The following is a 57,671-nucleotide window of genomic DNA, read 5'->3' on the forward strand; positions in this document are numbered from 1 at the left end:
TCATCTCTTTTTTGCTAATAGTAAAGAAATGACACAGAATTCTGAACACTACCTCTGGGAACTTCTCACGTAAATGATGACCTACTCTTTTGTAAATCCGATTTAGCCTTCACGAAAATGCCACAGTCTAGCTTTAGCCTAAGCCCTTTTTAAGGCTCATTCATGGCGTACAGACCAAAGAGCACCCTGTGGACAATACTGCACAGTGCGGCCATTATTGCCGTCGTCTGTAGCCTGTTGACCGGGTTGCGTATATCCACACTCAGCAAGCCGGCCATCCTTCATATTGAAGAGCTATTGCCTCAGGGACAAGTTCACAGTTTCCATTTTATTTCCGCAATCCTTCTCTCTAGTATCTTCATTGCATATTTCATCTACAAATTTAAAACTCTACTGGAAAATTTATCGAATCCCCCTGAAAAATCTGCGTGTACAGCCGGATACCATAAAATAGTTACGCGACTCGGCGTCGCCTGTATGGGGCTTATGCTAGTCAGCGGCTGGGGATTGTTTATTGGCAGTAGCAATAGTGCAATATTCCGACAGATACACTTTTTTGGCGCAACTGGGGTATTTCTCTATATATTCATGCATGCCGGGGTTTATCTGGCAACTCATGGTATTCAAGTAGCAGGGCAAGTCTTACCGAAAGTAACCTCAGGATACAAACCCACCGTTATCACAAGCCTGGGTGTCACGGTCATTTTATTTACAACCTGGATTTTAATACACAACGAATCCTATTTTAATTTAGCTATCAATAAAATCAGTGCGAATACAGTCATAGAAATTGATGGATTTCCGCGGGAGTCCGCCTGGAAGCTGGCACACCCAATAAAAATTCACACTGATGGAGGTGCCAACTTTTACAATGGCAAGTCGACTGTAAACATACAGGCACTTCATAATGGCCTGGAGGTCTACATGCATATCGCCTGGGAAGACCCAACTGAGAGCCTCAAGCACCTACCTTTGGAAAAAATAGAAAAAGGCTGGAAAATACAGCAACAAGGCTTTCACAGTTTTAACGAAACGAAATACTATGAAGATAAATTCGCCATATTAATCTCTAACTCTTGCGATTATGGTGCGGCAGGCACATCGCATTTGGGTCGAAAGCCTCTGAGTAATATGCCAGCAAACTGGCATGGTAAGGGTTATCACTATAGCACTTCGAGTAAACGACATGATCTCTGGCATTGGAAAGCTGTTCGAACCAATCAAATGTATTTAGCGGATGATAGCTATATTGGAAATCCAGATAAAGTCAGGCCCGGGGCGCGCCGCTATACCGCAGGTTACCTCCAGGATGGAAAAGAGTCAGGTGCATATCTAATGAACTGGGCATGGTATTCCCCTGAAGTGATCACCCCGAAGCGAATACCGAAAAATCAGCGCTCTGCCTCTGCTATTCAGCAAGCAGATGTTAATCCCGATTGGACAATTCCCTGGTTTGACTATCAACCCTACAGCGAAAATAGTGATATCTATCCACTCGGCACCCTGATGCCATCAGTTCTTTATACATCAAACCGCTTTGAAGGTGATCGTGCTGATGTCAGGGCACATGCAGTCTGGCAAGATGGTATCTGGTCCATGGAGATGGTCCGAAAGCTGAATACCAACTCACCGTTAGATGTCGCCATTAAAGATGGTGTTTGTATTTGGGTTTCCGCCTTCGACCACTCACAGGTTGCGCACACACGCCACTCTCGGGCAATAAAATTAGAGTTGACTAATTAATCATGATAGTTCGTATTTTCTGGATTTTTGTATACCCGCTAATAGCTATCCTAGTCACTATTTTACACACCCCCTCCCCACCGAAGTCCAAGCAACACAAACTTATTAAAGTGGACAGACAAGGCAGCCCCATGGCGGCCTGGGCCGGGCCTTGGTCATGCATCTGTGACACGGACAGCGGCCTCCTTTGGGAGGTGAAAACTGATGACGAGGGAATCCATGATGGCAAGTGGACTTATTCCTGGTATCAGTTTGAGGAAGGCATTGCCAATAATGGGGACTGCTATTTTGAAAAAGAACGCTGTGATACTGAAGATTTGATTCGCAGAACTAACAAGCAAGCGCTATGTACCTCTACCAGCTGGAGACTACCTACTATTACAGAATTAAGATCAATCACTTTTAAACAGAATAAGCCAGGGAAAGCAATGATTGAGAGTGAGTATTTTCCCAAGACCCAAAGGGGGGACTATTGGACAAGTGATTCCAACCGTCCATTATTCGGCGTGTATCAGTATTTAAATACCGGTGCCGGAGCTGTAAATTTCATTAATGCCGAAACCATCACAATTCCTTATAAAAATGCAGCTTTTGTTCGCTTAGTCTCCAGTCATTCAACAGCCTGTAATAAAAATCAATAATAATTGCGGCGCGCCATTTCCAGCTTCTCTAACCTGCCATTTACAGCGGTGCTCCCAACCATACTTTATAGGAAAATCCCATGAGACGAATCTTAAGCGGTGCTTTTTCTATCTCGACTCTAATTTTCGCCATTGATGCCAGCGCAGCTACCAAACACCATAGGCTTGCCTGGGATGGCGATGCATCAATCAGTGCAGTCATTGGTTTTTCACCTGACGGTAGCAGCAATAATCCCTACATCAACTTCGGCTACTCCACCAATGAAGAGAGTTGGAATAGTCAATCAATCAATTCAACTTATACTTTTGATGGCAGTTTAAATAGTCATTTCGTGAGGCTGGAAGACCTAACTCCAAATTCCGCTATTTACTATCGAATATGTGATCAGGATGGTTGTGGTGATCGATTCTGGTTTAAAACCGCTCCGAGTGATAAAACCCCCTTTGTGGTTATTGCCGGTGGAGATACTCGTACAGGGCATACAACCAGACGTGAAGGCAATGCTCTGCTCGCAAAAATTCGCCCCCTGGCAGTCATGCACGGAGGTGATTTCACTAATGCCAATAGCGCATCTGAAATGGATGAGTTTCTTGACGACTGGGCGCTAACCTACTCGGACGACTCGATAGACGGCTATAGCTATAAACGTATATACCCATTGATTCCCACTCACGGCAATCACGAGGATGGTAACTACTCGACAACCTGCCAGGTATTTGGCATAGACTTCAATGGAGATGGGACTTGTAATCCCAGTGACACTTATGGAGCAGTCCAAATTTCCCCGCTGTTACGAGTCTATACATTAAACAGCCAATTCCAAGATAGTGGCTGGTCGTCCTATGCAACGGCGATGAATAATTGGCTGGAAAATGACTTGTCGAGTAGTGGGGCCTACAGCAACTGGCGATTTGCCCAATATCACAAGCCTATGTTTCCCCATTACAGTGGTAAATCTGAAAACCCAACGCTCTTCAACTGGTGGGCACACCCATTTTATGACTTTGCCATGAACCTAGTAGTTGAATCAGATACCCACTTGACCAAACTCACCGAAGCCGTAGCGCCAAGTAATAACGATTTTTCTATCAGTGACTCTGGTGGCACGGTCTATGTCGGCGAAGGAAGCTGGGGGGCTCCCGCACGTTCAGCAAATGACGCCAAATTCTGGACCATTGATATGGCCAGTATTCAGCAATATAAAGTAATCCAAGTTAGCCCTGAACAGCTGATTGTCCGCACTGCCCAATTTGACAATACGGCGCATACACTGAGCCGTGAGGAACGTGCGAATGATCCGATAGTTCTACCCCAGAATATCAATTGGTGGAGCGCCAATCGTATTGGAAAAACTATGACTCTCGCACAAAATACTTCAGGTAGAAGTATTATTGTTGAGGATGGCAATAGCGGAAGCACCCTGTCTTTACCCGTCAGTGATGATACATTTATATCATCCCGATACGCCTCCAGTAATTTCAACGGTGACTCCGACGGTCTGCTCGCTGATGGTAGCGATAGTACTTACGGTAGTCTTTATTCTTTAATTCAATTCGACCTGTCCGATTTATCTACCTGCTCCGCAATCAGCGCCGTAGAGCTTGAGCTAAATATTACCAACAGGTCAAGTAATAGTTATGGTATTTACTTGGCTGGAACTGACTGGGAGGAGGACTCAGCCACCTGGAATACCGTGGCGGGCTCGGCGGTACTCTCCCTACTGGCAACAAGTTTTGTCCCTTCCACCACCGGAATCCTCACCATCGATCTTACTTCCACAGGCATCCTGGATAGTTGGCAAACTACTGGGAATACGGGGCTGGCAATTGCATCACTAAATGGCAGTAATGGCGTCGATATAACCTCAAAAGAAAGCGGAATCACACCCGTTTTAAAAGTGCTAGCCGAGTGCGGTGGTAACGCCAGTGAGAAGGTCTCACTAGTTGCCTCAGATGATGTGTTCATTTCCTCCAGAGCCGAAGACAATAATTTTAATGCGGACGGCGATGGCTTACTTGCTGATGGTAGCGATCTGATCTATGGAAAAATCTACAGCCTAATCCGCTTTGATCTAGCCGATCTCCAATGTACCCAATATATCGATGCAACGCTTGAGGTTAATGTGACCAACACATCCAGTAATAGTTATGGCATATATCTGGCTACCAAAGACTGGCGCGAACAGACAGCCACTTGGGATTCCGTGGGGGGGGACAACATTTTAGGCCTGCAAGCTAACAGTTTTACGCCTTCATCCACTGGTCGCCATCTTATTAACCTACAGTCTTCGGGCATTATCGATAACTGGTTAAATGGCAATAATACTGGCTTGATTATCGCTTCTGAGGGCGGCATTAACGGTCTGGATATGAGTTCCAAGGAAAGCGGACAGAGCCCATTGCTTGCACTTGAAACCGTTTGTAAATAAAACTCACTGGGCTCTCTTACCGGGAGCCTATTTTTTCAAAGGATCTCTGCCAAAATCAGTTCGAACATTATAGCGTTATTCCTTTATTGTTGTTTGGCATCTATATTCTCTGTGAAAGAACAATCAATTTTCGATTTTCTACGCCAGAAAAGAAGCCTGAATATTTTCCTATGCAAACCTATCTGGCATAAACCAACAGCGATTGTCTTTGTCAATAGTCCTTATAAATTCTTTTTAAGTGCCGTACTATCAAGCATCTATATATTAGTAAGTCGAAGGATATACCAACGATCGCAGGGAGTTGCATTCAATGCTATTTGAAAATATTCACAATTATGTCGCCGCAGTAATCATGATGTCATTAATAGCGCCACTCAGCGTTGCAGACAATCATGAAGAAGTAGTCACCGACCCTGTTTCACTGCAGGGTGCGGTAGAAGGGCAACCAAAAACTAACCAATTTTGGTGGCCGAATCAACTGGACCTACGCCCCCTCAGACAACATTCACCCAGATCCAATCCGATGGGGGATAATTTTAACTATGCTGCGGAATTCAAAACCCTGGATCTTAACGTCGTAAAAAAAGATATCGAGACTCAGTTGAAAACTTCTCAGGACTGGTGGCCTGCCGACTATGGTTACTACGGTCCCTTTATGATCCGCATGGCTTGGCACAGTGCCGGTACCTATCGAATAGGAGATGGCCGTGGCGGTGCACGCGGTGGACAACAACGCTTCGACCCGCTCAACAGCTGGCCAGATAATGCCAGTTTAGATAAAGCCCGTCGCCTACTCTGGCCTATTAAGCAAAAATACGGCCGCAAGCTGTCCTGGGCGGATCTTATGGTCTTGACCGGTAATGTGGCATTGGAATCCATGGGTTTCCCAACTTATGGCTTTGCCGGTGGGCGGGAAGATGACTGGGAACCCGATCTGATCTATTGGGGACCCGAAAAAAAAATGCTCGGCGATGAACGTTATACCGGCAATCGCGAACTGGACAAGCCTTTGGGAGCAGTCCAAATGGGCCTTATCTATGTTAACCCTGAGGGACCCAACGGCAATCCAGATCCCCTCGCTGCGGCGCAAGATATACGGGAAACATTCGCGCGCATGGCCATGAATGATGAGGAAACCGTCGCGTTGATCGCCGGGGGGCATACGTTTGGTAAAGCGCACGGCGCAGTCAAAGCCGATTGCCTTGGCCCGGAACCTGCCGCTGCACCTATTGAGCAACAGGGGCTAGGCTGGAAAAATACATGTGGAAAAGGAAATGCAGATGACACCATGACTTCTGGGCTCGAAGGTGCCTGGTCTGCCGTACCTATTAACTGGAGCCAACAGTATCTGAACAACTTATTTAAATTTAACTGGGTGAAAACAAAAAGCCCCGCAGGCGCCGTTCAGTGGATTCCTGACGATCAAAGTGCAGCAAACCTAGTGCTCGATGCTTTCGATAAGAATAAGCGTCATGCGCCCATAATGTTTACAACAGATTTATCCCTGAAGTTTGACCCTAGCTACAAGGAAATCGCCAAACGCTTTCATGAAAATCCAGAAGAGTTCCAACGTGCTTTTGCAAAAGCTTGGTTCAAGCTGACTCATCGGGATATGGGGCCTCGCGCTCGCTATCTGGGCAGCGAAGTACCCCAGGAGGATTTGATTTGGCAAGACCCTGTACCCGTGGTTAATCATCCGCTCATTGACGACAATGATATTGATGAACTTAAAGGCAAATTAATGGCAACAGGCATACCTGTACAAGATTTAATCAGAACTGCCTGGGCTTCAGCCTCTACTTTCCGTGGTTCAGACTTTCGTGGCGGAGCTAATGGAGCTCGTATTCGCCTGGCCCCCCAAAAAGACTGGCCAGTGAATGACCCCGATAAGCTGGCACAAGTCCTGACAAAACTCACAAGTGTGCAGCAGGCATTCAACGACGCTCAGTCCGGTGACAAAATGGTATCCATGGCTGATCTCATTGTTCTGGGAGGCGCTGCGGCTATAGAGCAAGCTGCCCAGCTAGACGGGCATAAAATCAAAGTTCCATTTAAACCCGGGCGCACTGATGCCAGCCAGCAGCAGACGGACATACAATCCTTCGCTGTACTTCAACCCCAGGCAGATGGATTTCGCAATTATTATGGCGATGGATATGGAAGGACTCCCACTGAATTGCTGGTGGATAAAGCAAGTCTGCTGACACTGAGCGTGCCTGAAATGACGGTACTTGTTGGTGGTATGCGTGCGCTCAACACAAATACCGATTCATCCCCCAATGGGGTTTTTACTCAACGCCCTGGTACACTCACAAATGATTTTTTTGTGAATTTACTAGACATGTCTACCGTCTGGACCAAGTCCGCAAAATCAGAAGGGCTTTACGAAGGAAAAGATCGCAGTAGTGGCCAGGTTAAATGGACCGCAACTCCTGTCGACTTGATTTTTGGTTCAAATTCCGAGCTTAGAGCTGTCGCCGAAGTTTACGCCTCAACTGATAGCTCACAAAAATTTATTAATGATTTTGTTATGGCATGGAGTAAGGTAATGAATCTAGATCGAGTTGATGTGCCTGAATCATAAGGCGAAATCGTATAGGTGGAAACTGAACTCCTTATAAGCTACCACCCGCCTTAACAATAAAAAACCGAGGTCATGCCTCGGTTTTTTATTGTTAACATTTAGATAAAATCTAGCCTTGATTTTTTAATTTTCTATCAAAAAATTGTTTTATCATACTATATTGGTGAATTCGGGTTTGCTTACCGCGCAAACTGTGTTTCTTACCCGGGTATGTCATTAATTCAAATTGCTGCCCACCATCCTGCAACTGTTTAATCAACTTGGTGGTATTGGTAAACAACACATTATCATCTGCCATGCCGTGGTAAATTAACAAATCTCCCTGTAATTTTTTTGCGTAGGGGAAGACAGAGGATGTCTTGTAAGAGTCCATATCAACTGTTGGGTTACCCATATAGCGTTCAGTATAGTGAGTGTCGTAAAGCGTCCAATCCGTAACTGGCGCGCCCGATACTCCTGCTTTAAAGTAGCCCCCGGCTTTAAACATACTCATTAAAGCCATATAGCCACCGTAGCTGTGGCCGTAGATGCCTATATTTGAACTATCCACGTAAGGTAAAGAACGCAGGAAATTCACCCCGGAAATTTGGTCTTCCACCTCTGGAGTTCCCATATTTTTGTATATTGGGTTTTCAAAAGAAGCTCCACGGTTAGCAGAGCCGCGATTATCCAGAGAAAAAACGATATAGCCCTGTTGGGCCATAAACTGATTGAATTCTCTATCCCAGCTATTGGTAACAACCTGTACATGAGGTCCACCATAAACAAAAACCATTACAGGATAGCGTTTTTTGGGATCAAAATTTGCTGGCTTATATAGTCGATAGTGAAGGTCCTGGCCATGGGGTGCTTCGATATTGCCAAACTCCGGGACTATCCACTGGTTTTGATACGGGTACAGTGGATGATCGCGATCCACTGCATTCTCTTCCAGCCAGGTCACTCTCGATCCGGCAGAGTCATGTAAACTGACCTGCGGAGGAGTCGTTACACTGGAAAACTTATCAATATAACCGGAAGCATCCTTGGAAAACTCAATGGAGTGCATACCACTGCGCTGTGAGATTCTGAGAATATTACTCTTTCCCTGGATTGATACTGAGTATAAATGTCTCTCTATCGGAGTCTCTTTTCGTGAAGAAAAGTACAGTCGCCCCAATGTCTCATCAACAGCTTCGAGCTCATCAACCACCCAGTCTCCAGCGGTCAATTGTGACTGCAATTTACCACTTAGATCATATTTATAAAGATGTTTGAATCCATTCCGCTCTGAAGACCAAATAAATTCATCGCTATTTTTTAAAAAAAACAGATCGTCGCTCAAGTTTACCCAGGTATCACTATATTCCGTCAGAAGGATCTTCGTTTTTTTTGTTTTCAGGTTGTAGGTTCGCAATTCGAGTTTCTGTTGATCACGGGATTGCCACTGGAAACTCAAAAGATGATCACGGGCCCACTGAACCCGAGGGATATAAATATCCTGATTATCCCCCAGGTTAATCCAGCGCGTATCCCCTGAATCAAGATTCATAACGCCCAAACGTATTTTGGCATTGGCTCGGCCCGCCGCAGGATACCTTTGCCGTATCATTTCAATACGGTCTGCATAGATCTCACTTCGGGTTACCTGATCTACGGGAGATTCGTCGACCTGCAAGTAGGCAATATATCGATCATCAGGAGACCACCAATAGCCCGTCATTCGCCCCATTTCCTCTTGGGCTACGAACTCCGCCATACCATTTTTAATAGGACCTTCACCATCTGTGGTCAGTTGCCGTTCATTGCCAGTTTGCAAATCAACGACAAAAATATTTTGGTCACGGATAAAAGATACAAAGTGTCCCTTTGGTGAGACCTTTACATCGGTCTCAAAGTCTTCCGTTGCCGTTAAACGGCGTGAAGAGTGTTCTTCCAGGTCGTAGTAGTAAATATCTCCCGCCAGAGGAAATAAGAGAGCTTGGCCATCCTCTGACCAGCTGTATTCCATGATGCCACTGCCGTAAATCCGCTGGCGTTCTCGCCTGGCCTTCTCTTCATCGGAGAGCTCTTCACTTCCACTGTGTAATTTATCGGAATTCACCAGTACACGAGACTGCTTATCTTCCAGGTTGTATTCCCAGAGGTCATAGCGGTTGTAGTCGTCAGTCCGACCTTTTAAAAAAGTGACACGGCGGCCATCCGGGGAGTACTCCAGCGCACGAGGGGTAGCACCACTCAGAGCAGGATCAGAGAATAAGCGCTCAATAGTAAGCGGCTCTGCAGAACAAATTCCTGCAAAAGTACAGCCGAGCAATGCAAGCAGTGTCTGTTTCATGGGGAAGCTCTTTGTATTCAATATTGTTAGCAAGTCGTCAATCACTCTGCGACCAGAACAACTTCTGGCAAGTACGGCTATATTGGTGCTATTGCAAAATAGGGGCTATCGCAAACCGTATAGTGGATTCTACAACGGAACCTTTCGGGAGGTGTAGCAACTGACACTCTTGGATAATCCTACTGCTTTGCCCCCTCTTTACAATTGTTTACTCTGCTTAACCAACATTTGTGGTTAGCTAATGTCGTAAAAAGGCTTTTATTCAATAATGGGGTAACAATAATGAAGGTCCATTTCTTTGCCTCTATGGCCGCCGCTCTATTTGCTGCTGGCTGTAGCTCGACACCAGAAATACCCTCTACGGAGTCGTTTATTACCGACATCACTGAACTGGGACACCGCCGTTTCACCTACAAAGCGACCATAGGTTCCGGGCCGGGGGATCGTGGAAAACAACCCAGCGGTGGTGGCAAAGGCCCAGGGGGTGGCGGTAAAGGCCCAGGAGGTGGCGGTAAAGGCCCAGGGGGCGGTGGTAAAGGCCCTGGTGGCGGTGGCGAGCCAAGCGGAGCGAGTGGCCCAGGCCGTAATTCAGGGGATATCAAAAAATTGGCAAAGCAGAGGATGGAACTACTACTGGCTGAAAGTAGCTTTTGCCCCAATGGATGGTTCCTGATCGAACAGACCTTTGATCAGAACAGAGCAGAAATAATAGGTGAATGCCGGGCACTCCAGCTGTAGCAAGGCACTACTCCTCAGCACCCCCGCAGCCAGACAATTCTGTCCCGGCCCAAGGGGGTGACTTTCGCTTCGCAGACCAATATCCCTGTGCAGCCAGTCAAGCAATCAAACTACATTAACCAGCTCACTACCTTCCCTACAAACAGGCTGTAAAAAGTGAAAGCACTTAAGCATCTATCTTCAACAAAAAATCGGCATGAAATCGTAAGTGCTCTTCTATAAATGAGGCAATAAAGTAATAACTGTGATCGTAACCCTGATGATGCTCTAACTTAAGTGGATAACCGCTGGCCTCTGCCGCTATCTGCAAGGCATGCGGTTTGAGTTGCTTCCCCAGAAACTGATCTTGATCTCCCTGAGAAACTAATATTGGCAGATGCTCCACAGCCCGGCCAATCAATACAGTGGCATCGTAATTTTCCCAGCTCTGTGCATCCGCCCCCAAGTATGCTCCCAGCGCCTTTTCTCCCCAGGGGCAGGCAATGGGATTACAAATGGGACTAAATGCAGAAACAGACTGATAACGCTGTGGATTACGCATCCCTATCACCAGAGCACCATGTCCACCCATTGAATGCCCAAATATGCCGCGTCTATTATTTGTCGGAAAATGCATTTCTATCAACTGTGGAAGCTCGTCAACAATATAATCATACATTCTATAATGTTGCCTCCAAGGTTCTTGAGTTGCATTCACATAAAAGCCAGCACCCTGCCCCAGGTCATAAGCCGAATCATCGGCTACTCCATCACCTCTGGGGCTGGTATCTGGCACCACTAAAATAATGCCCAGTTCGGCAGCAAGTCGCTGTGCTCCCGCCTTTTGACTAAAGTTTTCATCGGTACAGGTGAGCCCTGACAACCAGTAGAGTACTGGATACTTCCGTATTGTATCCCCCTCCTTATCCTGTGGTAAAAAGACGGAAAATACCATCGGACAGTTTAGGAGCCTAGAGCTATGTCGATACTGTTGCTGTAAACCATCAAAGGCCTTGGTGCTATTTATCAGCTCAATAGACATTGTTTTCTTTCCTATTAAACTTTACCAAAGTGAATAACACTGCGAATACTTTTACCTTCATGCATCAGGTCAAAAGCATCATTAATCTGTGACAGGGGCATCGTGTGAGTAATAAAGTCATCCAACTTAAATTCGCCGGCCAAATAGCGTTCCACAAAAGCAGGAAGTTCTGAGCGGCCCTTTACCCCGCCAAAGGCAGATCCCTTCCAAACGCGACCCGTCACTAACTGAAATGGACGGGTAGTGATTTCCTGACCCGCTCCGGCAACACCAATAATAATGGACTCGCCCCAACCCTTATGACAAGATTCCAATGCCGACCGCATCAGATTTACATTGCCCACACATTCGAAGGAGTAATCTACTCCGCCATTGGTGATTCCCACGATCACATCCTGAATCGGCTGGTTATAATCTTTGGGGTTGATACACTCTGTGGCGCCTAGTTTTTTCGCCAAGGGAAATTTTTCTTCGTTAATATCAATACCAATAATCCGAGCAGCACCGGCCATCTTGGCACCAATGATTGTAGCTAGACCTATTCCACCCAGGCCAAAAATTGCCACACAAGAACCGGCCTCCACCTTGGCGGTATTGGTTACTGCCCCCATTCCCGTGGTAACACCGCAACCCAGCAGGCAAACTTCATTTGAGGGGGCTGCAGGGTTTATTTTTGCGACCGAAATTTCGGGTAGCACGGTATACTCAGAAAAAGTCGATGTGCCCATATAGTGATAAATAGGCTGACCATTTACCGAGAATCGGGTGGAGCCATCTGGCATTAGCCCTTTACCTTGGGTAGCTCTAATCTTCTGGCACAGGTTTGTTTTTCCCGAAAGGCAGAATTTACACTCTCCGCATTCAGGAGTGTAAAGAGGTATTACATGATCCCCCACCGATACACTGGTGACTCCCTCGCCAACCGACTCTACAATACCCGCTCCCTCATGCCCAAGAATCGCTGGAAATACACCTTCGGGGTCATCTCCCGATAAGGTAAAAGCATCTGTATGACAAACTCCGGTGGCATGTAACTTTACACGCACCTCACCGAGCTGGGGCGGCATTACATCTACATCTTCAATTACTAAACGCTCACCGGCGCCCCAAGCCACAGCTGCTTTACAGCGAATTGTCTCAGCACCCATTTTCATTCATACCTTTCGTTGTTTACTTATATGGCGCCCAGCATAGCCGGCTATCAATACCGGTGCAAAACCTAAAGCTCAGGAGAATAGATGCTAATGAAATTCGGTAAATGACGGCTGCCAGTAGCAGGAACACTCCCCCGATAAGCTATTTCCACACATCAATCTCTGGCCTCCTGACGCTTCCTCCACTGCAAAGGGGAACTCCCATGCATAACCCGAAATGCTTTTGAAAAGGCACTGATATCGGTATATCCGAGGCTTGCAGACAAGAGACCAATATCTATACTCGAGGCTCGAAGATGCCAGCATGCCGTCTCCATACGCGCATCCTGTAGCAGCTGTTTGAAGGAGGTACCTGCTTCACTTAGGCGACGCTGTAGTGTTCTGGCAGGCATTCCCAACAGTCGAGAAATCTGTACTAGGGAGTGCTGTTGCGCCCCCAAAGTTTGCAAAATTAATACTTGCACCTGCCTCCCAATATTCCCTCCATGCTCACCCAATAAACACCGGGTGAATTCATCAAAATATTTGATAAGACCCTGCCCTGGTTTAACCAGAGAGTGATCCATAAGGGTTCCTTCAAAAATCAGGCAGTCACGTCTCTGGTCAAACAAAGCCTCCACACCAAAAAAATCTCGGTAGGTCTTTTGCGATGATACCTGCTTATGTCGGAAGGATACTGAGCGGGGGACAATTTCTTCACCGACCATGTCTCGTAACAAACGGTAGGCGGCGCCCATGGCAAGTTCATTGTATTGCTCTGCAGCAACAGAGCAGGGAAAGTGATTCACTCTCTCCGCCAACCAAAAGCCGTCAGACCCTTGTATTTTCCAGTGATCGGCCTGATTATGTAATACCATATATCGGTGCGTCGCCATCAAGGCTATTTTTAGATTTTTACTTTCTAGTATCAGCTTACCCAATACACCCAGCATGCGCAGCCCTTGCTTGTCAGCCAAGCGTAGACCAAAATCATCACAGGCAAATTTCTGAGAACAAATATTCAAAAGGTCGGTCAGTGTTGCAATGGGAATTAATACATTCGGGCGTCGTGTACAATCGGCAGGCAAACCCATTTTCGCCAGAATCCCGGAAGGGCTTCCACCAAGTTGCGGCACCAAAATATTAAAGCCTGCTAGGGCACCACTACGAATCTCATAGATAGGTTTCATGATTCAGCTACCGCTAAAGTGTCGACGACCCTATTTAGTGATCGCGCAATGACTCAAGAAGTTTTATATGGATATACTATAGAGGGCACCTGACGATATCCATATCACACATTCACTCTGGGGCACTAAGGACTAGCTCTATCATTGACCCCTACTAACATGTTACTGATGTGGTGCCATACTATCTACCATTCCCAGACCTCAAATAACTTCACTAACATCCTCGCCATACCGAGAATGCCTCAAAAGGAAATATCTATGACCATTGAAAATCTAACCCAATTTTTAGGCTGGACCTCAATTATCAATGCAATAATTCTACTGCTATCCACTTTAGGGATAGTCACAAGGAAAGAGGTTATTACAAGAGTACATGCGAGAATATTCAGACTCAATGAACAAGATCTAGGCAGAGCCTATTTTCAGTATTTAGCTCAGTATAAAATATTCATTATCGGTTTTAATATCGTACCTTACATCGCCCTTAAAATTATCAGCTGATCCATAAAAGCATGGGTCAGCTGACATTACTAAGGTATGAATAATTTACTTCAGCACTTTAGGCAATCCAGTGTTCAGCAAGAAAAAATAGAAATAGGCAGGTGAGATATCTTGTACCTAACCAGCTACTTTATTGGATATTGAATGCCAGTCACGATGTCCTTGCTCAGCCACTCTTCTTGACAAATTTGGTCAAAATGACAATTCGCTGCCCCTCAACCCTTCCCTCTACTTGTTCCGGGTTATCCGTCAAGCTTATCCCTCGCACTGTGGTGCCTCGCTTGGCCACCAAACTGCTGCCTTTTACATCCAAATCCTTGATGATAACCACACTATCTCCCGATAGTAACTGCACACCATTACTATCCCGGTGAATCGGTAAGTCATCGGTTTGTGGAATTGACCCCGCTTCCGCCCAGGCTAGCAAATCGGCATCCAGATAGAGCATATCAAACAGGTCTTGGGCCCAGGTTTCACTGGACAAGCGCTTAAGTATCCGCCACGCCAATACCTGAACTGCCGGCTCTGGATTCCACATGCTGTCGGAAAGGCAATGCCAGTGCGCGCCATCAATTTGTGCAGGGTTTTCCAACTGATCCCGACAGGTCAAGCACAGTAGGACCTCAGCATTCGGATAGCCGTTGGATTGTGGGACGGGATAAGCTGCCAACTCATTGTTAGCTTTGCACAGTTCACACCGATGCTCGCTACGTTGTAATAATTGCGCCTGACTCACAGTCATAAGTAACCTCAGAAAAAATGGGGATTATACGACTGATTTCAGTGTTGCGCTCCCAACAAGCGACTAAAAAGTATTTTTTAAGCACCAGCCAATCCGAATAGAGATGTTTGAACGCAAGCCAGGTATGTCGAGGCTTGATCTAATATGCAGGGTTTGCGGTTATGCACCAACCCAAGCTGGCAGCGATTGTCCAAGGTCATTTTCAAATAGCTACAGGATCAAATTAAATTTTGCGGGGAAGGAGCGTCAGTCAGGGGCCTAGACACTTGAGCAAACCAGAGGCTGTAGAGCTTCATCACGGCTATTTGACAATGGCTTCACCCACAGCTGCTGCCTCTGGCTGGCAACTGTGAGGGACGCCATTACAGACTTAACTCTGTCACTTAATGGTGAGAAGATATGGCCGCGGCAAACTGACCACCTTGCTTACTGGCGATTGCGCTGGTGATATCGCCTAAACTGAGAATACCTACCATCCGCTTTTCACTATTTAGCACTGGCATCCGACGCAGTAACTGTTGCTCCATCTTGTGAACAGCCGAGAGTAAGTCGTCCTCCTCCCAGCACCACTCAATGCCTTCAGTCATAACATCACGGGCAGTCAGTGAGTTCAAATCACCGCCCTGCGCAACACCGCGGCACACTATATCCCGATCAGTCACTATACCCACCAGCCTGTCCTTTTCACCGATAGGGACTGCACCAATATCTTCGTCCCGCAGTATTTTTGCCAGCTCTTGTAATGGTGTATCCGGGGTGCACCAGGTAGCGCCCTCATGCATTGCATGTTTAACTTTCATACTCACCTCGAACAATGGAATCGCTCATAAGGAAGAGTGACAGGTGGCCACCCATCACTCACTTTATCCAGAGATCAATGCACTTCAATACGCTTTCTCTGAGGAGGGTGGCCCTCGTGCCTTGGCACAGTCAACGTCAGTATCCCATCCTTGAAGTTTGCGTCGATCTCGCTCTCACGCACATCCTCTCCAAGATTGAAGCTGCGTAGGAATTTACCGTACCGCCGCTCCTGACGAAGTACTCGACCATGTTTTTCTTCTTTGACTTCCCGGTGGACCTCCGCTTCAAGGGTTAAAACCCCATTTTCCAAGGTCACATTAATGTCATTCTTACCCACGCCAGGTAATTCAGCACTAATTACATACAAATTCTTTCTTTCACTAACATCAATACGCGGCGAAAAAAATCCCTCCCGCTCTGAGCCAATCGCACGCGATGGCGAGAGCATTTGCTCGAACATATTATCGAGATCCAGCAGGGATCCTCTGGGTATCAAACTCATAACTACAACCTCTTTCTTTCACTACATCGCACGATGCGCAAGAGAGACCCTAGAGTCTCAGCTTCGCCTATCACATCTTGTGTACAGTCTAGGAAATACTGCGACACCCTGAAGGAAGAACTGACTGTAAAATCCATCGTAAAAAGAATGAAAGAATATTTTTAATTTATTTTTATTCTAAAAAAATTGGAAAACCCTGACAAAGCCAGCTAAGTTCGTGGCCCACATTGTCAGTTACTAGGATTATAGGAGGCAGTTAAACGAGGATAGGTTCATGGCTCTAGCATGGGTCCTTGTGGCCAACCAGTCCCAAGCAAGAATCTTCGAAGCCAGCAAGCGTGCGGGAAATCTTAACGAAATCCGAGGGCTTATCCATCCGGAATCCCGTCTCTCCGGCAGGGATCAAGAGAGCGATGCTCCCGGGCGTAGCTTTGACAGTTACGGTCAGGGCCGACATGCAATGGGTAATTCTTCAGGATTACACCGTCGCAATGGAGAGAAATTTGCCAAAGAAATTGCACACACTCTGGAGCGAGGGCGACAGGAGGGACATTACGAAAAACTCTACATCGTTGCAGAGCCCTATATGGTCGGCAGCTTGCGGGATGTCCTGAAAACACCCACCCGCGCCACCATTGCTGGAGAAACGGGTAAGAATTTAGTCGGCTGTGAACCGGACGAGATTCGCGCCCAACTCCCTATATGGTTATAAAATTCTGATAAGAATTTTTACAAGGGGCTCTTGAGTGAGCCCCAACAGGAAGAAATTCAAGCTTGGTCTTTCTTCAACAGGTCTTCGATTAACATATCCTTATCAGTCCACAAATCATTCACCCAGCGATTAAACTCTATCCGAAATTCTTGATCCGTAGTGTAATCAGAAGTAAAGAATTCACTCGGCAATTGTATCTGCTCAACTCGAACAATTACCTGCTTTAGCTTGCCACCAAGAAAATCATTGAAAGTTGGAGTACCATCAGGGTAGACAATAGTGACATTTAAAAGCTGATTTAATTGTTCCCCCATACAGTGCATGGCGAAGGCAATACCGCCTGATTTAGGCTTTAATAAGTGCTTAAAGGGCGATTTTTGCCTCGCATGTTTTTCCTTGGTGAACCGTGTACCTTCCAGGAAATTCATAATACTGGTCGGCATGTCCTTGAAACGCTCGCACGACTTCTTAGTCGCCTCAAGATCCTGGCCCCGCCTCTCCGGATACTTTTTCAAATATTCTTTGTTATAGCGCTTCATAAAGGGGAAATCGAGTGCCCACCAACAAAGCCCTATCACCGGCACTCTTATCAGCTCTTGCTTAATAAAAAATTTCAGGAAAGGGATTTTTCGATTGAAAATCGATTGCATGATAAATATATCCACCCAGCTCTGATGGTTTGCAGTTATCAGATACCATCCATTTTTATCGAGCTGATCCACGCCCTCCACATCCCAATGAGTTCTTTGGGTCAACTTCATCCAGCCCTTATTTAAAGTGATCCACATTTCTGCGCATGCAATAAAAAAGGAGGCGAAAAGCTTACGCAAAGCGGCAAAAGGTAGTACCAACCTGACCACTGCAAATAAGAGTATTGGGATGGCGCACACAAGTGTACTCAAAATCAAAAGCAGCGAAGACATCACCAGAAGCAAAAAATAGGGAAGAAAATTAAACATCTAATAACTCTATTAAGATTTAGGGCTTGTCACCGAGAACTGCCGCGATGCTACTTGCTGATCCTCGAATCACCCTTGATATTGTTATTTTACGGAATCTATCTGCGACTATTCAGATAGATTCTCATCTCATCACAGCCTCTAGGTCTGCGCCTCTTCGCTCATAAATTTCCTATCTCGATCAACATCGCGGTGTACATTTTTAAGTTCATGCGGAACTGCTCTACAGTGATAAATTCATGCTCAGAGTGTCCGGTGTAGGGCCGTCCCGGCATAGAGGGGCCAAAACTCACAGCATTTGGCAACAATTTAGCATTTGTAGAGCCCCCGATTGAAACCGGCTGTGCATCTTTAATCCCACTGAAGTGGCGAAATACTTCTAGGAGAGGTTCAACATGGGCTGCTCCGTCAACCCGGTAAGGAGTCCCCAGAGTCACTACAATACCCGCCAAGCTAACCTTTCTTTTCGACTGCCAGCCGGCCAGGGCGGAGTGTATTTCTCCTTCCAGTTGAACTGCACTTTTACCCGTGGGGCGGCGAAGATTTAAAAAGCAAGTCAGACCTTCGTCATCTTGTTTAACCATCGTCACTGCCGCCGTCATCGGCCCCATAAAGCCATCGCTGTATGCTATGCCACCGAAGCTCTCAGCATAAACCCCGGTGCCAACCAAGTCGTTCAGATAGTGAACCAGGGTACCCGACGCATTCATCGGCCAATCGTGGACAGCGAGGATGTCAGCGAGGTAGGCGATGGCATTAATCCCGTGTTCTGGTTCGGAACTATGGATGGCGACGCCCTTCGCGGTTATTTGATGGCCGTTCTCAACAGCCAAAAATTCAAATTCTATATTTTTGTGCTCTGCCGCCCGGCTACGAATCGCACTTAAAAGCTTTGCGTTGGAATTAAAAAGTGTTACCTGGGCATGATCTGGCACCTGACTCCTGAAGTAACCGCCAGTGAAATTCTTTAAATGAGGACCAGATAAATCTTCAGAAACCTGCCCCTTCGCGGTCACCTGTACCTCACTCCACCCTTTTTCTGCAGTAACTACCGGATAGCTGGCATCAATAGTGATGTTGTAATCAGGAATCGAGTAGGTCTTAAGGAAAGTTTTGAAAGGCGCCCAGTCCGACTCCTCAGCCAGGTATACCAATAACTCCACACGGCGCTTCATCGGCACAGCCTGATCTTTGATCGCTTTCATCGCATAGAGCGCTGTCGCTATAGGCCCCTTGTCATCCTCACTGCCGCGTGCGACCAATTTGCCTGGCTCACTTTCCCTATCCAAAACAAAGGGGCTGTTTTGCCATTTTTTGGGATTAGCTGGCTGGACATCACCGTGGGTCACAATACCAAGCTTCTCATCCCCTTCACCCAAAGCAACGACGAGGACGTGACCGTGATCCTGATACTCAAGCCCCAGCGACAGAGCTTTGCGCTTGAGTGACTGCTTGAAGCCTGAAAAGGCTTGATTGTCCTCCAGCGGCACATTCGCACGCGCGACAGTTTCAAACTGCACCAGCTCAGCCAGGGTATCGGTCATTGCAGCTTCGTACTTTTTGACTGCGTAGTCGGCAGTTTCCTGCGCGACGAATGACACGCCAGCGTAAGCCTGAACAGTAAAAGCCAGCGACAACAGTCCGGTTATTAGCCTCATAATCAGCAGCCTTGGGTGTGAAAAAAACGCCATTGTACCTCCCTTGACTGTGTAAATTGCCAACTTTTCTATTCTGGCGTTTTAGCGCCGGCATAGCCCCCGGCCTTCCCATACCGGCTGCTAAACTTGGGGCTCCAGGTCGTAAAAATTGCCGGTGCCGTAGCGCCGGGAGAACCCCATGGGGAATACCACCAACAAACGATTTTTCCATCGCAAACAGTGGCTCAGTGTGAAGCAGGCTGTCGACCACTTGAGCGCCTTGTCTGAAGAACCTTTGACCAGTACACACCTGGCCGACCTTGCCGACGAGCAACTGCTGGATCTCTATTGGTATCGGCCCGGACAAAAATTGAGCCTGGAGAACCACGAGGGTATTCAGGAATTGATTGAGCCGGTCAAACTTTGCTTTGAAAATGTCAGTGATTGGCGTGCAATCGTAGATATCCTGCGACACAATCCCGCACTGCCCGCGTACGAGCATGACACCCCTCTCCTCGAGGATGCCGATGGCAACCACCTGCGCATCACCTTCGACTATCACCAGCGTCCGGAGCCGTTTAGCAGTCTCTGGTACCCCACCTTTACCGAATTAGTGCTAAAGCGCGATGATCTTGAGCTGCTGGAGCCACAGCTGTTCCCAAGCCAGGTCGCAGAGATAGGACTGGAGCGTCAACTGTTGCTGAATGTTATCTGGCAGCTGGAACAACTGGCCTTTGAGAACGAGGAACACACCACCAGCTGGCTGGCTGAACAGCTGGCACAACGCTCCACCTCCCTGGACATCATCGTTTGTGAGCGCATACTTCAGGCCGCAGAGCGCGAAGGCGCCACCGGCAGAACGGTCTAGCCCACCTCAGTTAAAATTCTGAACCCCCTTCCCATACCCATCGACTGACCATTGGTAGCGGACCACAAAGGCTGTAATCTAGCACCCCTTTCTGAGTACGATGCATTAACCATAGGAGAGACACTTGCAAGCCAGGAACAGCGCCACCGGCTACGGTTGGGTAGCCATTGCCCTCCACTGGCTCATGGCCCCGGCGGTCATAGGTACTTTTATATTGGGCTGGTGGATGCGCCAGCTATCCTACTATGATCCCTGGTATCGCCAAGCTCCGGAGATCCACAAAGGCGTCGGCATCATATTGCTGGCTTTATTATTATTCAGGCTGCTATGGCGTCTATTTAATTCTACTCCAGTAAGCAGTACTGGCACCCCGCCCTGGCAGAGACGTATAGCTGGAGCCACCCACGGTATATTCTATACGCTGCTCTTCGCTATTATGATTTCTGGATATCTGATATCCACGGCTGACGGTCGGCCAATAGATGTTTTTGGCCTGTTCAGCATCCCGGCGTCCCTTCAAGACCTCCCAGATCAAGAAGATTTTGCCGGCTCTATTCATGAAATCCTTGCCTGGAGTCTGATCGGGCTCCTGGTCCTGCATATATTGGCTTCACTGAAACATCACTTTATCGACCGCGATGCCACTTTGCGCAGGATGCTTGGCATTCGCGCAAAGAACTCAGAAAAAGATCACTCACATGTGGAAACTACACTCTCAACCCCCCAATAAGGAAAAAAACGATATGAAGAAGCTCTCTGTATTGCTGATTGCCGCCCTGATGGGCTCTGTCGCCCAAGCAGCGGAATACAAAATCGACACCAAAGGGGCCCACGCCTTTGTTCAATTCCGTATTAAGCATCTGGGTTACAGCTGGCTCTATGGCCGCTTTGACGATTTCAGTGGCTCCTTTTTCTATGATGAAAAGCAGCCTGAGAAGTCCACTATCAATGTTGATATCGATGTAAATAGTCTTAACAGTAACCACGCCGAGCGGGACAAGCACCTGCGCAGCGACGATTTTCTCGATACCGCCAAATACCCCACCGCCTCTTTCAAGAGCACCAGCTTCGAACCGCTCGAAAACGGCGAAGCACGCCTGAACGGCGAACTCACCCTGCACGGTATCACCAAGCCAATCTCGATTGATGTCACCAATATCGGTGGCGGTAAAGACCCGTGGGGCGGTTACCGCCAGGGCTTCAGTGGAACCACTGTGTTTGAATTGAAAGACTTCGGTATCAAGACCTTGGGACCCGCATCTCAGAAAGTTGAGATGATTCTGGATATTGAAGGCATCAAAATCTAATCCAGATACAGTGTCCCGAGCCCGGCAACCCTGTCCGGGCTCCCCCTTACTTGTGCCGACCAACCACGTGACAGTCACCGGCTAGTTACACTTCGCACCCAATAGGCCGCACCAACAACCGCGGCTCCCAGCAGCCAATCCAGGCCCGCCATCAGCCCCTTGGGTCGTAGTAACGCCAGCACACCTGGCTTGCCCCGCAAACCAGGTGTGCGCTCCATACTAAAAGACTGCAACAGTTCCTCAACGCCTACCCCCCGGTATACGACTACCAAGTTAGCATTATCCAGCTGCAAGCAACTACCTGAGTGCCTTGAGGGATTCAATACAAATTATCTACCTCAGTTTAACTGTAACAACAATGACAAATAAGTTGGCATAAAGCGCCAAACCTATTCGCAAATGACAGGGATTCCTTTTTACAATTGAGACTTATTTCCAATAAGCAGAAAATAATGCCCAATGGATAAAATAGTAAAAATGAAGCTGGTACAGGCGCACAACAATGAAATATATTGTGCCGACACCGATCACCTAAAGCGCTATAGGCAGACCAGCTTGTGAGTATTGATCAGACAAGCGTGTAATTATAAAAGCCCAAACCTTAACTGGATCACACCCCTGACTAAGAAAAAGGCGGCGAGACTTTTGACGGCAACACAACTTATCAGCGAAAATGGCAGTAATTACGAACAATTATTGCATTCCCCCCCTGGATCGGTATAAAGGGGGCGCATCAATACAACAACTTTCAAGAATACTTAGTGACTTAATTACTCAAGGCAAGGTGAATCAGCTCCAACGCCACCATTGGAGTAGTGCCGCTATTCGGTGACTCCTCTATATCTGTAGCCAGCTGAACCTCAATCTGCGAGAAGCAAGTGCCACGAACAGCTGTGAACCTTTGCTGTATTCAGCTGGAGCAATTGTAGAACTGGCACCCTCAGCCTCACCCTCCTTGAATGAAATTCAGTCACAACAGAAAGCCACAATAGATTGTTGGCAGGGCAAAAGGGTAGGAATATGGCTTGCTTACAGCATCCAGATAAGGATCAGCCAGTTTATTTAATGGCGCACCACACCGTAGGGCGTCGCCAGGGCGCAGTGGATACTCGTATCACCAGTGCTGAAATTTCTGGAATACATGCGGCTCTTCAGTGGACAGGCACTCACTGGAATATTCGCGACCTGAGCCGCAATGGAACCTGGTTGAATGGCCAGCAGTTGGTTCCCGCCAAAAGTTATCCACTACAGACCGGTGATAAGATCTGCTTCGGGCGTGTGAACAACCCAGCCTGGATCGTTGAGAACCTCGACGCACCCGAAAATTTATTGATCGATATTCACTCAGGCGAGGCGCAACCGCTCGAGCAATATCACCTGCTCCCCGATGAAAATGAGCCCCTAGCCAGCTTACAGTACAGCCCGCTTACCGGGCAGTGGCTCTATGAGTTTACCGGGGATTCCGCAGAAGACGGCAACAAGACCCTAGTCAACCACGGAGATCGAATCGACTGCGGCTTAAACAGTTGGCAACTGTTCCTGGCTGACAACCAGGGAGCAACCAAGGAGCTGTCCTTACAACAACTGTCAATCGTTGATTTTGAACTGCGTTTCTCCGTCAGCTCTCATGAGGAGCATGTGCAATTACAGCTCCAACGCGAAGGCATGAAGCAATCGCTACCGGCCAGAATTCACAACTACTTGCTGCTGTACCTGGCCCGCGCGCGCTTCAGTGATATGCAAAACGGTATGGATACGGACTCTCAAGGCTGGGTTTCCATCCAGGTAGCCACTCACGAGCTGGGCATCACGGTCAATCACCTGAATACCCAGATATTCCGCGCGCGCAAGCAAATTTCAGAATCTCTGCCAGATGCTGTTGACACTTCAGATCTGGTGGAACGTCGTTCCTGGGAGATCCGTATCGGCTGCCGCCAATTCGAGATTTATAAAGGCACGCAACTGGAGGCGAAAACAGAGCCTCAGGAAGCGTAAACGGATAGGTTGCAAGGACGCTCAGGACTAGCCCCCCCCTTTTATTTATTCAGTCACTATTTGCCAGGGATGGCGAACTGAATCACTGAGCCCCTTGGCAATATCTACAATGTCAGTGCAACCACCTTCTTATATCGGCCATTACAAGATTTTAGGGCAGCTCGGTGCCGGAGGCATGGGTGTTGTCTACCTGGCCAAAGACGAGCGACTCAACCGACAGGTTGCCATAAAACGGCTACTCAAAGGTCCGGCCGATGAATCTGCCTCCCGGCGGATTCATCAGGAAGCCCTGCTTCTCGCACAGCTCAACCATAATAATATTGTGCAAATCTACGATGTTGTAGAAGAGCAAAGCGATGTCGCCCTGGTGATGGAGTATGTCGATGGCCGCCCACTCACCTACTGGGCACGGGAGTTTAATCCCAACCTTCGCCAGAAAGTACAATTGCTCAAGCAAATCGCTACCGGACTGGCACGGGCACATGCCGCCGGCATTATTCACCGCGACCTTAAAGCCGATAATATCCTTATTGATAGCAATAACATTGCGAAGATCGCTGATTTTGGTATTGCCCGAAGCTGGCAGGATACGAAAGACTTAACCCGAGAGCATCATGTCGCCGGAAGCTGGTACGCCATGTCCCCCGAGCAGGCCCTCGGAGAAAAACTGGATAGCCGCTGCGACTTATTTGCCTTGGGGATGCTCGCTTACCACCTGCTCTGTGGCCAGTCTCCGTTTGGCAAGCATGGAAGTCCATACGTTATTATCGACCGGATCATCAACAGCCCGCACCCCCCAGTTGGAGTCGTTAATCCCGGGCTTCCTGCGGCACTGTGTAAACTGCTGGATAAGTTGCTGGCCAAAACCCCCGATAAGCGCCCCGTCAGCGCAGCCTCTGTAGCAGCCGATTTCGAAGTGATTCTGAGTCAATTGACATCAGATCAGGAAAGCGCCGAAGAGTACGAAACAACGATCACCACTGAAGATTTTCACGTACAACAACGACGCAAAAACAAAGGTCGCAAGCTCGTAGCCGGGATACTCCTGGCATCCTGTGCAGTATTGCTCGGCTTAACCGCTGCGGTTTTCCCGCAACTTTCGCTACCGGGAAATAAAAAGCCCTCTGGAAAATATATTGCAATTATTGAGCCAAACCTATCTAACCTGCACAGCCGCGAGGAAAGACTGTTAGCCAATAATCTTCTCAGCTCTATCAAGCAGGGATTATCCGACCAAAAAGCGCTGCTACTGGTTCCTTATTCAGAGTCACAGCAACTTAAGGGCAGACCCTTGCGCGAGCAGGCGCAAGCGCTCAACGCACAGCTTCTACTACAATTTGCCCTGAACTGTGAAGCGGCTCTCTGCGAAGCCTCGTTCGACCTGATAGAAACTGAAGACTTTGTCGAGACCGCCAGCCGCAGCACTATGTTGAATCTCGATGCCCCCCTGGAAAGCCGCGCGCGTGTCCTACAACAGCTGCACTATCTGCTACCCAGCTATCCAGCAGAAAACCAAGGTACCCTGTTCAGCTTGAGTCCAGAGGATTATCAGCGCTACCTCGAGGTATTCGAGCAGCGTAATAATGAAGCGGATGTCGCTGAAGCAATTGCGGAAATGGAGGCACTATTAAAAAAGAACGCCTACTTCCCCCCTTACTATGAGTTGCTAGCAGACCTGTTAGTCACTCACTTTTATCATTCGCGGGATTCCAAAATACGGGGCAGACTCGAAGAGCTTCTCGACAATATACCTGCAAAAATTGCCAACCATCCAACGATACTAGTCACCAAAGTAAGGATTGCCATCTATCTGGCAGATACCGAGCGTACAGAAGCCTTACTTGCAAAATTAAAGCTGCTGTTGCCGGATCAAGCTCTCTACTATTTCCTGCGCGCGGGAGCCTACCAACGAGGAGGAGCTTACAGTCGCGCGTTGGAAGTCATTAATCAGGCGCTCAATATTCGCACCAGCCCTATTTATCTTCGGCAAAAAGCAATGACTCTGACCCTGATGGGGCAAATGGAGAAAGCCAAACCCCATCTTTTACAGGCTATCCATCTCAACAATCACTATATTGACGCCATCTCCCTGCTCGCAGCCAATGAACTGGATTCAGGCCGCCCCGGGGAGTCGATTCGTCTACTCAGCCAGCTGGGCTTACAGCAATTGGGTGACCGGGATACTTTCAACCTCTGCCTGTCTTATTACATCGAAAAGCGGTTGCAAGACACTAAAAACTGCCTTGCCCATATTATTAAGCGAGTGCCTAAAGACCCCCATGTGTATCTGCTGTTGGCAGAAATTGCACGCTTGGAAAATAGGCCGGTCAAATCACAAGAGTTTGCCCAGCGCGCCCTCACCTTGGCACAGGAACAACAGGACTGGCTTGGGCTATTACTGCGGGCAAGGGCCTACTCAGAGCTAGGCCAGGGCGAGCAAGCCATTGAAGCCCTATTAAAGATTGACAATACCGCGCCTGATGGGCTGTTTATAAATTACAGCCGCGCCCAGGTTTATATGGCCAGTGGCGACATGCTTTCCGCCAAAGCGTATATACGAAAGACACTGGAGCTTGGCATGGCCCCAGTGTGGTTCACGACGATTGGCTTTCAATCCATCTGTACCCTGGCGAATTTTGATGATTTGCGCGTCAACTACCCAACATTATGCTCTGAAAGGACTGACGTCCCAACCATCGAAAATAATTCAAACAGAATGGAATAACGTGAACCATTTCTCTTTAGGAGGGGACAGATGCCTTCACGAAATTGTACTATCGGGTAGAATCCCCCATCCATCCAAGAAGATTACATTACATGGACGTAGTAGCGCTGGAGAAGACTGAGGAATATCAAGGCCGTTACAGGGTTGAAAGCACCCTGGGCGCTGGCGGTATGGGGGTGGTATTTCTCGCTGAAGATATCAAGCTCGGGCGCAAAGTCGCCATCAAACAGCTCCGCTCAGATATGACCGGCAACTCTGCCGAGGCGCGTTTTCGCAGTGAAGCCAAGCTACTAGCACGGCTAAACCATCCCAATATCGTACGCTTGTACGATGTTATCGAAAAAGATCACAGTATCGCTCTGGTGATGGAGCTGGTTGAGGGGGTCACTCTCAAAGAGTGGATGCGGGAGAACTCCCCGACCCTGGCAGAAAAACTCGATTTACTGATGCAAATCTGCCAGGGATTAAGTAAGGCCCACTGCCTAGGGATTATCCACCGTGACTTAAAGCCTGAAAATATCCTCGTTACCACCGACGGTGTAGCAAAGATTACCGATTTTGGTATTGCAAAAACCTTGGATTGTGATCAGGATTTAACCAGAGAGGATCATATTGCCGGCAGTGTACAAGCTATGTCGCCAGAGCAGTTACAGGGAGCAAAACTGGATGCCCGCAGCGATTTATTTAGCCTAGGAGCCATTGCCTACGAGCTTCTGTGCGATTCGAAACCTTTTAAACGGGGAGATAAGAGTGCTCTGGCCTTCGCCCAGCAAATTACTCAAAGTCCTCATATACCCCCGCAGCAAACCTGGGCAGATATTCCCAAGCCGCTAGCAGCACTTTTGGACCGACTGCTTGGAAAGCGCCCTGAACTGCGTCCAGAATCTGCCCAGCAAGTTTTTGAAGCCTTAGAACTCGTTTGCAAGCATGGAATAGATATAAAAACACAGCAATATTCAGAAACAGTTACCCAGTTATTAATTAAGCCTAGAAAAAAACGGGCACCTATAGGTATAGCACTGACCGTCTTTGCAGCCACCTGTGCAGTAGCCCTCTGGGGGTGGAAAATTTATATGCAGCTGCCACCACAATATATAGCTTTACTACCCGTTGAGATAAATGGGGCTGGATATGGGCAAAACGAGAAAATGCTGATCAAGGCAATGATAAGGCAAGCGCTACTAAGCGCGCCTACCCAACTCCAATCCAGTGCATTAGTAAGCTACAACCCATTAAAAGGGGCCAACTACGAGGGGCAATTACAAAATCTGCACAACAAAGGAGTCACTGATGCCTTACTGGCGCATGTAGACTGTATACAAGTACGTTGTAATATCGAGATTCAACGTATTAGCCCTGCCGACAGCCAAATTCGCGAACAGGCAAGTTTTGTTTTCCTCAGTGACAAGCGTCAGGAAGCCCAATATACGATCAGCAACAGTGCCGTGGAACTATTCCCCAAAAGCTATCATAAGAACCCCTATAAAGAAGCTCAAATGGAAACCGATGATTACAACCAGTTCTTAGAGGTTCTTTCCAAAATTGGTGGCAATACTGTTGTTAGCAAAAGTGATCTGGAAATATTAAAAGAGCTAATAGGCAAATACCCTGTAAATACGAATTTATATCTGGCATATGCAAAAGCCGCCGCAGCTTTATTTACCAGTACAGACGATTCTAGACTACTGTCAAGCGCACTTGGAATACTCACCAGCGCCGAGGGATTAGGTGCCAATGAAGCAGCAATACTAGAAACCAAACTTTTTATTAAGTCCCTCAGTACAGACAGGGAAGGGTTTGAATCGATACTAAAAAAATTACAAACTCAAGGACATCCGTCTGCTCACCACCTAACTCAGTTCGCCAGATTCCTCTATATCCAAGGAAACTATAAAGAAAGCCTACGCTATGCCAGCGAAGCCGCAGGGCTGAACCCATCGTTCAATAATTACTACTATAAAGCAATTAACCTAGTTGGACTGGGAGACTATGATTCAGCCAGAAGTGTTTTGGAAAAAATGGTTACGGCTTATCCGAATAGGTGGAAAGTTCACAACATCCTCGGAGTAGTTGAACTGGAGACTGGCAATTTTGAAAGAGCGAAAAATATCATCCTGTCTGTTCCTGAACATCATAGAGACTGGCAAACTAATTCCAATCTGGGAACCATCTTTTTCTTGCAAGGGAAATATACGGAAGCATTACAAGAATATAAAGAAGTACTAAATTCTTCTCCTGAACATCTACAAATGTACGTATATGTTGCAGAAACATATCTGATGCTTTCCAACCAAGAGCAAATGGAAAAATATTTTTCAAAAGTACTGGAACTTACAGATAATGCCCTTAACCCCCAACAAAAGCGCTACAAGGCTCAGGCCCTAGCCTATCTCGGAGAAACAGCACGCTCTATATCCCTAATAAAGGATTTGTTACATGAGGTCCCCGAAAGCACTTATATCAAGCACACTGCAGCCCAAGTATACGCCCTTGCTAAGGAGTGGCAGTCTGCGAACTACCACACAGAGCAACTAATTAGCCAGGGAATGAGCGCAGAATGGTTTGCCTTACCCGCATTCCAGAATCTCTGTACGCACCCCCAGGCCTCACGGGTTGTCAAGGAAGCGATATGCACTACGGAAGAGGGTTAATTACAGCCTCGGGGTCGCCAGAAACAAAGTGCATACCTGTCTCGACATCGACACACATCCATAAGAAGGAAAAATTATCAGGAATGCTCTCTTTATCCTTGATTTTGATTACCAACTTGGTGTAATCCCCATCTACCTCCTTCGCACGAGCACGAAACTGGTGACGAAAATCTGGGCTCAGAGCAATAATGCCATCTAATTTGTGATTCTGATGGTAGCGCACAAACTCAAGCTCTCTACCGGGCACTTCAGACAAGTCCAGAGTGATCTTCAAAGTCAAAACTCCACCCTGCGCAATACTGAAGTGCATATTACCGAAACGCTCTTCTGGATTGTCAGCATTAAATAACGGCCAGTACTGGGACTCTCCGCCCACTTGCTCTTTGGGTTGCAACACCAAATCAAGTGTCAACCCTTCTTTGGGCACTTCACACTCAAGTTTTGGTAAGTCAGCGCAATTGACCATTCTTTCATCCCTCTCTAAAAATTTGTTATATGGTGTCACCGCAGGACGTTTTATCTCATGTAAACTACGTCCGTGACTGCGTCATCATAACCGGTTCAGTTCCTAAAAAAAGCCGGCAGTACTGAAACTGCCGGCCCGAAATGATGGTCCCAACCATCGACGGTTACAACAACACTATCAAGAGCAAAATTTGGCATCCATGCCCGGACAAGCTCATCCCGTAGAATCGACTAAAGCTCTGCACCTGCCGGTTCCAGCTTGTCTGTTCAGCTTGCGCTGAATCCCTTTTTCTCCTGCCAGTCTAAAAATCGGCAAAAGAAACAAATCTATTCAAAGTTTCATTGTGGGGGCTGCCCATCCTTGGCGAGGTAACTGCCTGCACAATTACCTGCACCCCCTCAACTGGAATCCACTGTACGGATTTGAGAATTACAGATCTATCACACCCAATTACAAGAAATTACGCGCCAAATGTTTTATATGCCGCTTTGGGCTGTTAGAGTTCTGATATAACAAAAAACATCACCAAGTGAGGATACGATGGAAGCGAATCTCGAAGATGTGAAAATTCTCTCTCCCCGCCGCAACAGCACCGAGGCCACAACTATTGAGGAACTTGCACAAGAACAGTTGCAGCATTTTTGTATTGATAGAGAATCTGAGCACGGCAAGCTGTTGGAGCATACAGCCACTCTGTTGTATCAAGCGCAAGGCAACCTGAACCAGCTATGGAGCCAGGTCACCGATACCCTTCAGCGCTTAGATAAATCTGACAAAATTGCCTATTTCAATGCTAAGCGTTTTATGAGCTTTCAACTGGCAAAGTTGTTGGACACTCTACAAAACCCGTTGCGAGCCAGTTTTCAGGGCCTGCAAGGGGATGACTTTAATATCACCACCCGCGGCGGTTATCCGCTGTTCGATAATATTCCGGCTATTTTTTCTGCAACACCGGTAATCGCACGAACGGCAACTTATATTTATGCCTGTACCGAGTGGGTCGACGATGCCTTCCGTGGCCGTGAACCGAGCCACGATATTTACTCACGCCTGCTTAATCCAACCTCGATTTCACTGGCCAATGCCATCGTCGATCTGGAATGCGGCCCCGAGGCCAGCGAGTATATGGCCTGGAACTTTAACTCCGGAATGGCGGCTATCGACGCGCTCTTGTCAAACCAATTGCGCCGTGAAGATATTCTGATCGTGTCGAGGAATATCTACGGCGGTACTCACCAGTTATTTCAGGATTTCTACGCGCGCAAGGATAAGCTCGCCATCAAACTGGCCTGGTTTGATGGCACTACGGGTGCGGATTTCGAAAAGATGCTGGCTGATACTCAACAAAACCATGCGGACGCTATAAATGCAGGCGCGAAGATTCATGTGTATATTGAATCCCCCTGCAACCCCCATGGCATCATGTTGGATGTGCCGTCCATCTGCAAAACGGCACACCGGGAAAATATTCTGGTCAGCCTCGACGCAACATTGGCGACCCCCTTCCTTTATCAGCCACTGCGCCGTACAGATCGAGAGGAGCGCCCGGACTTCGTTGTCCACTCCTATACCAAAGATATCGGCGGTACCGGCGCAGCTACAGCAGGGGTGGTTATTGGGGAAAACTACCGCATGTTTATTCCCAAGGGCGACAGCGCAAAAGGCCTGAACTGGGACCAGTGCATGTTCTGGGATGTCTACTACATCAAAGGTGCTTTCCTGGATGCTGACAAGGCCTGGGAAGTTCACTGTGGCATGCGCACACTGGAAATGCGGATGCTCACCAAGTGTATTAACACTTTGAAACTCAGCCATTTTTTCGCCAGCCACAGCAAAATCCGCGTTAACAGTCACGCGGTGCAAAGGCACCCCAATTCGGCTTTGCGTGAATCATTGATGCGCTACCAGTTCCCCACGCCTCTGTTCAGTATTGATATGGAGGCGGCACAAATTCCCACCGAAGCGTTTAAGAGCTTTTTCGATGCCCTTGAGCCCGCTTTTGGTCAAATGGTGAGCCTGGGACAAACAAATACCATGGTACTCTGCCCCGCGCTCACCTCTCACTCTGAACTATCACCAGAGGCGATGGAGGCAGCGGGTATTTTTCCAACGACTATCCGTATTTCAATCGGAGACGAAAACATGGCGCAAATGGCCGCCCATGTAATCAGCTGCGCTCGCCTGCACTTGGACCCGATAAGCCCAGGGTTTAGTACAAGCTTTATGGCGCCAGAGGAAACTGATGAACTCTTCACCCGTTTCTACCTGGAATCACACCAGAAAGTCATTGAGGCCCAACCCAAAATTGTGGATTACCTCTAACCTGTGAGAGATGCGCACCACCGTAACCCCAGAGCGGTGAAGTGCGCTTGTTGCACTACCTTATATCCCGTAGTATCACCGTTTCTGTCCACAATTTAATCAACCCAAAATGCCGAACCTTTCCACATGGCTTCTGGCCTGGATTCTGTGCTGCTTATCCACCGTTACATTGGCGCAGGGCTATGAACAGCTCTACAGCGATTACCGCGGTAGCCTCTATCAAATTCGCCTGATTGAGAAATCATCCAATTCAAAAGCCGGCCTGGGCTCCGGATTCCAAATTTCCCCGGATGGGTTGATCGCTACCAACTACCATGTGGTCGCTCAAGCCGTCAGCGACCCGAAAAAATATTCCCTGGAGTACTTCTCTGTCGATGGTGGCAGGGGAAAATTAACTTTACTGGATATCGATGTCGTTAATGACCTGGCACTGCTACGCCAGGAAACCCCCGGAAATGAATACCTGCAGCTAGCTACTGACACCCCCAAGAAAGGAGAGACCATCGTCTCTCTCGGCAATCCACTCGACTTGGGTATGACCCTGATCCCCGGTACCTATAACGGCATCGCCGGCGGTAGCTTATATGACCGGATTCACTTTTCCGGCTCTATTAATCCGGGAATGAGCGGCGGCCCGGCAATCAATATCCGCGGTCAAGTCGTGGGTATCAATGTCGCCACGGCGGGCAATCAAGTGAGCTTCCTAATACCCGTGGATAAACTCTCAGCTTTGTTAAAACACTACCGCCAGAAGGGTGGCTCCCTCAACTTAAAACAAGTGACTTATCAACAGCTACTGAACAACCAGCAGCGAATTATCGACTCAATTTTACAGGTCGATTGGAAACGCCGCTCTCTCGGTGATGCCAGGGTCGTCGGTGACATAATCCCAGCCATTAAATGCTGGGGTAACACCGAAGAAAGCGAAGATAACCCGATTAAAAGGATCGACAAAGGCTGCGCCGGGCAGGACGTGATTTTTCTGTCCGATGAGTTCGATACCGGCAAAGTTGAGTACGAGTTCTTTTGGCTTGAGGCTGAGGACCTTCTAACTGCACGCTTTTATGCCGAGTACGAAGGTCAGATGGACGCTTTCTTCCCGGGCAATAGTGCCGGAGAAAAAGATGTCACCAATTTCCGCTGTCAGCAGGGGTTTACCGCACAGCCCCGTGGTGAAGAGCCCTCCGCTTCCAAGCCAGAACGCAAGCAGGAGCCTCTTATCGCTCGAACCAGCTACTGTGTCAGACGCTACAAAAACTTTCCTGATCTTTACGATATTTTCTTCCTGAGCCTCAGTGTGGATCAAAAAAATCGCGCGCTGGTCAGCCATTTCACCCTGTCCGGTTTTACCCAGGAATCCGCCGACGCCTTTTCCCAGAAGTTCACAAGCGAGATCCAATGGCCCTGATTATCGAAGAACTCAACCGCGCCCAACGGGTGCAGGTGCGTTACCGTATGGACGGGGATAAATTTACCCTCGGCCGTGCCTATGACAACGATGCTGTCCTGGAAGATATCCATTCAGATGCCCACCATGCCGAAATCCGGCGCGATGAAGACGGCCACTACTACCTCCGTGATCTAGACTCAGTGAATGGCTGCCAGCTGCTGGGCAACCTGAAAGACAAGTCAGTGAAGCCCGATAATATCGAAGTTCACAAGGTCTCCTCTGGAGATTTACTGCAATGCGGAAAATCCCGTTTCAGAATCTTCAATAGTAGTGAGGCCATGCCTGGGGCCGTCCCTCTACATTCGCTGGAGAACCTGTTTTCCAGCTTGTCCCATCCGGTAGGTGCGATTCTCCTACTGCTGTGTTTTGGTTGCGCCAGCGTACTGTTGAGTTATCTCGGGTATGCCCGCACCTATCAATGGACCGTTGCTGTCAATATTCTCGCCACCGCGATGATCGCTATGGTGATCTACGCCGGGATCTGGGCGTTTATTGGTAGGGTGGTCAAGCATGAAACCCACTTCTTCACTCACTTATCCATCGCCGCCCTGGGTGCGCTTTGTTATACCGCGTGGGAGTGGCTGAGGGGGGTTATTAACTATAACTTTGCCGTCGGCACCACACTTCAGATCATGGATTTCCTGGTGCTCGTTATCATACTGCCCGCGATGTTGTGGTCCGCTTGCTACCTGGCCACCAACCTCACCCGGGGCTGGCGCTGGGGGGTAGCCCTAGCCTTGCCCCTCACCTTCCTGGGCTTCGGACTGAGTGAGAGTATCAGTGACATAAACGACTTCAGCGAGCTTCCAGAAATCTCCACAGAGCTGAAATACGATAATATGCTATTTCGTACGCCTGTTCCTATGCAGGATTTTATTGGAAATTCAGCAAAGATCTTTGATATCCCGATAAAGAAAAAAGAAACTACTGAAGAGAACACCGAGAGTTCTTCCAGCGAGGAGCAGAGTAGTGCCCCAGAGGTAGAGTCATGAGCAAAATATTTTGGAGCCCCGGGCTTGAACAGTTGGAGCCCTACACCCCTGGTGAGCAGCCAGAGAGCAAAACCCTAATTAAGCTCAATACCAACGAAAACCCTTATCCAGCGTCTCCCCAGGCTCTGGGGCTATTGAAGCAGTACGATTTTTCCGACGCCCTGCGCCGCTACCCAGATCCAGAGTCCCGGGAATTGCGCCGGGCTATTGCCGACAAGCACAAGCTTACCCCCGAACAAGTATTTGTCGGTAACGGCTCCGATGAAGTGCTCGCTCTCAGTTTTTACAGTTTTTTTCGCCGTCGCGAACCTCTACTGTTTCCTGATATTACCTACAGTTTCTACCCAGTCTATTGCCAGCTCTTCGATATTGAGAGCCGCAAAATTCCCCTCGCCCGTGATTTCTCTGTGCAGTTACAGGATTACAGCGCGCCGGCTGCGGGTGTCATAATTCCAAACCCCAACGCACCCACAGGGCGCTATTTACCTTTGGACGAAATTGAAGCTCTGTTAGAGTGCCAGCCCCAGCGGGTAGTGATTGTTGATGAGGCGTATATCGATTTTGGCGGCGATAGCGCCATCACACTAATCAACCGTTACCCCAACCTGCTGGTTATTCACACCCTCTCTAAATCCTATGCGCTGGCGGGGCTGCGCCTCGGCTTTGCCATGGGGCAGAAACACTTGATCCAAGGGCTTTTAAGAGCCAAGAATTCGTTCAATTCCTATCCCATTGACGCTGTCGCACAACGAGTCGCCACAGCGGCAATCCGCGATACCGCCTGGCACGCCGACAATTGCGGCAAAGTTATTGCCACCCGCAAGCGCTGTGAACAGACACTGGCCGAGATTGGCTTCGAAGTGGTTCCCTCACAGGCCAACTTCCTCTTGGTCAAACCTCCACAACCAGGAGCTGAAGCCTTTAACCAGGCACTGCGCAAAAGAGATATTCTTGTGCGCTATTTCAACCAGCCTCGCATCAGTGAATATCTGCGTATCTCCATCGGCACCGATGCCGAGATGGATCAGCTGATACGGAACTGCAAAGAGATACTTGCGTCACAGAGCTAGAGCTTTAGCTGTCTATACTCGTCGGGCCCACGTTCAGTGGCTCTACAACTGTGACTTATTGGTATCCAGGTACCCATGCACCCCAAAACTAAAAACCTTGCGCCCTTGGGCACGCCCCTTGCCTCTCTCAAACGGGGCGCTTGCCAGCTCCTGTCTAAATCACTGATTTTTACTGCAATAGCCCTAAGTACAGCGGCCAGCGCCAATCCCTGGGAGGAGGCACAGGCCCCCAGTGACCAGGCCCCCGCCAGCATTGGCACCTATACCAATGGCTGTCTGGGCGGTGGGGAAACCCTACCTCTGCGGGGCGAAGGCTTTCAGCTGGTGCGCACAGGCCGCGAGCGACATTTTGCACACCCCCAAACCATCAACTTCCTTAAAGATTTCTCGCAAAACATTGCTCAAAAGGATCTGGGGAGAATCCAGATAGGTGATATGTCGATGGCCCGCGGCGGCCCCTTCGGCAGTGGCGGACATAGCAGCCACCAAACCGGACTAGATGTGGATATTTGGTATTCCCAAGATCGTAGAGCCGCCGAACGCGCCCTCACCCAATGGGAGCGTGATAATATCTCCGCCATCGCCCTGGCAGATGAGCGCAAGCACCGTTTGATACCGGAAAACTGGGACGACCGCGTACCCAAGATTCTGCGTCTGGCTGCGGAGGACCAGCGGGTCGAACGAATTTTCGTACACCCGACAATCAAGCGTCACCTGTGCAAAATATCCGGCACTGATAACGAATGGTTGCGCAAGGTGCGTCCCTGGTGGGGACACAATTACCACTTCCATGTGCGCCTCGCCTGTCCGAAGGGCAGCAGCAACTGCAAGCCGCAGGCACCGGTCAGTACTACCCCCTGCGGCAACGATCTGGACTGGTGGTTTAGCGATGATTTCTACGCAATACTCAATGGCACTGCACCCAAGCCAGAAAAGAAGAAGCCGAAACCAAAGACTTTACCTCAGCAGTGCGAACAGGTCTTGAGCGCACCTTCGGCAAGTACCACGACGGAATGAAACTATGATTAATACCCTGCTTATCTGCGGCGGCGGCGGTAGCGAGCACGACGTATCCCTGAGAACGGCCGACTTTATCGAGGAAAAACTCGCCGCGGCGAAAGACATTGCCCTGTTGCGTGTGGAAATGGACAACAGCGGCTGCCTGACCGATAGCCAGGGGCGGGTTTACCATATCTTTTACGATCGCAAAATTCGCGATGAGAAAGGCAACTCCTGGGATGTAGATTACGTAATTCCGGCCATCCACGGCTATCCCGGCGAGACCGGTGACTTGCAATCGCAGCTGGATATGTTCGGCATCCCCTATTTCGGCTCCGCCCCCGAGCCGAGCAAAATCTGTTTTAACAAAATTAAAACCAAGATGTGGCTCAGTGCGCTCGGCATTGACAACACTCCTTATGAATTCCTACACAGTCTTGAAATTGAGGAGTTGGAGAAAGCACACTCAGCGCTGGAAGCCTGGGGCGAGGTTTTCGTAAAAGCCTCCAATCAGGGCTCATCAGTAGGCTGCTTCAAAGTCAGTGATACAAGCGAACTGGAAGCAGCTATTGAGGACGCATTTAAGCTTTCTCCCTACGTGCTTATTGAAAAAGCCTTAAAGGCACGGGAACTCGAAGTTGCAGTTTATGCCTACAACAATGAAATTATCGCTACCCGCCCTGGAGAGATACGCGCCCCGTCCGATACTTTTTATACTTATAAGGAGAAGTATGCCGAGGGCAGTCGAGCTGTCACTTTTATCGAAGCCGCTGAGTTGGACGAAGAGCAATTACAGTGGATTGCGAAAGTTTCGCTGCGCACCTTTAAGGCCCTGAAGTTGAAGGACTTATCCCGTATCGACTTCTTTCTCACTGAGACTGGAGAACTCTATCTCAATGAAGTAAATACCTTCCCCGGGATGACACCAAATTCAATGTTCCCCAAAATGATGGAAAACCACGGCCATAACTTCAGCGAATATCTCACTGGCCTGATCCGTTCTGCGGTCTCCTCTTCAGAGTAGATTGCACAATTAATACGGAGCTTTCTGGCTCCGTTTTCTCTGTATCAAATATTAGATTAATGCAGTAGCCAGCCTTGTTGGCGTCGGCGCGAAAACTGGCTGCGCAGAAACTCCATTTGGTCTCCTCGAATCCGTTCACTGTTGATCAAAGCAAGGTATTCAGCGGCATTGGGGCAAAACGGTAGCGCTAACAGCTCCATATCAATATCTTCCAGTAACCGGTTGCCCTTATGCTGATTACATCGCCTGCAGGCCGCCACCACATTCTCCCAGGAGTCTACGCCGCCTTTGGAAACGGGTATAACATGGTCCCTGGTCAGATCCAGGCCCTTAAAGAAATTACCGCAATAAAGGCAGGTATGGGAGTCTCGAAAGAAAAGTGCACGGTTAGTTAGCGGGGGGCGTCTGCGCGGGCGCGCCATACGTGCGCCGCCACAGGCAATGATCGCCGAAAGATCTAAACTGGAACGCTCGCCACTGCGATTAAAACCGCCATGCACACGCTGAACTACGCCACCCAGAGACCAGGTAACCAGTTCCCGTACATACAGGCAAGATGCTTCCTGCCAACTGAGCCATTCCAACGGTTGTCCCGCCAGATTCAGACGTAAAATTCTCGCTTGCATGACCTCGCCTCCCCACTATCGAATAGAACAAGGCAGCCCCGGAACTGTTTCCGTACAATCAAAGTGGTTTTTTTTAAATATAAAGAAGCTTTGAATTGGCAGTTCGATGAGACTGGGTGAAAAGAAGCGTGGCAATTTTCGATACGGAACAGAAATTGCCCTTTCAGCAGAAAAAAAATATTCTTTGGCTCCAAGCACAAGCCTACAATTTTTCTAACTGACGAACGTAGAGCTGCCCACCGGGGCCACATGGCCTTAGATAGTACGGGCACTTCTGTTGATAGATTACTGAATGCACCACCCTCCGCCGGCCCAGCGGTAATTTGGCCGACCTATCAACATTAAAGCGGATTACTATTACAAATTCCAGACCGTTGCATTCGTATATTGGCACATCGTTATTATAATGAACCTGGCACTGCCTATTGGTCCAGCAGAAGAGTACTAGAGAGTGCTTGAAAAAAAGCAAGAATCAGGAAGATGTAAAACACCGCCCAGGCAATCCGGCCCGGGCGGTGCGTCTCACAGGATGGTGCCCATATCCTTAGGGCGAGCGGCGCAGTCCATTTATCCTTTGCCGCAGAGTTGCAGTCCCTTTTGCGTCCCTGCCAGTTAATTATGGACATCAAGGAAGAAAAAAGTAGGGGGAATCTGCTGAATTTCGTGTGAGAGATATCTCACAAAGCGAGTTATCTGTTCCAATTGGGAGGGATGACAGGAAATTAATTCCTTGTTAACGATAGGGTTAACAGATAAGCGCGGCAACTATAACCATCTTTATTTCAAGTTCAATCAACATCATGAAGAAAACGTTGAAATATACGCTAATATTTTTCATTGTCCTGGGCGCCGCTGTTTCTACCGCCTTGGCTACTTTTAAATCGAGTGTCAGTGTGCCTTGGCGCCAATTAATTGGTGGCACCCAAACTACTGAAAAAATAATTTCGAAACGCTTATCCACAGCAGATGAATACTCCGTTCAACTCTTCTCGAGTAACGTGCCCGGTGCACGTTGGCTCGCGGTCACTCGCAATGGCGATATTATTGTGTCCCAGCCAAAACGGGGCAAAGTCTCCCTGTTATCGGCAGACCGGAATGCGGACGGTCACAGTGATGGTCAGCGAGCCCTTATCGAGGATTTGAAACGGCCCCATGGATTACTGTTCCACGACAACTGGCTGTATATCGCTGAAGGCGATGCGATAGGACGTGTTCCATTTGACCATTCCACTGGACGACTGACCGGGCCCTACCAGCGAATTATTGAAAATCTCGAGGATGATGGTCACTGGACCAAAACTATCGCCATGAGTCCCGACGGATGGCTATTCCTCAGCAGTGGCTCCAGCTGCAATGTCTGTGTCGAACAAGATCCACGCCGCGCTACAATCTTGCGCATGCGACCCGATGGTAATAATTTTGAAATATATGCCACAGGTTTGCGCAATAGTGTCGGCTTCGACTGGTCTCCCCACGACGGGGGCCTCTACGCCACGGACAACGGCCGCGACTGGCTGGGCGACGACCTCCCCCCCGACGAACTCAATTTGATTAAACAGACACAATTTTACGGCTGGCCCTATGCCTATGGCGACAGAGTCCCCGATCCCGAGTTCGGTGTTGATGCCAGCCCGAAGATCAAACAAAAAATTGCCTCCTCAGTCCCTCCCGTACACGTATTCCGCGCCCACAATGCACCTCTGGGAATAAGCTTTTTACGCAGCGCTAAACAGCCGGAAAAATATCGGAGCGCCGCGTTGGTTGCGATGCACGGTTCCTGGAATCGCAGCGTGAAGGATGGCTATAAAGTTGTTTCTCTACATTGGGATAACCGTGGAAACATTCAGCAGGAAGATTTTATGTGGGGATTTCTCAGTGACGACCACCAAACGGTATACGGCAGGCCGGTCGCTATCGCTGAGGATAATCACGGTGCTATCTATATCTCCGACGACTATGCCGGCGCCATCTACCGCCTCAACAGCGGCGGATTCCAGCAGGCTACTGTGACAACACAAAACCGCCGCCCAATTAAAGCACCCGACAAATCCCCACCTATTGATCCTGATACTGCCCAAACCGGAGCGGCACTCTACCAAAGCCACGACTGCGCACACTGCCACCAGGCCCAGTTTCCTCTGAGAGGCCTGTCGGAAAAGTACACATTGCAGACACTGGCTGATTTCTTCGATGCGCCAACGCCCCCGATGCCCAACTACAACTTTAATGATTCGCAGAAAAGGGCTCTGGCGCATTACCTGTTATCTCGGGAAATCCAGCCATAGAAAGGCTAATCCTTAGCGGTGGCTGTGAGTGGGACTCGCAGAATTGACCCCTGCAGCGCCAGCCGCTAAGGTTGCCCCGCAATTACGAGGCGATGCTATGGCGGCGAAGAAAAAAACAGCAACTTTCGAAGAGAGTCTTGAGGCGTTGGAACAATTAGTTGGGCGACTCGAAGCGGGGGACCTTCCTCTGGAAGAGGCCCTGGCTGATTTTGAGCGAGGGGTGAAGCTCACGCGGGAATGCCAGCAAAAGCTCGCCAAAGCCGAGCAAAAGGTCAAGTTGTTAATCGAAGAAAACGGCAGTATCCGCGAACTCCCTTTTGAAGCCGAGGACGATAGCGGAGGGCAAGCTTAAGTGAGTTCTTCAAGCCCACCCGAGCAACTGAAAACATTTTTGGCAACCTCCTCTGCCCGAGTAGAGGCGCGTATCCAGCAGGCTCTGTGCTCTCCCATCATCGGCGCAGAAAAGCTGTACGAAGCTATGGCTTATGCGGCACTAGGGCCCGGTAAGCGTCTGCGCCCCGCCCTGGTCTACGCTTGCGCGCAAGTGTTCAAAGGTATCGACTTCGACCTCTCCCGTTGCGACAGCGCAGCGGCAGCACTGGAGTGCATCCACGCCTACTCCCTGGTACACGACGACCTGCCGGCCATGGATGACGACGAACTGCGCCGCGGCCGACCCACTTGCCATATCGCCTACAATGAGGCCACCGCAATTCTCGCCGGCGACGCCCTGCAATCCCAGGCATTTGAACTGCTTTTGAGCGAAGAGCTCCCCCCCCAGTTGCAATTGCAGCTACTGCGAGAACTCGCCAGTGCCGCAGGTGCGCGGGGTATGGTCGCGGGCCAGGCCATCGATCTGGACTCAGTCGACCAGACGCTCACTCTGGCGCAACTCGAACCCATGCACCGCCTGAAGACGGGTGCACTGATCTGCGCCAGCGCGCGTATGGGCGCGCTTCTGGGTGGCGCCAGCGAACTGGAGCTGCAAGTAGTCAGTCGCTACGCACAGGCTATCGGCCTAGCCTTCCAGGTTCAGGATGATATCCTCGACATCACCGCAGAGACCGCAGTACTGGGCAAACCGCAAGGAGCAGATGCCCTGCGTAATAAACCCACTTATGTCTCTCTACTCGGTGTCGAGGGCGCTCGGAAAAAGCTGGCAAAATTGCACAATCAAGCTTCCCAGGCCCTGCAAAACCTCCCCGGTGACACTCTGCTCCTGCAGCAGCTCGCGGACTATATCGTAGAGCGCGGACACTGAGTCACAGCATTCCTCGGGGGGTTTGGGATGCAATATGACCGTCACGGGCATACAATCCCCCTCAATATCACCATCTGTTGCAACTGATACATTTGATGCTCGAAGAAATTCCACGCACACGCCCGCAAACGCCGCTCCTCGACTCAATCGACGATCCGGCTCAACTGCGCGCCCTCGATGAACGCCAATTGCCAGAACTCGCCAGCCAATTGCGCGAGTACCTACTCTATTGTGTCGGCCAAAGCGGCGGACACTTTGGCGCAGGCCTGGGTGTGGTGGAACTGACCATCGCCCTGCATTACATCTTCAACACCCCAGAAGACCGCTTGGTGTGGGATGTGGGCCATCAGACCTACCCCCACAAGATTCTGACCGGACGCCGCGAACAGATGCTTTCCATGCGCCAGCAAGGAGGCCTTTCCGGCTTCCCCAAGCGCAGCGAAAGTCCCTACGATACCTTTGGTGTGGGTCACTCCAGCACATCGATCAGCGCTGCCCTGGGCATGGCCCTGGGCTCCCCGGACGAGCGCAAAGTGGTGGCGGTGATTGGCGATGGCGCTATGACTGCAGGTATGGCCTTTGAAGCCTTAAACCACGCCTCCCACACCGGCCGCGACATGTTGGTTGTTCTCAATGACAACAGTATGTCGATTTCAAAAAATGTCGGAGGCCTCGCCACCTATTTCGCCAAAATTCTGGCCAGTAAGACCTACCTCAATATGCGTGAGGGCAGCCGCAAGATATTGTCTGCCATTCCAAAAGCCTGGCAATTGGCGCGGCGCACCGAAGAACACGTAAAAGGGATGATTACCCCAGGCACCTTGTTCGAAGAGCTGGGTTTTAACTACGTGGGGCCTCTCGATGGCCACAATATGCACGACCTGGTGCATACCCTACGCAATTTGCGCAGCCAGCCCGGGCCTCAACTCCTGCATATTGCCACCACTAAAGGCAAGGGTTTCGGTCCCGCCGAGAAAGACCCGGTGGGCTACCACGCGCTGAACAAACTCGAGCCCGAGGCAAAAGTACAGGTCGCTGTACCCGGCAAGAAAAAGCTACCCAAGTACCAGGATATTTTTGGCCAGTGGCTCTGTGATACTGCGGAGCAGGACCAGCGCCTGATCGGTATCACTCCCGCCATGTGCGAAGGCTCCGGTATGGTGGAATTCTCCAAGCGCTTCCCCGACCGCTTCCACGATGTCGCCATTGCCGAGCAACACGCAGTGACGCTCGCCGCCGGCCTCGCCTGCGAGAAGCAAAAACCGGTCGTGGCGATCTACTCCACTTTCCTGCAGCGCGGCTACGACCAAATGGTCCACGATGTTGCAATCCAGAATCTGGATGTCACCTTCGCTATCGACCGCGCCGGCCTGGTAGGCGAGGACGGCCCCACCCACGCGGGCAGTTTTGACCTCACTTTTATGCGCTGCCTGCCCTACTTGGCGATCGCAGCACCCAGTGATGAAAACGAATGCCGTCAGTTGCTCTACACCGCGTATCAACACAAGGGCCCCGCTGCCGTGCGTTATCCGCGCGGTACCGGCATGGGCACACCGATCAGCGATGAAATGAACGAACTGCCAATTGGCAAAGGACGTTTATTGCGTCAGGGCAGTGGCGTCGCCATTCTCAGTTTTGGCACCCTTCTAACTCAAGCCATGGCGGCTGCGGAGCGCCTCGGCGCCTCTGTTGCAGATATGCGCTGGGTAAAACCCCTGGATGAAGCATTGATTGATGAACTTGCCGAGAGCCATCAACTCATAGTTACCATCGAAGAGAATACCATTGCCGGTGGCGCCGGTAGCGCCGTGCTTGAATATCTCAATCGCAGTGCCAGATCTATGCCAGTACTTCAATTGGGGCTGCCAGACCAGATTATCGAACACGGTAAACACAAGGATCTACTCGCCGCTATCGGCCTCAATGCCACCGGCATTGAGGAACAGGTACGCGAACGCCTGCAGTTAGTGAACCATCAGAGTTTTGACAGCCGCACCGCTGCGACCAACTGACTCAGCCTACCAGTGGCAGTCAGCCATTTCGGTTGACTGCTCTTCGAATACCCGGCAAAACTTTTGCCTTTTCGACACCGGTCTCAGCACCGATACAACCGGAATAAGCAATATTGGGCCTAGCCGAAGGCCACTATCAATCACTTCGCGCTTTCACTCGAGGGGAATATGTCACTAATCCGAAAAGTCCTGCTCACTTCCCTGGGACTTGTCACCAGTCTCAATGTCTCGGCCATGGATCAAAAAGCCTTCCGTAAAGCTTTTAAATCCCTACCGGAAACCAGTGCCACAGAGCGACTCACCGCCCTGCAGGATTTACGCTACCGCTGGATTATGGAGAGCTACCCCAGCAGGGCCACCTACGAAGGCTATCCCGACCAAAATCACCGCTGGGTGGACAATTCTCTGAAGGCGATTGAGCGCCGACAACAACAGACAAGACTGCTGTTGGGCGCCACGCGCAATATTGATCAAGTCGACCTGACGGCCGAACAGCAACTGGATTACCAGCTTCTCTACCAGGACCTTCTCGGCTCGGTGAAAGGATTCCAGTTCCCGGAACACCTGCAACCAGTCACTCATATGAGTGGGGTTCAACGAAATGTGCCGGCGGTTTTAAACAGCATGCCAAAGCGCACTGTGGCCGATTATGAAATGATTATTCGCCGCCTGGAAAGGCTGCCAATCCTTATTGAACAAACCGAGGGTTTAATGCGCCGCGGTCTGCGCAAGCAGGTTACGCCTCCGCAAATTACCCTGCGCGACCTACCCCGGCAAATACGGGCATTGGTTCCACCCGTGCCTGAGCAAAGCCCACTGCTAAATGCCTTCAATAACATGCCCAAGGCAATTCCGGCAGCCATGCAACAGAGCCTACAGCAGCGCGCCCACGCCACTTATAGCAAGCTGCTGGTACCTGCCTGGCAGAATATGGCGGAATTTATTGAGCGCGAATATACCCCCGGAGCGCAGGTGGATACGGCTTTAACCAGCCGCCCCGATGGTTTGCGCTGGTATGCCCACAAGGTGGAAGAGAGCACAACCACCGACCTGAGCCCCGAAGAAATTCACCGTATTGGTCTGGCAGAAGTCAGACGTATCCGCGGAGAAATGGACAAGATCATCCAGAAAACCGGTTTTCAGGGCGATTTCAAGGAATTTACCGGGTTTTTGCGCACAGACCCACGCTTTTACCACAACAGCCGGGACGCGTTGTTGCGGGATTACCGTGATATCGCCAAGCGCATTGACGCAGAACTGCCGGTTTTGTTTAGCACCTTGCCGCGCCTACCCTACGGCGTAAAGCCGATTCCCAGCTATTCCGAACAATCGCAAACCACCGCGTATTACCAACCGGGTTCTGTAGACACCGGCCGCGCAGGTATATTCTTCGCCAACACCTATAACCTGCAAAGCCGCCCAAAATGGGAGATGGAGGCTTTAACTGTACACGAGGCCATGCCCGGCCACCATTTGCAAATCGCCCTTGCCCAGGAGCAAAGTGATATCCACCCCCTGCGTCGTATGGCCCTGTATACGGCATTTGTAGAGGGTTGGGGACTTTACTCCGAGAGCCTCGGTTACGACTTGGGTCTGTATAAAAACCCCTACAGCGAATTCGGCGCACTCACTTACGATATGTGGCGAGCGGTGCGCCTGGTGGTAGACACCGGTATGCACCAGTTGGGCTGGAGCCGCGAGCAGGCTATCGACTACTTTATGGAAAACAGCGCAAAGCCGTTGCATGACGTCACCGTCGAAATCGATCGCTATCTAGTCTGGCCCGGACAGGCACTGGCCTATAAATTAGGGCAGCTGAAGATTAAAGAGCTGCGTGCTAAAGCCGAGGAAAACCTCGATAGCAATTTCGATATCCGCAGATTCCACGATGCCCTTCTCGGCGCCGGTGCCCTGCCCCTGAATATTCTCGAGGCGCGTATGCACAGCTGGATAGAAAGCCAGGGCTCTGCATCAGCCTACGCAGATTCCCCTTCAGCTCCACAAACCTCGGCGGGTTAAAGCAAAATTAAAGGGTGGGTACTTCCCGCCCTTTAATTTTGCCGAGCCACTTGCGCCTGAAAAATATTGATGCTCTCACCAGTCAGTCGATACCGAAAAATACATTGAACGGGGCTCCCCTGGAAAATATCTATCGCCGGAAAAACTACTGTAATCCCCCCGCTCCGCATAGGCCTCATTGGTCAGGTTTAATACCCTGGCAGACAGGGCCCAGTGATCCAATTCCCAACGCGCTCGCAGGTTCAGCAAATTGTGTCCTGAATATTCATGCTGATTCTGGGGGTCAGTGTAATAGCGCCCCTGATGCAGCCCTTCCAGCTCTAGCATAAACTCTTGCCGAGGCTGCCATTGCAGGCGATAACTGCCGAAGACCCGGGGGGCTGAATCCACAAGATTGCCATTCAGCGGCACGCCTTGCAGCTCCCTCTGGTCCCGATAGCGGTGCTCTGCATAACTAGAAGAAGCCTCCACACGCCAGTTCTGTGTCACTGCATAGCTGAGGGCCAACTCGACACCGCGGTGCGAGGTTTTGCCATTGGACTGGTTAAAGTACTCCGTATCTCTAAAAATTACATTGCTTTTGCGCATTGCGTAAGCGACCAGTTCATAGGACAACTGCTCTTTCAGCCCTCGCACCCCCAACTCGACACTGCTAATTCGTTCTGAATCCAATTCGGCAACCTTTTGCTCTCGCTGTAAACGATAGAGTTCTGTCACCTGGGGAACCCGATACCCCAGGGCCAAATTTGTAAACAACTGCAAGTCTGAAGTGAGCTGGTAGGTAACCCCCAATTTTGGCGACCAGTTCTGAAAGCTATCTTTACGATCCTCAGGCCGGCTAAATCTGCAACCACCAAAGCCGCAGGGCGTAGCATCTTCAGCCGTACGGCCCGACAACATTTTATTATTGTAGTCATACTGTACTGACTCAAAACGCACACCGCCGTACAGTTTTAAAATGTCAGTAATATTCCAGGTTGCCAGAGTAAAAGGCGCAACACTATAAGCATCAACTTGATAATCGTAATGTTTACCGGTGGGAATAGTCGCGCGTAAAAAGTCTGATCCCTCAGTCGGATTTTTCTGGGTCTCACGCAAGTAGCCCTGGGTAAACTCTGTATCCAAACCCACTATCACTTCCAAGTCTTCTCCCTTGGCAAAAAGGTAACTGCTCCGCAGACCCACACTTTCCTGGCCGTTTTCTTCCAGTGACTGCCCCGGTAAATAGTGCTGCAAAAAACGCATGTCGGTTTTTCTTAGATACGGTGTCAGTAGCAGCTGCCGGTCTTCTCCCAGATCGAGATCAAGTTTGGAGTAAAGGCGTATCGCAGAGGCATCGCGGAAGGCTTCAGGGTTGGGGTTTTCTCGACCCAATTGCCAATCCCGATAGGCATTTCTCCCCTCGACATAGCCTGCGGTTTCCTGATTTAAATTAATGACTGCCAAGTGTGTGCGAACCTGTGTATTCCCCTTTGCCGCCAGGTGTTGAAGACTCAACTTCTGCTGGTCGTACCCGGATTGATTCCGGTAGCCACCATCGGATGCCAGGGACAAATCTGCGCGCACGCCCTCCTTAGCGGAAAAATCGACCTCTGTTGAGACACTTGTTCGGTAATAATCGTGTGGACCCGCTTCAATCTCTAAAGCACCAGAAAAACCTTTAGGATTTTCGCCGATACTCGGGCTGAGAATATTCACCACACCGTGCATGGCATTGGAACCATACAGGCTGCCGGCTGGACCTCGAATAACTTCGACTCGCCGTGCCACTTCACTGTGGGATTCAAACAGTTCATTAATATTACAGAACCCATTTGCGCGCAGGGGAATGCCATCCTCCATGGCCAGTACACTGCCACAGGCCCCAGCACCCGATAGCACCGGTGAACGCAACGCGGGCAAATACTCCAGACCATTACCCCGAGCCAAGTTGGCACCGGGAACCCGCGCCAGAGCCTGCTGGATATGATTGTGTTCAAGTAACTGCAACACATGACCGTCAATTGCAGTGAGGCTCTCGGGGTATTGCTGTCGTTGTTTGTCAAAGCGGCTGGCCGTCACCACAACCGTCTCGACATATTCTTGAGCTGCCAGAGTAACCGGGCTCATCGACAATAGTATTAGCCCCAGGCTGTTGGTTTTTTTTAACATACTTCCAGCTTACCCTTCCTTTTCGAGTAGCCAACAATACAGAACTGTGATTGGGTTTTCCCGCCCTTATCAAGATCCGCACCAAAGCGGTATCTAGCCGCCAAACCAGTCAATCACTTTCCGCTAACTTCATTTGTAAAGTGGCAGACAAGGCTCCTCCGACCTAACCTCCTGAAGGACTTTAAAATTCTAATTCACCAACAAAATTCCGCCTTAAAGAGGAAACGCATGGCCTGGTTCTACCTGTTAATCGCTGGCATTTGTGAAATTGGCTGGGTAATTGGACTGAAAATATCCCAGGAGGCATCGACCCGACTACTAGGTGTTGTGCTGGCTATTGTTTTTATTGGCCTTAGCGGGTTTCTATTGTGGCTAGCGCAAAGAGAGATTCCCATTGGGGTATCCTATGCGGTCTGGACCAGCATCGGTGCCGCCGGCGCCTTCCTGGTAGGTATCCTCTTTTTCGGCGAAACCGCCAGCCTTGGGCGATATCTTGGCGTACTGTTAATTATCGCCGGTGTTGTCACCTTAAAACTTGCCCGTTAGTCTCGCGTAAATACTTGAGGGGTAGCATCTACTGCCCCTCAAGGCCAAGTATCAGAATACTTGCAAGGTTAAGAGTTCAGGAAGGACCCAGCTACAGTATCAATCCTTTTCATGATACTTACGCCGGCGCGATTGGTTTTGTACAGAGCGATATAACTGCGAAAGGGCTCGATCACCAGCGCGCTTTTGCGCCAGATTGCGGCCGTTTCGGCAAAGCTCTGTTTGCAGTTTTTGCCAGTTTTGTAAGCGCCGCTGATCCATTACCCCCTCTGCTATCGCATTTTGTACGGTGCAACCTGGCTCTGACTGGTGCTGACAGTCAGAAAAGCGGCACTCCCGAGCCAAAGCTTCGATGTCTGCAAAAGTCTGCACCAATCCATCCTCAACATGCACTAATCCCAGTTCCCGCATACCCGGACTATCCAGCAGCAGTGCACCCCAACTGAGGGGATGGAGAGAACGCTTACGCGTAGTGTGGCGGCCCTTGCTATCGGCCTCACGGGTATCCCCGGTCTCGGCCAGGGATTCTCCAGACAGCGTATTCAACAGTGTGGATTTGCCCACACCCGACGACCCTAACAGTACAATAGTCTCCCCTGGCAAGCACCAATCGCGCAGCTGCATCACGCTTTCCCCGTCGAGACTATTAACGACTGCTACCGGCATTTCGCCAAAAGGGTGCAACATTTGTAGATAGTGACTGTGGTCTTCACACAGGTCTGCCTTGCTCAGTATCAGGTGAGGACGGCAACCGGACTCTCTCGCCAAAGCCAGGTATCGCTCAATACGGGACAAGTTAAAATCGTCATTCAAGGAAGAAACGATAAAAACACTGTCCACATTGGCAGCGATCAATTGCACCTGTTGCCCGCCGGCTGCCATCCGCTCAAATTGGCTACTGCGATTCAACAGGCGTACAAAATGACCGCTATCGCGCGCCACCAGTAACCAGTCCCCGACCGTAGGCATATTAGAGGCGACACTTGCGGTTAACGACAGGGACGTTGACCCCTCCTCACCCGCCAGCACCAGGCGACTGCGGTGTACCTCTGTTACCCGTAACGGCGCGTATTTCTCCAATTCATCGAGAGACAGTTGTTGTTGAAAAAACGACTTCCAGCCGAGTTTTTGTAATGGTGAAGCTTCATGCTCACCGGAGTTACCGGCGGATTTGCTACCGTGGCCGCTGGCGAAACGGCGGAAAAAGTGAGATTTACTCAAGATTGAAACCCTCTGGGCGCAACAATGCACCAAGCGGCCGCGTATACACGGCCAACAGAGCTTTCTCAGGGAAAGCCCGACGTTAAGAGTCTATCGCCGGGCGTGGGCAGCACAGTGCTGCTACTGGACCCGGCGGAGGGCTGTAACAATCATCAATCATCCTCCGCGGTAAAGTGAGATCTGAACCCGGCCACAATGGCAGTGGGTTAAGGGAAAATTAGCATCAGTTCAGGGTTGGGGCAAGTAGCTAGCGCTGGAGGGGTAGGAAGAACTTCCCCGCCACAAAAAGTAAAGCCGGCAAAAGCCGGCCTTCAAATCTGATTACAGCGAGTACATCACCTTTCTCGACCCACAGTAACCCGATCAGTTGAGTATAGATCCAGCTAATGCTTTCGCCATCTCCCTTACTCGTGAAATATCTTCTCCTGCAGCGGTTTCTTCCCAGTGACGTTTTTATAAAGGTTTTATGACAAGCCCAGCCGCCCTGACCGTTGCTCTCCACCTCCTTGGGGAGGGAGGCTTCCACAGCGCGACTGCGATTCAATGCCACCTGAGAGAAATGCAAAAGTCCTGTCCATCACCACAAAAGCCATAACAACAAGTGAGAAACGTCATGCCAAAAGTAAGATTTGCAGGCCCAAAGCAAAGGGCCTGCCTGATACTGGGCGCTCTCTTCTGCTTTGCCCAGCCATCTGCCTGGGCGGCGGACACCCCAGATCCATCAAGTGTCAATATCCCCGGCAACCTGCAAAGCCAGCTGGGCTGTGATAGCGACTGGCAACCAGGTTGCGCCGCAACCCTTCTCAGTTACGACAGTGAAGATGACAAATGGCAAGGTAGCTTCTGGGTATCTGCTGGCAATTGGGAATACAAGGCCGCCCTCAACAACAGCTGGGATGAAAACTATGGCCGGGGCGGTCAGCACGGCGGTGCCAATATTTCACTCAACCTGAATGAGGCCCATGAGATCAAATTTGTTTACGACCACGAGAGTCATTGGATCACCGATAACAGCAACAGTGTGATAGCCACCATCGCCGGCAACTTCCAGTCACTGCTGGGTTGCCTGGAAGACTGGCAACCCAGCTGTCTACGCACCTGGATGCAGGACCTCGATGGTGATGGCACCTACACCTTTGTCACCTCGGAGCTGCCCCCAGGCACCTACGAATTCAAAGTGGCCCTGCATGAAGGCTGGGACGAAAGCTACGGCAATGGTGGAGCCAATGTCAGCTTTAGCGTGGCGGCGGACAATGACGAAATCTACTTTGCCTTTGACTCCACCAGCAAGGAGGTCACCGTCAGCAGTGACGGCTTCGCCAAGGGTGATCTCAGCAGCGATAAAGCCCATTGGGTGGATGCCAATAGTTTCGCCTGGGATATCCAGATACAAGACGGCGACAGGGTTAAACTGCATTACAGCAATAGTGCCGAATTAAAGCTGGAAGATGGCGAGGTTCATTCTGATGGCGCCGTCGATCTCGCGCCCCTTAGCAATCTGCCCGATAGCGTCCAACAAAAATTCCCACACCTGGCCGCTTTCAGTGCCTGGCAACTGCCCGAACAAACGTCCCTAAGTAACCTGGTAACCCAGCAGCTCGCCCTCGCTGTCTACGATACCGATGGCAACTTGCTTGATGCCACCGGCGTACAGATGGCTGGCGCTCTGGACGACCGCTTTTACTACGATGGTGAACTCGGCGCCCACATTGGCAAAGATAATATCCAGATCGACCTTTGGGCCCCTACCGCGCGCTCGGTGAAGTTGCACTTGTTTTCGAATTCCGACAGCGATACCGCCGACCAGCTTGTATCCATGCAGCGCGACGAAGCTACCGGTGTTTGGCATACCAACATCGACAAGCAGTGGGACCGCGGCTTTTACCTCTATGAAGTGGAGGTTTACTCTTATTTCAGCCGACAGATTGAAACCAATCGGGTGACCGATCCCTACTCCCTAAGCCTCTCTATCAACAGTGGCAAAAGCCAGATCGTCAATCTGGACGATCGAGATCTGAAACCGCGCGGCTGGGATCGCCTGCACAAGCCCCAGCTGGTCCAGCCGGAAGATATCAGTGTCTATGAGTTACATGTGCGCGACTTTAGTATCACAGACAACACGGTACCCGAAATGGAGCGCGGCACCTTCAAGGCGTTCACCCGTCACCACAGCAATGGTATGCGCCACCTGCACAAATTGGCCCGAGCGGGCCTGACCCATATCCACCTATTGCCCGCATTCGACTTTGCCACGGTCAATGAAGACCGGGATCAGCAGCAACAAACCCCAGATTTATCCATCTACGCTGCGGATAGCAGTGAGCAACAGGCCCTGGTGGATGCCGTGCGCGACAGCGATGGCTTTAATTGGGGCTACGATCCGCTGCACTACACCGTCCCCGAAGGCAGTTACAGCACCGCCCCGGATGGCGCTGCACGTATCCGCGAGTTCCGCCAGATGGTACAGGGGCTTTCACACTCCGGACTGCGACTGGTGATGGATGTGGTGTACAACCACACCAGCTCGTATGGTCAGTATCAGAACTCTGTACTCGATAAAATCGTCCCCGGCTATTACCAACGCCGCAGCGTGGAGGGCGATGTTGAGATGAGCAGCTGCTGCGCCAATACCGCCAGCGAGCACGCCATGATGGAAAAGCTGATGATCGATTCACTGGTCACCTGGGCCCAGGCCTACAAGGTGGACAGCTTTCGCTTCGATTTGATGGGGCATCACAGCCTGGACAATATCCTCAAGGCCCAGGCGGCTCTGCAGTCGCTGACCTCTGAAGGCGATGGTGTCGATGGCAGCGCCATCTACCTGTACGGCGAGGGCTGGAACTTCGGCGAAGTAGCCAACGATGCCCGCTTCGTTCAGGCCCGACAGACCAATATGGCCGGCAGCGGCGTGGGTACCTTTAACGATCGGCTGCGTGACTCAGTGCGCGGTGGCAATCCCTTCGGCGGCTTTGAGGAGCAAGGTTTCGGCACCGGGTTGTTCACCGACAGCAACGGCAAATTCGAGGGTGAAGACGAGCGCGCCACGCTGCTGACCCTGGCGGATAAAGTTCGTGTTTCCCTAGCCGGCAACCTGGCGAATTACCCTTTCGAGGATGCCAGTGGCAATATCATCACCGGCAGCGAGCTGGTCTACAACGGCCAGCCCACCGGCTACACCGCCGACCCACAGGAATCCATTAATTATATCGCCGCCCACGACAACGAGACGCTGTTTGACGGGGTCCAGATCAAAGCCAGCGACAACGCCAGCCTGCGCGAGCGCGTTCGTATGCAAGCCTTCAGTAATTCGCTGGTGCTCTTGGGCCAGGGAGTGCCCTTTATCCATGCAGGGCAGGATTTCCTACGATCCAAATCGATGGATCGCGACAGCTACAATTCCGGTGACTGGTTTAACGCCCTCGACTTCAGCCTCGCTAGCGATAACTGGGCCGCAGGCCTGCCAGTCGCCGATAAAAATGAAGACAGCTGGTCGCTGATGCAGCCATTGCTGGCAAACCCGGATCTGGCTCCCAAGCGTCGCCATCGCCAGTGGAGCGCCGCGCTCTTACGCGAACAGCTGTCAATACGCAACAGCTCGCGGCTATTCCGATTGCCCAGTGAAGAGTTGGTAAAAGCGCATCTCAACTTCCTCAACACGGGCCCCGAACAAGTGCCGGGGTTGATTGTGATGGAGCTATCCGATCTACAGGGCAGCGTCGATCCGCGCTTCGAACGTATTGTCGTGCTGTTTAATAGCGATGATGAAATGGTGGAATTTACCAGTGAAAGCCTGCGCGGCGAACACTTGCACAAACACCCACGTCACCGCCGCTCTATCGACCCGCGCCTGTATCAGGTGAAGTTTGATCGGGGCAGCGGCAGCTTTACCCTACCCGGCCGCACCACCGCAGTGTTTGTACAGCCCCGTCACAGGCATTAATTTTCAGAAAATAAAAAGGCCGGAAAATTCCGGTCTTTTTAATATGCATTTCACAATAAAATTAATCTCTAATCCAACCTCAGTGAATTGTCATATCCACTTATTGCTTTAACGTGTATTGCAATAACAAATAGCTACCTAAGTTATTAAACCATTCCTCCTCGCTGCCATTTCAACCTTTTTTATCTCCGCCAATATACTGGTGGAAATCACAGTTATGCACGGCAGAGTGTCATTATCGAAGACGGTAAAATCAGCGCTTTCAGACTCGCGGATTTGAGCCGGGGTAATACTGAAGTCATTGATCTTCAGAATAGCCCCGAAATACCGTACTTAATGGATATGCACATTCACCTAGAAGGTGAGCTGTGGCCAAAAAGCGATTCCGAAGCCCCGAAGATGTCCATGCCACTGATCCAGATACGATGGCCCTTACGACTGCCGCCGAGCAACCCGCTATGCGATCAAATACGGCGCTGACTTTATCAATGCTGCACCCTCTGTGAAACCCACTCCTTACTTTCGCATCCGTAGCAGGCCAATAAGCCCAAATAAATATTCATCAAAGAGTAATAATATATTCTTACCTTAAAATGGCGCCCCGCTCCTTACCTCACCACACCTCATCTGAAGATTCAACTTTATAATTAACCTCCGATATAAAATGAGAGCTGCCATACAACAATAAACAACAGGCAGAAACCCATAAAGGTCCCCACTCGGGGCCTGCTCAAATAAAACCAAACAACCCAAGTGGGTACCTAAGCGAAGTAGCCAATAAATATTAAGCAGCATAAACAGGCAGGGAGCAGATATGGAAACTTACACCGGATTTACCGACAAACAGCGCGAGGCTACCGCAAGGGACTGCTTCAGGCGCACAGCCAGCTGTATTTCATTGGCAGAGAAAGGCATGTCGAACCGGGACGACAAGACAAAAACACTATTTAAAAAATGGTTTGGTATCGCCTCCAAAGAGGAGATGGAGGAGGTTTCAGCAAAGATTTATCGTATGAATTTTTATATCAACAACCTTCCCATTACCCTCAACGATGCTCACGCTACTCTGGGTTCCAATACCAACGCGATGGCAACACACGTTACCAGTATCGGCAAAAGCAGCTACAAACAAAGAAAAGACCACAGCAGTATAAACGGCGTTAAGATTGATCTGACAGACAGATTTTTTAATTCACTAAAACGCATTCAAAGCAATTGCCAAACACAAATTGAAACGCTTGTACATGAACTGTCACACTTGGCAGCTGGCACAAAAGATGCTCCCAACGGCTCTTGCTATGGGCGCGTCAACGCTTTAGCCCTGGCAAGTGGTAACGATACCCAAAGAGCTTTTGCAAGAAATAATGCTGAGAATTATGGCTTTTTTGTTATCGCTGTCGGCGGTGAAATACCAGTACACTCTCAGAAAGCGCCAATTGGCAGCGGGCGCAAATGGGCCGTCGTGGAACCGTCCAAACTAGTGCGCTAGTAGATTGCGCCGAGCACTGCGCAATCTACTAGCGCAGTGCCAGCAATACCCTAACCGGCCTCGCCACTCTCTTCGTCACCATTTTCAAACAAGTGGCCAAGCTTGCCTTTTTTAGTGGATAGATATTTGGCATTGTGCGGGTTGCGCCCGGACTGATGCGGCAAACGCTCAGAAACTTCGATGCCCAAATCCTGCAGTGCTTTCACTTTGCGCGGGTTATTGGTCATCAGTCGAATAGAGTGGATACCCAAGTGCTCGATCATCGACGTGAGAATGGAGTAATCACGCATATCGGCACCAAAGCCGAGCTGCTCATTGGCCTCCACGGTATCCGCACCGCGATCCTGTAAATGGTAAGCGCGAATCTTATTCAGCAGGCCGATGCCACGGCCTTCCTGGCGCAGGTAAAAAATCGCACCGCGTCCCTCCATCGCAATGCGATGCATCGCATGCTGTAACTGAGCACCGCAATCACAGCGCAAAGAAAAAAGGGCATCCCCTGTCAGACACTCAGAATGAATCCGGGCCAGCAGGGGCTCTTCGGTATCGAAGTCACCCATGGTTAGCACCACGTGCTCCTTACCGGTTTCAACTTCCTCGAAACCGTGCATCTCAAACATGCCCCAGGAAGTGGGCAATTTCGAGGATTCCACATAACGAATGGTCAACTTAATACCTCTTAAAATCAGTGTCGGGCGCGCAATAACAGCACGCCCTGCTGCTGTTCCATATCAACTCGACTGAGAAAACTATTGCCCAGGAGCACTACACTGGGAAAGTCATCGGCGTGTACAGTTGCATCGACATTGTGAAGTTTGATTCCGCCAATGGTGACACTGTTCAGATTCAATCGGTAAGCTCTGGTAATCCCGTTTGCGGTGGAAACCCTGATTTCTTCTGCAGTATTCAGGTTTAGACCCAGGCGACGGGCGGTGGGATAGTTAAACGCAATACTGGTAGCCCCGGTATCCACCATCATAGGGACTCGCAGGCCATTAACCCAGGCATCCGTCATATAGTGACCACGACTGTCTGCGGCAAGGCGTACTTCCGCCCGTGCAGCCTGGGCAAAACTGGCCGCTATAGGAGCTTCCAGGGTCAGCTTCTGCTCACGCCCCTCAATACTGACCCGAGCGTATCGGGTTGTCGCCTCAAGGAGAGTGATGCCCTCGGGGGATTTTTGTCCTGCCTTGAGAATTCGCTGTCGGCCATCGACCTCCAGCAAGGCGCTATCGCCAAACAAACCTTTTAATTGCACTTGTTGAGCTTGAGCACCCAGAGCCAATAAAAAACTAAAGACAACTACATAAAAACTTCGCATTGACCTTCCCTATCAAGCTAAGCGCCGATTAGCCATGCGGTTAATTGCAGCAACAGCGACGCGTAAACAGCAGCCAGTATATCGTCGAGCATAATTCCAACGCCACCTTGTACACGTCGGTCGACCCAGCCGATTGGGGGTGGCTTGGCAATATCAAACAACCGGAAAAGTACAAAACCGTAAAGTGCCCAGGCCCAACCGGCAGGCGCCATAAACATAGTGAGCCAATAGCCCACCATCTCATCCCAAACGATTCCGCCATGATCGTGGACCCCCATTTTCTTTGCCGCAGAACCACACAAGTAGCAGCCTACCACGCCGGTAATAAACACGATGCCCAAATACCAGAAAGGCGACAAATCCTGCATCAACCACCAAAAAGGAATGGCTGCAAGGGTGCCAAACGTGCCCGGTGCCTTGGGTGCCAGCCCGGAACCGAAGCCGAAAGCCAGCAACAGGGTGGGATCGCGCAAGAGCTGAGAAAATGTCGGGTTGATGTTGCTCATTCTATTCAAATCTCACAAGGGCGCTGTGACTCAGGGTTAAAAGTGCCGGTAGCCCGGCGACGGAGCCACCCAGGGACGCCCTCGATAGGAACAGCGCACCTGTGGCTCCCCCTGTACGAGTCGCCCGATAGGCACAGCAGCCAGATCCAGTTGATTGATTTGCCCGGCGGCTGCTTCGGGCACGGTAAAGCAAAGCTGGTAGTCATCGCCTCCGCACGCCGCCAGTTCAATCGCATTGTCTGCGGCCAGCTGGTGCACTAAAGGCGCTATCGGTAAAGCATCCAGGTTAACCTCCGCCGCAACACCACTGGCCTCACAAATATGGATGAGATCACCGAGTAATCCGTCGGATATATCCAGCGCACTGGTGGCAAATTTGCCAATCGCAGTAGCAGTCGTTAATTGCGGTTCGGGGAAATAGTAAACCTGCTCAGCCTCGCGGCGAATAGCCTCGCTCACTTCTCGCTCAGCCAAAACAACAGGCAGAGCTGCTGCAGCCGCACCCAGCGGGCCACTGACATAAATACTGTCGCCGGGGGATGCACCATCGCGTCGCAAAGGTTTTTGTGTGTGGCCGATCACTTGGATTGTGATCGAAAGAGGCCCTGCCGTGGTGTCGCCCCCCACCAGAGAAATGCCGAATTGCCCCGCAGTTTCAAGTAGACCTGCCGCAAATTTTTTCAACCAGACGGCATCGCTGCTCGGCAAGGTCAGGGCCAGGGTAAACCAGAGAGGGGAAGCGTTCATCGCGGCCAAATCACTGATATTCACGCGG

At 50.0% G+C, this 57,671-nt stretch carries 46 protein-coding genes (1 of these 46 running past the window's edge); 28 read left to right on the forward strand and 18 right to left on the reverse strand.

Going from position 1 to position 57,671, the window contains the following annotated elements; all coding sequences use genetic code 11:
• Positions 1-162: 162 nt before the first annotated feature.
• The 4 genes from MO867_RS04275 to katG all read left to right on the forward strand — a co-directional run bounded on the left by MO867_RS04275 (position 163) and on the right by katG (position 7,397).
• Positions 163-1,743 carry an ethylbenzene dehydrogenase-related protein gene (locus tag MO867_RS04275; RefSeq protein ID WP_373565860.1) on the forward strand — a complete coding sequence of 527 codons (1,581 nt, stop codon included), beginning with the start codon at positions 163-165 and terminating at the stop codon, positions 1,741-1,743.
• 131 nt (positions 1,744-1,874) lie between these two features.
• On the forward strand, positions 1,875-2,384 hold the full coding sequence (locus tag MO867_RS04280) for an Lcl C-terminal domain-containing protein (RefSeq protein WP_252464941.1): 510 nt from the start codon (positions 1,875-1,877) through the stop codon (positions 2,382-2,384).
• Between the two features lie 80 nt (positions 2,385-2,464).
• The gene (locus MO867_RS04285; RefSeq protein ID WP_252464943.1) at positions 2,465-4,813 is read left to right on the forward strand and encodes a DNRLRE domain-containing protein; all 2,349 of its coding nucleotides are present in this window, start codon (positions 2,465-2,467) and stop codon (positions 4,811-4,813) included.
• Between the two features lie 310 nt (positions 4,814-5,123).
• A complete protein-coding gene (gene katG, locus MO867_RS04290; protein WP_252464945.1) occupies positions 5,124-7,397 on the forward strand; it encodes a catalase/peroxidase HPI in 2,274 nt (757 codons plus the stop codon).
• A gap of 109 nt (positions 7,398-7,506) precedes the next feature.
• On the opposite strand, the gene MO867_RS04295 is transcribed toward katG, so the two are convergent.
• A complete protein-coding gene (locus MO867_RS04295) occupies positions 7,507-9,714 on the reverse strand; it encodes a S9 family peptidase (protein ID WP_252464947.1) in 2,208 nt (735 codons plus the stop codon).
• Positions 9,715-9,996: 282 nt separating this feature from the next.
• Here MO867_RS04295 and MO867_RS04300 point away from each other — a divergent pair, with 282 nt between their 5' ends.
• Complete coding sequence (locus MO867_RS04300) at positions 9,997-10,452, forward strand: hypothetical protein (RefSeq protein ID WP_252464949.1); 456 nt, start codon at positions 9,997-9,999, stop codon at positions 10,450-10,452.
• 166 nt (positions 10,453-10,618) lie between these two features.
• On the opposite strand, the gene fghA is transcribed toward MO867_RS04300, so the two are convergent.
• From fghA to MO867_RS04315, 3 genes are all read right to left on the reverse strand, one after another.
• Positions 10,619-11,473 (reverse strand): S-formylglutathione hydrolase, encoded by an 855-nt coding sequence (gene fghA, locus MO867_RS04305; protein ID WP_256473762.1) that lies wholly within the window; start codon positions 11,471-11,473, stop codon positions 10,619-10,621.
• 14 nt (positions 11,474-11,487) lie between these two features.
• Positions 11,488-12,621: an S-(hydroxymethyl)glutathione dehydrogenase/class III alcohol dehydrogenase gene (locus MO867_RS04310; protein WP_252464951.1), complete on the reverse strand. Its 1,134-nt coding sequence runs from the start codon at positions 12,619-12,621 to the stop codon at positions 11,488-11,490.
• 161 nt (positions 12,622-12,782) lie between these two features.
• Positions 12,783-13,796, reverse strand: coding sequence for an AraC family transcriptional regulator (locus MO867_RS04315; protein WP_252464953.1), 1,014 nt, complete (start codon positions 13,794-13,796; stop codon positions 12,783-12,785).
• 258 nt (positions 13,797-14,054) lie between these two features.
• Here MO867_RS04315 and MO867_RS04320 point away from each other — a divergent pair, with 258 nt between their 5' ends.
• Positions 14,055-14,297, forward strand: a complete 243-nt coding sequence (locus tag MO867_RS04320; protein WP_252464955.1) for a DUF6868 family protein — start codon at positions 14,055-14,057, stop codon at positions 14,295-14,297.
• Positions 14,298-14,463: 166 nt separating this feature from the next.
• On the opposite strand, the gene MO867_RS04325 is transcribed toward MO867_RS04320, so the two are convergent.
• The 3 genes from MO867_RS04325 to MO867_RS04335 form a co-directional block, all read right to left on the reverse strand.
• Positions 14,464-15,039 carry a PhnA domain-containing protein gene (locus MO867_RS04325; protein ID WP_252464957.1) on the reverse strand — a complete coding sequence of 192 codons (576 nt, stop codon included), beginning with the start codon at positions 15,037-15,039 and terminating at the stop codon, positions 14,464-14,466.
• 383 nt (positions 15,040-15,422) lie between these two features.
• Positions 15,423-15,839: a CBS domain-containing protein gene (locus tag MO867_RS04330; protein ID WP_252464959.1), complete on the reverse strand. Its 417-nt coding sequence runs from the start codon at positions 15,837-15,839 to the stop codon at positions 15,423-15,425.
• A gap of 74 nt (positions 15,840-15,913) precedes the next feature.
• Complete coding sequence (locus MO867_RS04335; protein ID WP_252464961.1) at positions 15,914-16,342, reverse strand: Hsp20/alpha crystallin family protein; 429 nt, start codon at positions 16,340-16,342, stop codon at positions 15,914-15,916.
• 274 nt (positions 16,343-16,616) lie between these two features.
• On the opposite strand from MO867_RS04335, the gene MO867_RS04340 reads away from it, so the two are divergent.
• Positions 16,617-17,054: a host attachment protein gene (locus tag MO867_RS04340; protein ID WP_252464963.1), complete on the forward strand. Its 438-nt coding sequence runs from the start codon at positions 16,617-16,619 to the stop codon at positions 17,052-17,054.
• Between the two features lie 56 nt (positions 17,055-17,110).
• On the opposite strand, the gene yihG is transcribed toward MO867_RS04340, so the two are convergent.
• Together yihG and MO867_RS04350 are read right to left on the reverse strand one after the other, a co-directional pair.
• Positions 17,111-18,013 (reverse strand): 1-acylglycerol-3-phosphate O-acyltransferase, YihG family, encoded by a 903-nt coding sequence (gene yihG / locus MO867_RS04345; RefSeq protein ID WP_252464965.1) that lies wholly within the window; start codon positions 18,011-18,013, stop codon positions 17,111-17,113.
• A gap of 161 nt (positions 18,014-18,174) precedes the next feature.
• The gene (locus tag MO867_RS04350; RefSeq protein ID WP_252464967.1) at positions 18,175-19,704 is read right to left on the reverse strand and encodes a dipeptidase; all 1,530 of its coding nucleotides are present in this window, start codon (positions 19,702-19,704) and stop codon (positions 18,175-18,177) included.
• Positions 19,705-19,849: 145 nt separating this feature from the next.
• Between MO867_RS04350 and MO867_RS04355 the strand changes: the two genes are divergently transcribed.
• From MO867_RS04355 to MO867_RS04365, 3 genes are all read left to right on the forward strand, one after another.
• Positions 19,850-20,518, forward strand: a complete 669-nt coding sequence (locus tag MO867_RS04355; protein WP_252464969.1) for a hypothetical protein — start codon at positions 19,850-19,852, stop codon at positions 20,516-20,518.
• A gap of 124 nt (positions 20,519-20,642) precedes the next feature.
• A complete protein-coding gene (locus MO867_RS04360; protein ID WP_252464971.1) occupies positions 20,643-21,248 on the forward strand; it encodes a cytochrome b in 606 nt (201 codons plus the stop codon).
• Positions 21,249-21,261: 13 nt separating this feature from the next.
• On the forward strand, positions 21,262-21,825 hold the full coding sequence (locus MO867_RS04365) for a YceI family protein (RefSeq protein ID WP_252464973.1): 564 nt from the start codon (positions 21,262-21,264) through the stop codon (positions 21,823-21,825).
• A gap of 74 nt (positions 21,826-21,899) precedes the next feature.
• On the opposite strand, the gene MO867_RS04370 is transcribed toward MO867_RS04365, so the two are convergent.
• Positions 21,900-22,118 (reverse strand): hypothetical protein, encoded by a 219-nt coding sequence (locus MO867_RS04370; protein ID WP_252464975.1) that lies wholly within the window; start codon positions 22,116-22,118, stop codon positions 21,900-21,902.
• A 727-nt stretch (positions 22,119-22,845) separates the two neighbouring features.
• On the opposite strand from MO867_RS04370, the gene MO867_RS04375 reads away from it, so the two are divergent.
• The 3 genes from MO867_RS04375 to MO867_RS04385 all read left to right on the forward strand — a co-directional run bounded on the left by MO867_RS04375 (position 22,846) and on the right by MO867_RS04385 (position 29,196).
• Complete coding sequence (locus tag MO867_RS04375) at positions 22,846-23,820, forward strand: FHA domain-containing protein (RefSeq protein ID WP_252464977.1); 975 nt, start codon at positions 22,846-22,848, stop codon at positions 23,818-23,820.
• 109 nt (positions 23,821-23,929) lie between these two features.
• Positions 23,930-26,545, forward strand: a complete 2,616-nt coding sequence (locus tag MO867_RS04380; RefSeq protein WP_252464979.1) for a serine/threonine-protein kinase — start codon at positions 23,930-23,932, stop codon at positions 26,543-26,545.
• A gap of 92 nt (positions 26,546-26,637) precedes the next feature.
• The gene (locus MO867_RS04385; RefSeq protein WP_256473771.1) at positions 26,638-29,196 is read left to right on the forward strand and encodes a serine/threonine-protein kinase; all 2,559 of its coding nucleotides are present in this window, start codon (positions 26,638-26,640) and stop codon (positions 29,194-29,196) included.
• Here the strand turns inward: MO867_RS04385 and MO867_RS04390 are convergent.
• Positions 29,180-29,662: a hypothetical protein gene (locus MO867_RS04390; RefSeq protein ID WP_252464981.1), complete on the reverse strand. Its 483-nt coding sequence runs from the start codon at positions 29,660-29,662 to the stop codon at positions 29,180-29,182. The two genes, MO867_RS04385 and MO867_RS04390, sit on opposite strands and share 17 nt — an antisense overlap.
• A gap of 540 nt (positions 29,663-30,202) precedes the next feature.
• Between MO867_RS04390 and MO867_RS04395 the strand changes: the two genes are divergently transcribed.
• From MO867_RS04395 to MO867_RS04420, 6 genes are all read left to right on the forward strand, one after another.
• A complete protein-coding gene (locus tag MO867_RS04395; protein ID WP_252464983.1) occupies positions 30,203-31,984 on the forward strand; it encodes a trans-sulfuration enzyme family protein in 1,782 nt (593 codons plus the stop codon).
• 109 nt (positions 31,985-32,093) lie between these two features.
• Positions 32,094-33,392 carry a S1C family serine protease gene (locus MO867_RS04400; RefSeq protein WP_252464984.1) on the forward strand — a complete coding sequence of 433 codons (1,299 nt, stop codon included), beginning with the start codon at positions 32,094-32,096 and terminating at the stop codon, positions 33,390-33,392.
• Positions 33,383-34,426, forward strand: coding sequence for an FHA domain-containing protein (locus tag MO867_RS04405; RefSeq protein WP_252464986.1), 1,044 nt, complete (start codon positions 33,383-33,385; stop codon positions 34,424-34,426). Before MO867_RS04400 ends, MO867_RS04405 begins: the two co-directional genes overlap by 10 nt.
• Entirely contained in the window at positions 34,423-35,496 is a 1,074-nt protein-coding gene (gene hisC / locus MO867_RS04410) for a histidinol-phosphate transaminase (protein ID WP_252464988.1), read from the forward strand. Before MO867_RS04405 ends, hisC begins: the two co-directional genes overlap by 4 nt.
• A 75-nt stretch (positions 35,497-35,571) precedes the next feature.
• Positions 35,572-36,513, forward strand: a complete 942-nt coding sequence (mepA, locus tag MO867_RS04415) for a penicillin-insensitive murein endopeptidase (protein WP_252464990.1) — start codon at positions 35,572-35,574, stop codon at positions 36,511-36,513.
• 4 nt (positions 36,514-36,517) lie between these two features.
• Positions 36,518-37,519, forward strand: a complete 1,002-nt coding sequence (locus MO867_RS04420) for a D-alanine--D-alanine ligase (RefSeq protein ID WP_252464992.1) — start codon at positions 36,518-36,520, stop codon at positions 37,517-37,519.
• A gap of 56 nt (positions 37,520-37,575) precedes the next feature.
• Here MO867_RS04420 and MO867_RS04425 read toward each other — a convergent pair whose 3' ends face one another.
• Positions 37,576-38,145 carry an HNH endonuclease gene (locus tag MO867_RS04425; RefSeq protein WP_252464994.1) on the reverse strand — a complete coding sequence of 190 codons (570 nt, stop codon included), beginning with the start codon at positions 38,143-38,145 and terminating at the stop codon, positions 37,576-37,578.
• A gap of 812 nt (positions 38,146-38,957) precedes the next feature.
• Between MO867_RS04425 and MO867_RS04430 the strand changes: the two genes are divergently transcribed.
• The 5 genes from MO867_RS04430 to MO867_RS04450 all read left to right on the forward strand — a co-directional run bounded on the left by MO867_RS04430 (position 38,958) and on the right by MO867_RS04450 (position 45,722).
• Complete coding sequence (locus MO867_RS04430; RefSeq protein WP_252464996.1) at positions 38,958-40,430, forward strand: PQQ-dependent sugar dehydrogenase; 1,473 nt, start codon at positions 38,958-38,960, stop codon at positions 40,428-40,430.
• Between the two features lie 28 nt (positions 40,431-40,458).
• Positions 40,459-40,782 (forward strand): exodeoxyribonuclease VII small subunit, encoded by a 324-nt coding sequence (locus tag MO867_RS04435; RefSeq protein ID WP_373565861.1) that lies wholly within the window; start codon positions 40,459-40,461, stop codon positions 40,780-40,782.
• A complete protein-coding gene (locus MO867_RS04440) occupies positions 40,783-41,691 on the forward strand; it encodes a polyprenyl synthetase family protein (RefSeq protein WP_252464998.1) in 909 nt (302 codons plus the stop codon).
• A 95-nt stretch (positions 41,692-41,786) separates the two neighbouring features.
• Positions 41,787-43,703: a 1-deoxy-D-xylulose-5-phosphate synthase gene (gene dxs / locus MO867_RS04445; RefSeq protein WP_252464999.1), complete on the forward strand. Its 1,917-nt coding sequence runs from the start codon at positions 41,787-41,789 to the stop codon at positions 43,701-43,703.
• Between the two features lie 168 nt (positions 43,704-43,871).
• Positions 43,872-45,722 (forward strand): DUF885 domain-containing protein, encoded by a 1,851-nt coding sequence (locus MO867_RS04450; protein WP_252465001.1) that lies wholly within the window; start codon positions 43,872-43,874, stop codon positions 45,720-45,722.
• 75 nt (positions 45,723-45,797) lie between these two features.
• Here the strand turns inward: MO867_RS04450 and MO867_RS04455 are convergent, their stop codons facing one another.
• Positions 45,798-47,873 (reverse strand): TonB-dependent receptor, encoded by a 2,076-nt coding sequence (locus tag MO867_RS04455; protein WP_252465003.1) that lies wholly within the window; start codon positions 47,871-47,873, stop codon positions 45,798-45,800.
• Between the two features lie 228 nt (positions 47,874-48,101).
• On the opposite strand from MO867_RS04455, the gene MO867_RS04460 reads away from it, so the two are divergent.
• Positions 48,102-48,419 carry a DMT family transporter gene (locus MO867_RS04460; protein WP_252465005.1) on the forward strand — a complete coding sequence of 106 codons (318 nt, stop codon included), beginning with the start codon at positions 48,102-48,104 and terminating at the stop codon, positions 48,417-48,419.
• Between the two features lie 99 nt (positions 48,420-48,518).
• Here MO867_RS04460 and rsgA read toward each other — a convergent pair whose 3' ends face one another.
• Positions 48,519-49,640 (reverse strand): ribosome small subunit-dependent GTPase A, encoded by a 1,122-nt coding sequence (rsgA, locus tag MO867_RS04465; RefSeq protein WP_252465007.1) that lies wholly within the window; start codon positions 49,638-49,640, stop codon positions 48,519-48,521.
• A gap of 613 nt (positions 49,641-50,253) precedes the next feature.
• Here rsgA and pulA point away from each other — a divergent pair.
• From pulA to MO867_RS04480, 3 genes are all read left to right on the forward strand, one after another.
• Positions 50,254-53,580 carry a pullulanase-type alpha-1,6-glucosidase gene (gene pulA / locus MO867_RS04470; protein WP_252465009.1) on the forward strand — a complete coding sequence of 1,109 codons (3,327 nt, stop codon included), beginning with the start codon at positions 50,254-50,256 and terminating at the stop codon, positions 53,578-53,580.
• A gap of 368 nt (positions 53,581-53,948) precedes the next feature.
• Complete coding sequence (locus MO867_RS04475) at positions 53,949-54,086, forward strand: hypothetical protein (RefSeq protein ID WP_252465011.1); 138 nt, start codon at positions 53,949-53,951, stop codon at positions 54,084-54,086.
• Positions 54,087-54,478: 392 nt separating this feature from the next.
• Entirely contained in the window at positions 54,479-55,069 is a 591-nt protein-coding gene (locus MO867_RS04480) for a M35 family metallo-endopeptidase (protein ID WP_252465013.1), read from the forward strand.
• A 50-nt stretch (positions 55,070-55,119) separates the two neighbouring features.
• On the opposite strand, the gene ribA is transcribed toward MO867_RS04480, so the two are convergent.
• The 4 genes in view from ribA to thiL are tightly spaced (at most 36 nt apart) and all read right to left on the reverse strand, a layout consistent with a single transcriptional unit that may run on beyond the window.
• Positions 55,120-55,737, reverse strand: a complete 618-nt coding sequence (gene ribA, locus MO867_RS04485; protein ID WP_252465015.1) for a GTP cyclohydrolase II — start codon at positions 55,735-55,737, stop codon at positions 55,120-55,122.
• Positions 55,738-55,754: 17 nt separating this feature from the next.
• Positions 55,755-56,390: a retropepsin-like aspartic protease family protein gene (locus tag MO867_RS04490; RefSeq protein WP_252465017.1), complete on the reverse strand. Its 636-nt coding sequence runs from the start codon at positions 56,388-56,390 to the stop codon at positions 55,755-55,757.
• Positions 56,391-56,407: 17 nt separating this feature from the next.
• Positions 56,408-56,896 (reverse strand): phosphatidylglycerophosphatase A family protein, encoded by a 489-nt coding sequence (locus tag MO867_RS04495; RefSeq protein WP_252465019.1) that lies wholly within the window; start codon positions 56,894-56,896, stop codon positions 56,408-56,410.
• Positions 56,897-56,932: 36 nt separating this feature from the next.
• Positions 56,933-57,671 carry the 3' portion of a thiamine-phosphate kinase gene (thiL, locus tag MO867_RS04500; protein WP_252465021.1) on the reverse strand. It continues 209 nt past the right edge of the window, so only the last 739 of its 948 coding nucleotides appear in the window; its start codon lies off the right edge, out of view; the stop codon is at positions 56,933-56,935.

The sequence above is a fragment of the Microbulbifer okhotskensis genome (assembly GCF_023895975.1).
GTDB classification, from domain to species: Bacteria; Pseudomonadota; Gammaproteobacteria; order Pseudomonadales; family Cellvibrionaceae; genus Microbulbifer; species Microbulbifer okhotskensis.

Bases quoted from the DNA above. Each gene is read 5' to 3' on its own strand.
- MO867_RS04275 (WP_373565860.1), top strand. From the start codon at position 163: ATGGCGTACAGACCAAAGAGCACCCTGTGGACAATACTGCACAGTGCG.
- MO867_RS04280 (WP_252464941.1), top strand. From the start codon at position 1,875: ATGGCGGCCTGGGCCGGGCCTTGGTCATGCATCTGTGACACGGACAGC.
- MO867_RS04285 (WP_252464943.1), top strand. From the start codon at position 2,465: ATGAGACGAATCTTAAGCGGTGCTTTTTCTATCTCGACTCTAATTTTC.
- katG (WP_252464945.1), top strand. From the start codon at position 5,124: ATGCTATTTGAAAATATTCACAATTATGTCGCCGCAGTAATCATGATG.
- MO867_RS04295 (WP_252464947.1), bottom strand. From the start codon at position 9,714: ATGAAACAGACACTGCTTGCATTGCTCGGCTGTACTTTTGCAGGAATT.
- MO867_RS04300 (WP_252464949.1), top strand. From the start codon at position 9,997: ATGAAGGTCCATTTCTTTGCCTCTATGGCCGCCGCTCTATTTGCTGCT.
- fghA (WP_256473762.1), bottom strand. From the start codon at position 11,473: ATGTCTATTGAGCTGATAAATAGCACCAAGGCCTTTGATGGTTTACAG.
- MO867_RS04310 (WP_252464951.1), bottom strand. From the start codon at position 12,621: ATGGGTGCTGAGACAATTCGCTGTAAAGCAGCTGTGGCTTGGGGCGCC.
- MO867_RS04315 (WP_252464953.1), bottom strand. From the start codon at position 13,796: ATGAAACCTATCTATGAGATTCGTAGTGGTGCCCTAGCAGGCTTTAAT.
- MO867_RS04320 (WP_252464955.1), top strand. From the start codon at position 14,055: ATGACCATTGAAAATCTAACCCAATTTTTAGGCTGGACCTCAATTATC.
- MO867_RS04325 (WP_252464957.1), bottom strand. From the start codon at position 15,039: ATGACTGTGAGTCAGGCGCAATTATTACAACGTAGCGAGCATCGGTGT.
- MO867_RS04330 (WP_252464959.1), bottom strand. From the start codon at position 15,839: ATGAAAGTTAAACATGCAATGCATGAGGGCGCTACCTGGTGCACCCCG.
- MO867_RS04335 (WP_252464961.1), bottom strand. From the start codon at position 16,342: ATGAGTTTGATACCCAGAGGATCCCTGCTGGATCTCGATAATATGTTC.
- MO867_RS04340 (WP_252464963.1), top strand. From the start codon at position 16,617: ATGGCTCTAGCATGGGTCCTTGTGGCCAACCAGTCCCAAGCAAGAATC.
- yihG (WP_252464965.1), bottom strand. From the start codon at position 18,013: ATGTTTAATTTTCTTCCCTATTTTTTGCTTCTGGTGATGTCTTCGCTG.
- MO867_RS04350 (WP_252464967.1), bottom strand. From the start codon at position 19,704: ATGGCGTTTTTTTCACACCCAAGGCTGCTGATTATGAGGCTAATAACC.
- MO867_RS04355 (WP_252464969.1), top strand. From the start codon at position 19,850: ATGGGGAATACCACCAACAAACGATTTTTCCATCGCAAACAGTGGCTC.
- MO867_RS04365 (WP_252464973.1), top strand. From the start codon at position 21,262: ATGAAGAAGCTCTCTGTATTGCTGATTGCCGCCCTGATGGGCTCTGTC.
- MO867_RS04375 (WP_252464977.1), top strand. From the start codon at position 22,846: ATGGCTTGCTTACAGCATCCAGATAAGGATCAGCCAGTTTATTTAATG.
- MO867_RS04380 (WP_252464979.1), top strand. From the start codon at position 23,930: ATGTCAGTGCAACCACCTTCTTATATCGGCCATTACAAGATTTTAGGG.
- MO867_RS04385 (WP_256473771.1), top strand. From the start codon at position 26,638: ATGGACGTAGTAGCGCTGGAGAAGACTGAGGAATATCAAGGCCGTTAC.
- MO867_RS04390 (WP_252464981.1), bottom strand. From the start codon at position 29,662: ATGGTCAATTGCGCTGACTTACCAAAACTTGAGTGTGAAGTGCCCAAA.
- MO867_RS04395 (WP_252464983.1), top strand. From the start codon at position 30,203: ATGGAAGCGAATCTCGAAGATGTGAAAATTCTCTCTCCCCGCCGCAAC.
- MO867_RS04400 (WP_252464984.1), top strand. From the start codon at position 32,094: ATGCCGAACCTTTCCACATGGCTTCTGGCCTGGATTCTGTGCTGCTTA.
- MO867_RS04405 (WP_252464986.1), top strand. From the start codon at position 33,383: ATGGCCCTGATTATCGAAGAACTCAACCGCGCCCAACGGGTGCAGGTG.
- hisC (WP_252464988.1), top strand. From the start codon at position 34,423: ATGAGCAAAATATTTTGGAGCCCCGGGCTTGAACAGTTGGAGCCCTAC.
- mepA (WP_252464990.1), top strand. From the start codon at position 35,572: ATGCACCCCAAAACTAAAAACCTTGCGCCCTTGGGCACGCCCCTTGCC.
- MO867_RS04420 (WP_252464992.1), top strand. From the start codon at position 36,518: ATGATTAATACCCTGCTTATCTGCGGCGGCGGCGGTAGCGAGCACGAC.
- MO867_RS04425 (WP_252464994.1), bottom strand. From the start codon at position 38,145: ATGCAAGCGAGAATTTTACGTCTGAATCTGGCGGGACAACCGTTGGAA.
- dxs (WP_252464999.1), top strand. From the start codon at position 41,787: ATGCTCGAAGAAATTCCACGCACACGCCCGCAAACGCCGCTCCTCGAC.
- MO867_RS04450 (WP_252465001.1), top strand. From the start codon at position 43,872: ATGTCACTAATCCGAAAAGTCCTGCTCACTTCCCTGGGACTTGTCACC.
- MO867_RS04455 (WP_252465003.1), bottom strand. From the start codon at position 47,873: ATGTTAAAAAAAACCAACAGCCTGGGGCTAATACTATTGTCGATGAGC.
- MO867_RS04460 (WP_252465005.1), top strand. From the start codon at position 48,102: ATGGCCTGGTTCTACCTGTTAATCGCTGGCATTTGTGAAATTGGCTGG.
- pulA (WP_252465009.1), top strand. From the start codon at position 50,254: ATGCCAAAAGTAAGATTTGCAGGCCCAAAGCAAAGGGCCTGCCTGATA.
- MO867_RS04490 (WP_252465017.1), bottom strand. From the start codon at position 56,390: ATGCGAAGTTTTTATGTAGTTGTCTTTAGTTTTTTATTGGCTCTGGGT.
- MO867_RS04495 (WP_252465019.1), bottom strand. From the start codon at position 56,896: ATGAGCAACATCAACCCGACATTTTCTCAGCTCTTGCGCGATCCCACC.